The organism is Veillonella parvula, assembly GCF_036456085.1.
Lineage (GTDB): Bacteria > Bacillota > Negativicutes > Veillonellales > Veillonellaceae > Veillonella > Veillonella parvula_E.
This window is the reverse complement of sequence record NZ_CP138632.1, coordinates 980415-1030000: the sequence shown is the minus strand read 5'-3', so window position 1 is coordinate 1030000 and position 49586 is coordinate 980415. Positions and strand designations below refer to the sequence as shown.

At 39.9% G+C, this 49586-nt stretch carries 44 protein-coding genes, 2 rRNA genes and 1 riboswitch (2 of these 47 cut by a window edge); of the genes, 43 read left to right on the top strand and 3 right to left on the bottom strand.

The annotated features are described in order from the left end of the window. The 9 genes from PK1910_RS04885 to PK1910_RS04845 form a co-directional block, all read left to right on the top strand. Positions 1-256: ribosomal RNA gene (locus PK1910_RS04885) — 23S ribosomal RNA — on the top strand (it extends 2679 nt beyond the left edge of the window). Positions 257-476: 220 nt separating this feature from the next. Further along, a 5S ribosomal RNA gene (gene rrf / locus PK1910_RS04880) occupies positions 477-593 on the top strand. A 623-nt stretch (positions 594-1216) separates the two neighbouring features. Next, positions 1217-2077: a polysaccharide deacetylase family protein gene (locus tag PK1910_RS04875; protein WP_058948487.1), complete on the top strand. Its 861-nt coding sequence runs from the start codon at positions 1217-1219 to the stop codon at positions 2075-2077. 8 nt (positions 2078-2085) lie between these two features. Beyond that, complete coding sequence (locus tag PK1910_RS04870) at positions 2086-2580, top strand: MogA/MoaB family molybdenum cofactor biosynthesis protein (protein ID WP_058948488.1); 495 nt, start codon at positions 2086-2088, stop codon at positions 2578-2580. 226 nt (positions 2581-2806) lie between these two features. After that, complete coding sequence (locus PK1910_RS04865; protein WP_058948489.1) at positions 2807-3238, top strand: RrF2 family transcriptional regulator; 432 nt, start codon at positions 2807-2809, stop codon at positions 3236-3238. 85 nt (positions 3239-3323) lie between these two features. After that, positions 3324-4712 (top strand): cytochrome ubiquinol oxidase subunit I, encoded by a 1389-nt coding sequence (locus PK1910_RS04860; RefSeq protein ID WP_058948490.1) that lies wholly within the window; start codon positions 3324-3326, stop codon positions 4710-4712. After that, entirely contained in the window at positions 4703-5722 is a 1020-nt protein-coding gene (gene cydB, locus PK1910_RS04855) for a cytochrome d ubiquinol oxidase subunit II (RefSeq protein ID WP_058948491.1), read from the top strand. The genes PK1910_RS04860 and cydB overlap by 10 nt, the downstream gene beginning before the upstream one ends. Before the next feature lie 197 nt (positions 5723-5919). Then, positions 5920-9507: a thiol reductant ABC exporter subunit CydD gene (gene cydD, locus PK1910_RS04850; RefSeq protein ID WP_058948492.1), complete on the top strand. Its 3588-nt coding sequence runs from the start codon at positions 5920-5922 to the stop codon at positions 9505-9507. A gap of 271 nt (positions 9508-9778) precedes the next feature. Then, on the top strand, positions 9779-10948 hold the full coding sequence (locus PK1910_RS04845) for a hypothetical protein (protein WP_004698486.1): 1170 nt from the start codon (positions 9779-9781) through the stop codon (positions 10946-10948). 128 nt (positions 10949-11076) lie between these two features. Here PK1910_RS04845 and PK1910_RS04840 read toward each other — a convergent pair whose 3' ends face one another. Next, positions 11077-11661: a DUF805 domain-containing protein gene (locus PK1910_RS04840; RefSeq protein WP_058948493.1), complete on the bottom strand. Its 585-nt coding sequence runs from the start codon at positions 11659-11661 to the stop codon at positions 11077-11079. A 21-nt stretch (positions 11662-11682) separates the two neighbouring features. Continuing rightward, a complete protein-coding gene (locus PK1910_RS04835) occupies positions 11683-12516 on the bottom strand; it encodes a pyridoxamine kinase (protein ID WP_024061141.1) in 834 nt (277 codons plus the stop codon). Between the two features lie 135 nt (positions 12517-12651). Between PK1910_RS04835 and PK1910_RS04830 the strand changes: the two genes are divergently transcribed. The 21 genes from PK1910_RS04830 to ftsH all read left to right on the top strand — a co-directional run bounded on the left by PK1910_RS04830 (position 12652) and on the right by ftsH (position 32509). Then, the gene (locus tag PK1910_RS04830) at positions 12652-13584 is read left to right on the top strand and encodes an ABC transporter permease (protein ID WP_024061140.1); all 933 of its coding nucleotides are present in this window, start codon (positions 12652-12654) and stop codon (positions 13582-13584) included. Next, positions 13577-14476 (top strand): ABC transporter permease, encoded by a 900-nt coding sequence (locus PK1910_RS04825; protein WP_024061139.1) that lies wholly within the window; start codon positions 13577-13579, stop codon positions 14474-14476. The genes PK1910_RS04830 and PK1910_RS04825 overlap by 8 nt, the downstream gene beginning before the upstream one ends. Continuing rightward, positions 14476-15456 (top strand): ABC transporter ATP-binding protein, encoded by a 981-nt coding sequence (locus tag PK1910_RS04820; protein ID WP_058948494.1) that lies wholly within the window; start codon positions 14476-14478, stop codon positions 15454-15456. Before PK1910_RS04825 ends, PK1910_RS04820 begins: the two co-directional genes overlap by 1 nt. After that, on the top strand, positions 15456-16403 hold the full coding sequence (locus PK1910_RS04815) for an ABC transporter ATP-binding protein (protein ID WP_024060953.1): 948 nt from the start codon (positions 15456-15458) through the stop codon (positions 16401-16403). Before PK1910_RS04820 ends, PK1910_RS04815 begins: the two co-directional genes overlap by 1 nt. Before the next feature lie 12 nt (positions 16404-16415). After that, complete coding sequence (locus PK1910_RS04810) at positions 16416-17234, top strand: serine hydrolase (protein ID WP_024060954.1); 819 nt, start codon at positions 16416-16418, stop codon at positions 17232-17234. Beyond that, positions 17231-18832, top strand: a complete 1602-nt coding sequence (locus PK1910_RS04805; RefSeq protein ID WP_024060955.1) for a peptide ABC transporter substrate-binding protein — start codon at positions 17231-17233, stop codon at positions 18830-18832. Before PK1910_RS04810 ends, PK1910_RS04805 begins: the two co-directional genes overlap by 4 nt. A 56-nt stretch (positions 18833-18888) precedes the next feature. After that, complete coding sequence (locus PK1910_RS04800) at positions 18889-19827, top strand: S66 peptidase family protein (RefSeq protein WP_058948495.1); 939 nt, start codon at positions 18889-18891, stop codon at positions 19825-19827. A 150-nt stretch (positions 19828-19977) separates the two neighbouring features. Beyond that, the gene (locus PK1910_RS04795; protein ID WP_058948496.1) at positions 19978-21132 is read left to right on the top strand and encodes an amidohydrolase; all 1155 of its coding nucleotides are present in this window, start codon (positions 19978-19980) and stop codon (positions 21130-21132) included. Positions 21133-21229: 97 nt separating this feature from the next. Then, positions 21230-22786: an ABC-F family ATP-binding cassette domain-containing protein gene (locus tag PK1910_RS04790; RefSeq protein WP_058948497.1), complete on the top strand. Its 1557-nt coding sequence runs from the start codon at positions 21230-21232 to the stop codon at positions 22784-22786. 8 nt (positions 22787-22794) lie between these two features. Next, on the top strand, positions 22795-23364 hold the full coding sequence (folE, locus tag PK1910_RS04785) for a GTP cyclohydrolase I (RefSeq protein WP_058948498.1): 570 nt from the start codon (positions 22795-22797) through the stop codon (positions 23362-23364). Continuing rightward, positions 23357-24190 carry a dihydropteroate synthase gene (folP, locus tag PK1910_RS04780; protein WP_058948499.1) on the top strand — a complete coding sequence of 278 codons (834 nt, stop codon included), beginning with the start codon at positions 23357-23359 and terminating at the stop codon, positions 24188-24190. Before folE ends, folP begins: the two co-directional genes overlap by 8 nt. Further along, positions 24190-24552, top strand: coding sequence for a dihydroneopterin aldolase (gene folB / locus PK1910_RS04775; protein ID WP_058948500.1), 363 nt, complete (start codon positions 24190-24192; stop codon positions 24550-24552). Before folP ends, folB begins: the two co-directional genes overlap by 1 nt. Further along, positions 24552-25022 (top strand): 2-amino-4-hydroxy-6-hydroxymethyldihydropteridine diphosphokinase, encoded by a 471-nt coding sequence (gene folK / locus PK1910_RS04770; protein ID WP_058948501.1) that lies wholly within the window; start codon positions 24552-24554, stop codon positions 25020-25022. Before folB ends, folK begins: the two co-directional genes overlap by 1 nt. Before the next feature lie 101 nt (positions 25023-25123). Continuing rightward, positions 25124-25939: a hypothetical protein gene (locus PK1910_RS04765; RefSeq protein ID WP_058948502.1), complete on the top strand. Its 816-nt coding sequence runs from the start codon at positions 25124-25126 to the stop codon at positions 25937-25939. A gap of 94 nt (positions 25940-26033) precedes the next feature. Beyond that, complete coding sequence (locus PK1910_RS04760; protein ID WP_058948503.1) at positions 26034-26981, top strand: L-lactate dehydrogenase; 948 nt, start codon at positions 26034-26036, stop codon at positions 26979-26981. Between the two features lie 177 nt (positions 26982-27158). Further along, positions 27159-27491 (top strand): FtsB family cell division protein, encoded by a 333-nt coding sequence (locus PK1910_RS04755; RefSeq protein ID WP_004698500.1) that lies wholly within the window; start codon positions 27159-27161, stop codon positions 27489-27491. A gap of 69 nt (positions 27492-27560) precedes the next feature. After that, on the top strand, positions 27561-27962 hold the full coding sequence (locus PK1910_RS04750; protein ID WP_004695410.1) for a S1 RNA-binding domain-containing protein: 402 nt from the start codon (positions 27561-27563) through the stop codon (positions 27960-27962). 97 nt (positions 27963-28059) lie between these two features. Then, entirely contained in the window at positions 28060-28956 is an 897-nt protein-coding gene (locus tag PK1910_RS04745; protein WP_004698482.1) for a Ppx/GppA phosphatase family protein, read from the top strand. Then, positions 28925-29923, top strand: a complete 999-nt coding sequence (tilS, locus tag PK1910_RS04740) for a tRNA lysidine(34) synthetase TilS (RefSeq protein ID WP_021147859.1) — start codon at positions 28925-28927, stop codon at positions 29921-29923. Before PK1910_RS04745 ends, tilS begins: the two co-directional genes overlap by 32 nt. Positions 29924-29946: 23 nt before the next feature. Beyond that, positions 29947-30492 carry a hypoxanthine phosphoribosyltransferase gene (gene hpt, locus PK1910_RS04735; protein WP_021147860.1) on the top strand — a complete coding sequence of 182 codons (546 nt, stop codon included), beginning with the start codon at positions 29947-29949 and terminating at the stop codon, positions 30490-30492. A gap of 88 nt (positions 30493-30580) precedes the next feature. Further along, entirely contained in the window at positions 30581-32509 is a 1929-nt protein-coding gene (gene ftsH, locus PK1910_RS04730) for an ATP-dependent zinc metalloprotease FtsH (protein ID WP_021147861.1), read from the top strand. 53 nt (positions 32510-32562) lie between these two features. Here the strand turns inward: ftsH and PK1910_RS04725 are convergent, their stop codons facing one another. Continuing rightward, on the bottom strand, positions 32563-33906 hold the full coding sequence (locus PK1910_RS04725) for a threonine/serine exporter family protein (RefSeq protein WP_004695419.1): 1344 nt from the start codon (positions 33904-33906) through the stop codon (positions 32563-32565). 171 nt (positions 33907-34077) lie between these two features. On the opposite strand from PK1910_RS04725, the gene PK1910_RS04720 reads away from it, so the two are divergent. From PK1910_RS04720 to glpX, 13 genes are all read left to right on the top strand, one after another. Then, a complete protein-coding gene (locus PK1910_RS04720; protein WP_008715815.1) occupies positions 34078-35052 on the top strand; it encodes a biotin--[acetyl-CoA-carboxylase] ligase in 975 nt (324 codons plus the stop codon). Positions 35053-35061: 9 nt separating this feature from the next. Next, the gene (locus tag PK1910_RS04715) at positions 35062-35829 is read left to right on the top strand and encodes a type III pantothenate kinase (RefSeq protein WP_004695423.1); all 768 of its coding nucleotides are present in this window, start codon (positions 35062-35064) and stop codon (positions 35827-35829) included. Positions 35830-35923: 94 nt separating this feature from the next. Further along, positions 35924-36910, top strand: coding sequence for a tRNA dihydrouridine synthase DusB (gene dusB / locus PK1910_RS04710; RefSeq protein ID WP_021147862.1), 987 nt, complete (start codon positions 35924-35926; stop codon positions 36908-36910). A gap of 123 nt (positions 36911-37033) precedes the next feature. After that, positions 37034-37507 carry a transcription elongation factor GreA gene (gene greA, locus PK1910_RS04705; RefSeq protein ID WP_004695428.1) on the top strand — a complete coding sequence of 158 codons (474 nt, stop codon included), beginning with the start codon at positions 37034-37036 and terminating at the stop codon, positions 37505-37507. 29 nt (positions 37508-37536) lie between these two features. Continuing rightward, the gene (lysS, locus tag PK1910_RS04700) at positions 37537-39051 is read left to right on the top strand and encodes a lysine--tRNA ligase (protein ID WP_021147863.1); all 1515 of its coding nucleotides are present in this window, start codon (positions 37537-37539) and stop codon (positions 39049-39051) included. A 556-nt stretch (positions 39052-39607) separates the two neighbouring features. After that, entirely contained in the window at positions 39608-41782 is a 2175-nt protein-coding gene (locus PK1910_RS04695; protein WP_021147864.1) for an ornithine decarboxylase, read from the top strand. A 62-nt stretch (positions 41783-41844) separates the two neighbouring features. Beyond that, on the top strand, positions 41845-43164 hold the full coding sequence (gene potE / locus PK1910_RS04690) for a putrescine-ornithine antiporter (RefSeq protein ID WP_021147865.1): 1320 nt from the start codon (positions 41845-41847) through the stop codon (positions 43162-43164). Between the two features lie 171 nt (positions 43165-43335). Further along, positions 43336-43434, top strand: a riboswitch (purine riboswitch). 77 nt (positions 43435-43511) lie between these two features. Further along, complete coding sequence (locus PK1910_RS04685) at positions 43512-44837, top strand: NCS2 family permease (protein WP_232054980.1); 1326 nt, start codon at positions 43512-43514, stop codon at positions 44835-44837. A gap of 129 nt (positions 44838-44966) precedes the next feature. Further along, the gene (gene guaD / locus PK1910_RS04680; RefSeq protein WP_021147867.1) at positions 44967-46253 is read left to right on the top strand and encodes a guanine deaminase; all 1287 of its coding nucleotides are present in this window, start codon (positions 44967-44969) and stop codon (positions 46251-46253) included. A gap of 152 nt (positions 46254-46405) precedes the next feature. Then, entirely contained in the window at positions 46406-47359 is a 954-nt protein-coding gene (locus PK1910_RS04675; RefSeq protein ID WP_021147868.1) for a cation diffusion facilitator family transporter, read from the top strand. A 125-nt stretch (positions 47360-47484) separates the two neighbouring features. Beyond that, complete coding sequence (serS, locus tag PK1910_RS04670) at positions 47485-48765, top strand: serine--tRNA ligase (protein WP_004695438.1); 1281 nt, start codon at positions 47485-47487, stop codon at positions 48763-48765. Between the two features lie 13 nt (positions 48766-48778). Next, a complete protein-coding gene (gene fsa, locus PK1910_RS04665) occupies positions 48779-49423 on the top strand; it encodes a fructose-6-phosphate aldolase (RefSeq protein ID WP_058948504.1) in 645 nt (214 codons plus the stop codon). 59 nt (positions 49424-49482) lie between these two features. Continuing rightward, on the top strand, positions 49483-49586 hold the start of the coding sequence (glpX, locus tag PK1910_RS04660) for a class II fructose-bisphosphatase (RefSeq protein WP_004695442.1). 859 nt of this gene lie beyond the right edge of the window; 104 of the gene's 963 nt are visible here — the first part of the coding sequence; the start codon lies at positions 49483-49485; its stop codon lies off the right edge, out of view.

Sequence of the window (49586 nt, the reverse complement as noted above, 5' to 3'; positions counted from 1 at the left end):
GGCTGCTCCTAGTACGAGAGGACCGGAGTGGACGAACCGCTGGTGTACCAATTATCCTGCCAAGGGTACAGTTGGGTAGCTACGTTCGGGACGGATAAACGCTGAAAGCATCTAAGCGTGAAACCAGCCTTGAGATGAGGTTTCTCATAGCGTAAGCTAGTAAGATCCCATGTAGACGACATGGTAGATAGGCCAGGTGTGGAAGAGCCGTGAGGTTTGGAGCTGACTGGTACTAATCGATCGAGGGCTTTACTTAAGCAGCGTAACCAACTTGAAGGAGCAACGCGACGCACAAGTTGCGTGGAGTCGCTTACGTCGAAACGTAAGATTTCACGATGTGAAATCCACAGGCTTCGACGCAATCCTCTAGACGTGTACTTTGAGTATGGGACGCAACATATAACAAAACATTAAGCAGAATGTGCAACAAATATATATAACTTCTATGTGGTTTTCAGAGTACAAACTCTGACAGATTCAGTAGCGATGGCTATGAGGATCCACCTGTTCCCATCTCGAACACAGTAGTTAAGCTCATAAACGCCGAAAGTACTTGGCTGGAGACGGCCTGGGAGGATAGGAAGCTGCTGATTAACGAAAAGAAAAAGGTCTACCGAATGGTAGGCCTTTTTCTTTTTGCTCATCTTCGACTAGCTAACCCTGCTAGAACCGTCTCCAGCCAAGGTTGTAGAAGTATTGTCTATGTGTATTTATTAATAAGATGGCGTGGGAAAAGTAGGGCAGTAGAAGATGGAGGAGTGAAACGACGACAGATTCACTGCATCACTTTCTTCCGAACGTAAGATTTACCGAACTGCGAAGCAGTGAAGGAAAATCCACAGTGAGGAAGCAAGTAGGGCAAGGGAAAAGTAATTAGGATTAAACGAAGTATGGGGCCCACACATCACTTTCTTCCGAACGTAAGATTTACCAAACTGCGAAGCAGAGAAGGGAAATCCACAGTGAGGAAGCAAGTAGGGCAAGGAAAAAGTAATTAGGATTAAACGACGTATGGGGCCCACACATCACCTTTTTCCGAACGTAAGCTGTACAGAACTGCGGAGCAGTGAAGGTAAATCTACAATGAGCATTGATAGGAATTTAAGTTTAGTTGTAGAAAAAAAGATCTTTTTTTATACGTCTATTTTCTTGATACTTTTATTAAAAATATGGTATTCTCATTGTGTATGTAAGTCGATGGGAGTGATTATTTTATATGTATAAATATGGCAAGAGCTGCATTAAAAAGTTGTTATATTGTATTGCAATATGTATTGCAATCTTAGCGGTTTCTATTGGAGTTATGTGGGGTCTGTCCTCAGATTACAAGTTATATGGTGTACCAGTACTTAATTACCATCAAATAAATGATGAGAAACACTCCGCTTTAACATTGCATGTGGATCAGTTTAAGGAGCAGATGGAATACCTCCATAATCATGGGTATAATACGATTACATTGAATCAGTTGTATGATTATTTACAAAATGGTTCGGATTTACCAGAGAAGCCTATAGTAATAACATTTGATGATGGTTATGTGGATAATTATGAACATGCACTGCCTACATTAAAAGAATATAATATGAAAGCTACTTTATTCATGATTAGTGACGCTGCCAATACGCCTGGTTTTGTAAATACTGCACAAATGCACCAAATGGAGTCTGCTGGTTTTGACATTCAAGGGCATACAAATCATCATAAGATACTAACTCATATGGATCCTACGGAATTGCCTGATGCCATTCTCGGTGGTAAAACATCTATGGAAGGTATCTTAGGAGAACCTATTAGTTACTTGGCCTATCCTGGTGGTTTTAATGATATGCTCGTTCAATATGTTACTAAACAGTCTGGGTATAAAATGGCTTTCACTGTCCAACCAGGGACAGTAAAGCCAGGAGATAATCTCTATGCCTTAGATCGATTAGCCATATTCCAAGGTGATACACCGTTTTTATCGTTCTGGTTGCGTCTACATTGCGCACCACTTATTAAGTATACTTGGGCATTGCGTGATACATTACGCGATAATGGATGGCCGATATTGGCGTCTGTTGTGCCTTTATTTTAGGAGGAATTATGTCTTACGAAGTTGTAGCAAGACCATTACGTGTTGCAGTCTTAACTGTATCTGATACTCGTACATTAGAAACTGATAAGGGGGGCAATAAGGTCCAAGAGTTCTTGGAACAAGCGAATCATATTGTAGCAGATCGCAAAATTGTAATTGATGATTGTGATGCTATAATAAATGCTATGACTCCATGGTGTAATGATGAGTCTATTGATGTCATTATATCTACTGGGGGAACTGGTATTGCTATGAGAGATGTTACCATCGAAGCGGTGAATAGCCTATATGAAAAGCATATTCCAGGCTTTGGTGAAATCTTTAGATATTTATCCTATACGGAGGATATTGGTACGAAAGCAATGGCATCTCGTGCAGAAGCTGGTGTTAATAATAACACTTTAATGTTCTCCGTTCCTGGTTCTGTAGGGGCTGTTACCTTGGCGATGAGCAAACTCATCATTCCTGAAATGGGTCATTTGGTGCGAGAAATTACAAAATAATACATATATTGAGACTGCTCTTTTGTGGAGCAGTCTTTTTTTGAAAGTGCGATTATAATAAGCATTTTGTGGAGATTAAAGTAGTCATTTGGCACATAAAGCATGTGCATGAGAACTAAGTGAGTTTTTTCGTTATATTTAAAACAATACCATTGCAGTATTGTTTTATTTCATTTATACTAGATTTAGTAATACGTTTGTCCGAGTGCATGAGAAAGGAGACTTTATGAAGTTAAATCAGGCCACGGATTATGCATTTCGCATGGTCTTGCATATGGCGCTACTACCTTCGGGCTCGAAGATAACTGGTGCTGTATTGGCTGAGCAAGAGTTGATTCCAGAACGCTTTTTGCTTAAGATTATGCGTAGTCTCATTGCAGCAGGAATTATGAAATCTTTCCGCGGTGTAGATGGCGGGTTTGCCTTGAATCGAAGCCCTCAAGAGATTTCGTTGCTTGATGTAATTATAGCAGTAGAAGGGGATGCGTATTTACAACGTTGTTTATATGATGTAGGTTCTTGCTCTAAGTCTTGTAAGGGGCATTGCGCTATAAATGAAGCAATGGGCGTGATTCAGCATCAATTGGTCAATCAGTTGGAAGCGGTTAATTTTAAGAACCTTGCCCAACGAGAACAGTTGATTATCGCTGAGGCTTGAGCTTTTTTTATAGTCGCAATGATGCAAGGTTTTTTGTAAAAGCTCGTCAAGTGATGTTAGTATTTTATTCTAAGGAGGAAAACACATGTTTGAAGCTGTAGATTTAGCCCGATTGCAATTCGCGCTAACATCTATCTATCACTGGTTATTTGTGCCGTTCACACTAGGTATGACAGTGATTGTTGCTGCTTTAGAGTGGACCTACGTGTCGACTGGTAAAGAAGTATACAAAAAAATGGCTAAGTTCTGGGGCAAATTGTTCCTAATTAACTTTGCTATGGGTGTGGTGACTGGTATTGTTCAGGAATTCCATTTCGGTATGAACTGGGCAGAATATTCTCGTTTTATGGGTGACATTTTCGGCGCTCCATTGGCTCTTGAAGCATTAATGGCATTTTTCTTGGAATCTACATTCATGGGCGTTTGGATTTTCGGTTGGGATCGCTTACATAAATGTGTTCACGCCCTTGTAGCTACATTTGTAGCATTAGGTACAAATCTATCTGCGTTCTGGATTCTTGTAGCAAACTCTTTTATGCAACATCCTGTAGGTTTTGTATTACGCAATGGCCGTGCAGAGATGGAAAATTTCCTGATCATCGTTCAAAATGGCTATGTACCTGGACAATTTTTCCATATTGTATTGAATGGTTTATTAACAGCTGGCGTAATTATTATGGCAGTCAGTGCATGGCACTTATTACGCAATAATGCGACAGAGTTCTACCGTCGCTCTGCTAAATGGGGCATGGTTATCGCTCTAGTATTCGGTACTTTAGGCGCATTAGCTGGTCATCACCAAGGTCAGTACATCACAAAAGTACAACCTATGAAAATGGCTGCTATGGAAGCGTTGTGGGAAACACAAGATCCAGCGCCATTCTCTTTGGTAGCTAACATTGATACTAAGGCACAAAAGAATACAAGTGCTCTTGAAATTCCTGGTGGTTTATCCTTCTTGACTCAAAACTCCTTTACGTCTGGTAAGGTAGAAGGTATCAAAGACCTTCAAGCAAAAGCGGAGGCTCAATATGGTCCTGGCAACTATATTCCAGATGTTCCAGCAATCTTCTGGACATTCCGTGTCATGGTAGCATCTGGTTCTCTTATGTTGCTTGTTGCCTTTGTAGGGCTTATCCTAAATGCAAAAGACAAACTTGTTGAAAATCGTACATTCTTAAAAATTATGTTCTGGATGTTGCCATTGCCATTTATCGCTCACTCCACTGGTTGGTTTGTAGCGGAAGCAGGTCGTCAACCATGGCTTGTATATGGCTTGCAATTGACTGCAGATGGTGCGTCTAAATCCGTAACGGCTCCAGAAATTATGACTACAATCATCGGCTTTACACTTGTGTATATCGTGGCTGCTATCGCGGCTATTTATCTTGCTGTAGAACACATTAAAAAAGGTCCGGATGGCAACCCATCTCATGATGTAGTTGAAAAAGAGGAGGCGAGATTATGGAATTAATTTTTAATAACCTTGAAGTGGTATGGTTTATCTTGATTACTGTACTATTCGCTGGCTTCTTCTTATTAGAAGGTTTTGACTATGGTACTGGTATTTTGTTACCATTCATTGGTAAAACTGACGTTGAACGTCGACAAATGATCAATGCCTTAGGTCCTGTGTGGGATGGTAATGAGGTCTGGATGATTACTGCCGGAGGTGCATTATTTGCATCCTTCCCTCACGTGTATGCTACATTATTTAGTGGATTCTACTTAGCTCTATTCTTGATGCTTGCAGCTCTTATTATTCGTGGTGTATCCTTTGAATTCCGTTCTAAAAGCCCTAATTTGTTATGGCGTAAAACATTCGACTACTGCATCTTCTTTGGTTCCTTGATTCCTGCACTATTATGGGGTGTTACAGTAGGTAACTTGATTCAAGGTACTCCAATTGATGCAAGTATGACATATGTTGGTACATTTTTTGATTTATTAAGCCCTTACACAGTACTTTGTGGTATTGCGTTCATTTTGGTATTTACATACCATGGTGGCTTATTTACTTCTATTAAAACAGCTGGCGCTATTTCTGAACGCGCTCGTGCTGCTTCTTTGGTAGTAGGTGTTCCTACAGCTATCGGTGCATTAGCATTGGTAGGTGCAACTTACGTATATACAGATTTGTTTAATTCTGTATTAGCTGTAGTTTGCTTTGCATTAACTATCGTGTTCTTCCTCATTTCTTGGGGCGCAGCACGCACTCGGAATACAAAATGGGGGTTCCTATTCAGCTGTTTATCTGTTATTTCTGTAACAGCTGCATACTTTGCAGGTTTGTTCCCTCGCATTATGGTTTCTTCTTTGAATCCTGAGTGGAGCTTGACTATTACTAATGCAGCTAACTCTACTTACACGTTGACTTTGATGACTTGTGTAGCATTCGTATTTGTGCCAATCATTTTGGTTTATCAATCTTGGGTATATTGGACATTCCGTCATCGTGTAACAGAAAAAGATTTACATTATTAATAGAATAGCCTTATAACTCTTGTGAGTAAAAATTAAATTTTAATGTGAGGCGTGCCGTAGCGGCACGCCTCTTTTTTGTGGTAAGATGATTATAATATTGATAAATTTAGATTCACTTGGACTTTTTTAGGCCTATTTAAAGGGATTTAAATTTGTTTGATTTTATATATTTAAGTTGATTTACCATAGAGGATAGTATGATACAGCGTACCGCATTTAAAGCGCTGCTAGAACATAAAGGACGGCTTGGATTACTCGGTTTAACCTGTTTAATAGAAAGTCTGTCAATTGTTGGGCAAGCTTGGTTCTTTGGAACCTTAATAAATAACCTTATATTTTTGGAACATACACTAGCTGATGAAATGAACACCATCATTTATTTGTTTGTAGCTATTGTTATGAGATTGGTGGCACATTACGTTCAAGAGGCAGTGGCAAATCACTTGGGAAGTGCAGTAAAAGCATCCTTTAGAGAACGCTCTTTGGTCCATATGTTTAAGCTTGGTGTACAACATAAGGAACGTCATGGTGATGTCATCCATATGCTTACCGATGGTTTAGAGCAAGTTGATGCATATGTGGCTCGTTACATTCCGCAGATTTTATACGCTATTATGATTCCACTTATTATGGGAATCGCCATTATAGATACATTATCAATAATTGGTATTATTTTAATTGTTACGGTGCCTTTAATTCCATTTTTTATGATCTTAATTGGGAAGCAAGCTGATCGATTAAATAAGGAACAATGGGAGCGTATGAGCTTCCTATCAGGGCATTTTTTAGACGTATTGCAAGGGATTACTACGCTAAAACTCTTTGGTCGTGCAAAAGATCAAATTAAGGTTATTGGTCGATTATCTCAAGAGTTTAAAGACTCTACTTTACGAGTATTGAGGGTGGCCTTTTTATCCGCTTTAGTGCTTGAGTTAGTGAGTACGATTAGTACTGCTTTGATTGCGGTATATTTAGGCTTAACTTTATTAGATGGTGAAATTACATTCTTCCCAGCCTTCTTTATTTTATTGTTAGCTCCGGAGTTCTATACCCCATTTAGACAATTAGGGGCTGCTTTCCATACGGGGATGGCAGGTAAAACATCTATTCTGAAATACGAAGAATTTATGAATCGTCCGCAGTCCTTACCATTAGGTGGTGATTCTAAACTCGAGAAATCTATACAAGAGATTGCAATTAAAGATTTAACTTTTACCTATGAAAATAGTGAGAATGGGGTACACCATATCACACTAGAGGCTGAGCGTAATGTACCTATTATGCTCGTTGGTGAAAGTGGAGCTGGCAAATCTACTATTGCCCATATTATTGGTGGATTTTTACAGGCTCCGAAAGGAACAGTTACTATCGATGGCATTGATATATGTGATTTAGATATCGACTGGTGGCGTCAGCAAATTACCTATGTGTCTCAACATCCACATATTATGAAAGGGACCTTACGAGAGGTCTTATCCTTTGGTATGGATGTAAGTGATGCAGAGATTCTCGATGCGTGCAAAGAGGTTCAGTTATTAGATGTTATTAATCGACAACAAGATGGTCTTGATGCAGTTATCGGTGAAGGTGGCTTAGGCCTTAGTGGTGGTGAGCGGCAGCGTATTGCTTTAGCTCGTGCATTCCTGCGGAAGGGTCAGGTATTGATTCTTGATGAAGTGACAGCACATCTAGACGTAAAAACAGAAGCTATTATAAGTACGGCTATTCAGCGTTTGATGGAAAATAAGATTGTCATCATTATTGGGCATCGATTACAAACTATGTATTGGGCATCTAAACTATATGTCTTGAAAAATGGATTAATTATTCAAGAAGGTTCTTATCACGACCTACTTCAAGAAGAGGGGTATTTTAAAGAACTTGTTACATCTGGGTTAGGTCAATTTTCAGCAACTCTTGAAGAACCATTGTATATTGGGAAGCAATTTGATTCAGAGAATACATTGGGCATAGATACACCTATCAATGGCACAGAGTATTTTGATAAATCTGTTAAATATACTGAGAACCTTAAAGATAATGCAAAAGGTTTTAATATGGGCATACAAGGTTGGAAGTTGTTGTTTTCTGTATTGAGTCCCGCTAAGTGGTCATTAGTATTGGCCTTGCTATTTACGTTCTTAACAGTGTTCATGAATGTGGGGCTTTTAACAGTATCCTCTTGGCTATTGGCATCTGCCGCATTGCAACCAGGGCTCACTTATTTAAGTCTTGCAATCGTAGGGGTTCGGTTCTTCGGTGTTAGTCGTGCTGTATGTCGTTATTTTGAGCGCTATACATCTCATCGCATGGCCTTTCAAGGTCTTTATGGCCTGCGCTTGTGGTTTTATGCTCATTTGGAACCATTGGCACCTGCTATACTCAAAAGGTTTGGGGCGGGTGATATGTTGGGACGCATCATGGGGGATATAGAGGTATTACAATTCTTCTACTTGCGCACTTTGATTCCACCTGTAGCAGCTGTTGCTTTGACTGTATTGATTGCATATGGAGCCTCTACGATCGACAATAGCTTGATTACGCCAATTCTTTTGTCGGCCTTCATATTAGGTGTAATACTACCTTTGGTCGTTTATGCACATAATAAACAATCTTTACGTGCAATTGGGCCCCAACAAGGTGATTATAAAGCGCTTTTAAGTGATACTATGGATAGCCTGGAAGATGTGATTAGTTATGGCAATGAAGAAATGGTATATAAGCGTATTCAGCATATGATGCGTAATGTAGATGCTCAAAAAGGTACTATTGAGCGTGGCATGAATATGGGTAATACACTATTCATAGGCGGTGTTCAGTTAACTGTAGTTATTATAGCTATTATGGCCTCTAATGCGTTAACAGGTGCTTGGGCCAGTGTTATGGTAGCAGTGGCTGCCATTGGTACGCAGGCTTGGTTTGAAGCGTTACAACCTATGATCGCGGCAGTTCATCATGGTGCAGAAAGTAAAGTTGCTACAAGTCGTCTCATGGCTCTTAGTAATGAACCTATATCTATTGTAGATCCTATATCATCAAAATCATTTAATCCTAATGATGATATTATTTTTACAGATGTATCCTTTGGTTATGATGAATATCGCCATATTTATGAGAATCTTAGACTACATATTCAACAAGGACAATCTATTGCTATCGTTGGTGCTAGTGGATCTGGCAAGACGACATTGTTTAATATGCTTGAGCGACTATATGATTATGGTGGTTCCATTCGTATAGGTGCAGTGGAGTTGAAAGATATTTCAATTGATACTTGGCGTAATGCATTGGGAACTATAACTCAAGATACGTATATTTTTAATGCATCCTTTAAAGACAATATACGTCTTGCTAGACCTGAGGCGTCTAAAGAAGACTTAGAGCAAGCCATTAATCGCGCCTCATTGCGTTCCGTAGTCGAAAAATTGCCAGAGGGGATGAATACGATTGTAGGTAGTGGAGGACAAGGTTTGAGTGGTGGCGAGCGTCAAAGAATTGCATTAGCTAGATTGTTCTTACGCAATCCTAAAATCGTTTTATTAGATGAACCTTTAGAGGGCTTGGATCAAGTAACAAGAAAAGCTTTACATCGTGACTTGATGCATTATGTAGACGGTAAGACATGTCTATATATTACGCATCAATTGGAAGGTTTAGAACAAATGGACCGGATTTTATTTATGGATAAAGGTCAAATTGTTGAAGCTGGTACGTATGAAGAATTGATAGCTCTTCGAGGGCGTTTCTATGAATATTGTTATTTATCCATGGCAAGTATTCAATAAAACTAAATATCATTTAAAGTATCTATTATTTATGCTTAATTATAGATTTGGACAATGTTTAATATTACGTTGCAATTTAAGATCTATTATGAATATTAAATTATAATATGACTAATGTTTAACTACATTAATAAGGCCCCTTTTTCTATGCAAAAAGGGGCTTTAGTTATATTAATATTTAATAGTATATGTAGTATACTTTTATCGATAAATCATGCAACATATGGTATAATTTTTATGTTAAAAGCTATTTTTTACCCTTGGAGGGATTATGACTAAAATCTTCACCAAATTACGAGCTTTGGTGGATGAAGCATTATCTGATCGAGATGCGGTGGTGGATAAGGCGCCCGTACTAGAAAAAGCACCTTTAGAACAAGATTTATTTGACCATCGCTTACTATATATTGAAGAAGATATGGTTAATCGCATGTTGCGTGCCGCTCTTCGCAATCATTGGTTCTTTTATGCTATAACATTTGAATTTGAACCAAACAATCAAATATTCCTATCCATTATTACCAAATGGGGGAATGTGATTAATGTGGAATTCACCTTAGAGGATCTATGGTTTGATGATTATTCATCATCCTTTGCAATTCGACTTGATACAAATAATATAGATACAGGTGGGTTTATTTTGAACTCCATTTTACACTTGTTGGGGAACTGGTGTCTCAGTCTCTTTGGTATATTCTTTAACCCTATTGCATTGGGAGAAAAAGGATCTACTGTACGCTTTGAGAAGAAAGGGATTATTCAGTTTGACTTATTGCCTAATACGCAAGTGAAAAAATTCATACCTATGCCTGAGCGCCATATTGGTAGCAATGGACCTGTTTTGTTGGGAAACCCGCGTACCAGTCAATCTGTGTTGCAGTTAGATTACTATGCGTTCCATGATCCTGTAGATACTTTTACAGTACCGGATGTACCAACTCGCACTAGCTGGCTTCGATCGATTGATATTGCGGCTGTTCTTTTGTTGCCGATTGGTGTATGGATTACATTTGTTATCTTGCATCATTACTTGCCGACGGAAACACTGGAATTCTCATTTTCTACGTACTTTTTGATTTCCTTAGGGATTTTTATCATTTCCTTCTTAGTTATGAATATTCCGCGATATCTGTATATGTATTTTGATTCTCGCAAACAGTGGCAAAGTGCGTTTGTACATAACAATATCAAAATCCAAATGCGTAAACTACATCGTCGTATCTTCATGCAACAAGCTACATTGACATCTGATTGTGATGAGGATACAGCAAATGAAAGCCAAGAGCGAATTAAACACCTCTTGTTGCAAATTCGAGATAAACGATTCCTTGCAAATCGTCTTAAAATTGCAGATGATGATAGAGCGCGTAAACAAAAGGTTAAGTTTATTATTGCCTATATCGGGTGTACATTGATTGAGTTGATGTTACTAATGAATTAATGTTGTAAGAAATATAAAATATAAAAACGTATCTCTATGTGATATGTCCCACCTTTACTGGATATCCAATAAAATGGGTACATATCAATGAGAGATACGTTTTTTTGATTACAAGTTATTAATTTTGGTTATCGTTTTTTACGACGTTTTCGAGCTGGCTTGCGGTTTTCTTGTTTTTTGCTTGATACAGGAGTTTGTACGGATTCATATGTTGGCTGATTTACAGGCATAAATGGAGGATTACCGTATTGGTTAGGCTCAGGTTGTCCTGGTAATACCCAGAATAGGAAGCCGATGAGCCATATAAAAAGCTCTAGCATGTAATTGAATGGAGAGACAGCCGAGTAAGTATTAATGAAGATCATAATTATCGACCAAAGAATTCCTGCCCATGCATTGAAGCCGATGTCGTGAATACGACGACCAAATAAGACACAAGATAATGGGAAGAGGGTTGCTAATAAGAGCCAGACAATGACTCTAGTCAACCAATATGCAGGTAGGGATACGACAAAGTCCAAGAACATGTTATCTATGTAGTGGACAATATGAAATAAAATCATTAAAGCGATGAAGCAAATGATAAATTGTAGTCGATTTAACCGTCCCGTCAGGTTAAAAATCGATAGGCCCATGCGACGTCCTTGGAATGCAATGAGCAAACCAATGGTACATATGAGCAATGTTCGTAATACGACATAAAGTAAATCCATAAGTTCCCCTTTATTTTTAGCTTATAGTTGAGTTAATTCTGGCAAGATGAGCTCAAATGCAACACCATGTTTCATTGATTTTACTGTATCTAACGTAGCTTGAATTGCGTTGGTAGTAAAATTCATTGCCAGTTCTGCCGCATCATAAGGTGAATATCCTCTCATTACTGCACCTGATAATACAGCAGTAAAAATATCTCCTGTGCCTGTAGCTTTTACAGGTACTAGAGGAATAGAGTATGTTTTTAAAAGGTCTGTAGGACCATTATAGACGGCAATGACCGCATGCGTTTCCGATGGAACACTGGTCATGATAACCATTTCAGGCCCCATGTGATGTAACTGTTTGCACCGTTTGCGCAATTCATCCTCATTAATAGGGTCTGTCGAGAATGGAATATCTAATAAGAAGCAAGCCTCAGTATAGTTTGGTTTTACGATGTGAGCCTTAGATACGAGTTGGCGCATAGCTACAACCATATCAGGAGTATAAATGGAATAGAGGCGACCATCGTCGGCCATTGCGGGATCGACGATAACCATCTGGTCATTAGAGGCAAATCGATTGATAGCTTCTTCGACGAGGTGAATTTGTTCTGGCGATGCCAAAAAACCACTTACGATAGCGTGAAAGTCAATTTCGTTTTTATCCCAACAGTTCATAAAGTCTCTCATATGAGCAGATAAATCTACGAATTCATAGTGTGGATACTCTAAGTGATTGCTTAGTACCGCTGTTGCTAAAGGAACCGCCTGGCAGCGCATAGCACTGATGATAGGAATCATAACGGTAAGGGCACAACGTCCGATGGAGCTCATGTCTTGAATTGTTAAAACTCTAGGTACTGTTGTCATAGATACCTCCAAATAAATATATATTTTATTGTACGTTATGTAAGGCTTTCTGTAAATGTAATGATGTTAATCATGAAATTAGCTTCATAATGTAGTATAATAAAACGAATAGACTTTTTATGGAGGAAAGTGACAATGACGAGGTATGTATTTCGACGTCTAGGTGGCGCAATCATAATCTTATGGGTCATCATTACCGTAACATTTGCACTAATGCATGCAATACCGGGAGGGCCTTTTACAACAGAAAAAAAATTACCGCCTCAGGTGAAAGCGAGCATTGAGGCTAAATATCATCTTGATGATCCCGTGTGGAAACAGTATGGAGATTATTTAGGTGGTGTCATTACAGGTGACTTAGGCCCATCATTTAAGTATGAAGGCCGTAGTGTAAACGATATTATTAGCGATGCATTTCCAATTTCCGCGCAGCTCGGTTTATTATCTTTAATGGTAGCTGTAGTTGGTGGTATTACAGCTGGTGCTATCAGCGCCATGAGACCTAATAGTATTGTGGATTATGCGGTGACTGTATTATCTACAATCGGTATATCTGTGCCTACATTTATTATTGGTGCTGTCCTTGTATACATTGTAGGCTTTGAACTGGGCTGGTTCCCTGTGGCTTTATGGCGTGGCCCATCTTATATGGTGTTGCCCGTGTTGACATTGGCAGCGCAACCGATGGCCTTTATTGCTCGTTTAACGCGCAGTGGTTTACTTGATGTGTATCAACAAGAATACATTCGCACAGCTCGTGCAAAAGGTCTAGGTTCTTGGACCATTTTGACTCGTCATGCACTAGGTAATGCGATTTTGCCAGTTATTACATACTTAGGCCCATTGGCAGCTAGCTTGTTAACAGGTAGCTTTATCGTTGAAACGATTTTTGCGATTCCTGGGTTAGGTCAGTATTTTGTAACATCAATTTATAACCGTGATTATACAGTTATTCTTGGTATTACAATTTTTTATAGTGCTCTTGTGGTATTTCTTAATATTTTGGTGGATATGATTTATCCATTAATCGATCCACGAGTTACAACAGAGGAGGGGACAGATGAATAAGGAAGACTTTTTACCTATTGAACGGGCCCCTCAAGAAGAGATTACTAGTTTTATAAAGCGTCCTAGTAAATGGGAGCGATTTAAGGTAAATCGTTTGGCCGTAGTCGGGGCGAGCATCATCTTGGTGATGATTGTACTCGCTATCTTAGGGCCACTTATTTCACCTTATACATATGCGGATCAATCTTTAATCGATGCGAACCAAAGTCCAAGCTTTAGTCATTGGTTTGGTACGGACACATTGGGCCGTGATATTTATACGCGTGTTATGTATGGTGCGCGTATTTCCTTAACCATTGGTTTTGTGGCAGCTTTCATCAACCTTGTAATCGGCGTTGCCTATGGCGGTATTGCAGGTTATATGGGTGGTAAAGTAGACCGCATCATGATGGGCATTGTAGATGTTTTGTACGGCATTCCACTTTTACTATACGTTATCTTGTTGATGGTTGTACTTGGACCTGGTCTTACATCTATTTTCGTAGCATTAGGTATTGCGTATTGGCTTAATATGGCCCGTATCGTACGTAGCCAAATTTTGAAAGTTAAAAACGAAGAATACATCATCGCTGCAGAAGCCATGGGTATTCCGAAGCATCGCATTTTATTGCGTCATATTTTGCCAAACTGTGTAGGGCCTATCATTATTACTTTAACATTGGCCATTCCAGAGGCAATTTTTACAGAAGCATTCCTTAGTTTTATCGGCTTAGGTGTAAATGCACCTATGGCAAGCTGGGGTGTATTAGCTTCTGAAGGTATTAGTAGCATGCGCTCTTATCCGTTCCAATTGATTTTCCCAGCTGTTGCTATTAGTATTACCATGCTTGGTTTCGCATTTTTTGGCGACGGTTTACGTAATGTATTAGACCCTAAGGAAGGAGATAGATAATGAATAATGCTATTGTTGATGTACGTAATGTATCTATTACCATCAATACCTTCCAAGGTCCGTTGCGAGTTATTCGCAATCAAGATATTTCTTTATACCCTGGTGAGATTTTAGGTATAGTCGGGGAATCTGGGTGTGGTAAATCCGTTTTAGTTAACTCTTTAATGGGCTTATTGCCATATGGTAAAACTAAAATTAAAGCGGATACATTCATGATTGATGGTCATGATTGTTTAGGATTTACTGAAGATGATTGGAATGAACTTCGTGGTACGACGGTTGCCATGGTGTTCCAAGATCCTATGACCTCCTTGAATCCTATCATGACCATTGGAGAGCAAATGTATGAGGTTATCCATCGTACAAATGCGTATGGTGAAGATTACGATGAAAGGGCCATTGCCATCGATTTGTTGAAGAAGATGGGCCTATCTACACCGGAACGACGTTTGTCTCAATATCCTCATGAGTTGAGTGGCGGTATGCGTCAACGCGTATGTATCGCTATGGCGGTAGCCGGTCGTCCTAAGATTTTGATTTGTGATGAGCCCACAACAGCTCTTGATATTACTACAGAGGCACAAATTTTGCGCCTTATGCAAACATTAGCCGTAGAGGCTGGCATTGGTATCATCTTTATCTCTCATAACCTACGTGTTATTGCTCAAATTTGTGATCGGGTTATGGTTATGTACGCAGGTAAATGTGTTGAGTCTGCTACAGTAGATGGTATTTTTAGCGAGCCTCGTCACCCATATACTTTGGGGCTGTTGCTTGCATTGCCTCAAGGTAAATGGCACGGTGAATTGAAGGCCGTTGAAGGTCAACCACCTGATCTATTTGATTTACCTCGTGGATGCGCATTTAATCCTCGTTGTAAATGGGCTATGCGAATCTGCGGTAGTCGGGTTCCGATGGTTACAAATGTTGGTGAAAGTCACCAGTTTACATGTTGGTTAGCTAAGTTGGAGGGACTTTAATGAGTTACGTATGGGAGACTGACAATCTCGTTAAAGAGTTCACCCTGTCAGGCGGCTTATTTAAGCCAAAACAAACGGTACACGCCGTACAAGGCGTGAGTCTATATCAATCACCAGGGGAAACCTTAGGTATCGTAGGGGAATCTGGATGTGGTAAATCTACATTTGGTTACACTTTGATGGGTTTATATCAAGCTACATCTGGTTCTATTTATATGAATGGTCGACATATCAACCCTTATGTGGATAGAGAGTCTGTTCACCCGGTGATGCAAATGGTATTTCAAAATCCTTATGCATCCCTTAATCCGCGGCTTACGGTTAATGCAATTTTAGAGGAGCCTTTAGAATTGAATCCAAAGTATACACCCCGAGATCGCGTGATTCGTGTAAAAGAGGTGCTTGACCAAGTTGGCTTAAATATGTCATTTGGTGAGCGTTATGCTCATGAACTATCTGGTGGGCAACGTCAACGTATCGGCATTGCACGGGCTCTTATTATGGAGCCTCAATGTATCATTTGTGATGAGCCGATTTCTGCGTTAGATGTATCTATCCAAGTGCAAATTATGACATTACTAGAACGGTTACAAGAACAACATGGTATTTCGTACCTCTTTATTTCTCATGATTTAAATATGGTGCGCTACATTAGTCATCGCATGGTTGTTATGTATTTAGGTGCCGTCATGGAAGAAGGTCCTGCATTGGATTTATATGAATTCCCTCAGCATCCGTATACCCGTGCATTGACGGCCTTAAATGGTCCAGTTATGCCACATGCACCAATTGGGGCACCTCTTAAAGGGGATCCACCAAATCCACTAGACCCACCAAAAGGGTGTCTGTTTAGTGGTCGATGCCCAGAAGCGGAAGGTCGTTGTTTTACAGAACGTCCGCCACTTCGAGATTGGGCAGATCGCCGCATCGCATGCTGGCACATATAATGGGAGAATAGTATGGAAAAACTAATTGTTGGCAAGTCCTTGGAACATCAACTAGATACAGTCATTAAAGAATTGGCACCAGCAGGGAATATATCTTATGCGGTGCTACAATTTGATGATGAAGAGGAACCAACACTCATCGCAGCTAGAGGTGAAAATACTGTACATTCTAGTGCGAGTTTAATTAAGGTACTTATCATGGAATATGTCTTTCATTTAGCGCGTACGGAGCAATTGGACATTAATGATACAGTTCCTTTATCTAGAACTCCACGCGTTGAAGGTGGCGGTGCTCTACAAGAGTTAGTTGGTAAACATAGTTTTACATATCTTGAGTTATGCCGTCTCATGATGGTTCTTAGTGATAATATCGCAACAAATCTACTCATCACAGTGCTCGGCATGGAAAATATTAATGCTCGTGCAGAAAAGCTTGGTGTGGATGAGATGGAGCTTAATCGCATGATGATGGACCTTAACGCTCTAGCTGAAGGTCGTGATAATCACATTACAGCTATGTCGTTAGCTCGTTTGTATAAACACATTTTTGAATGTCGTGATAGAGATGCTTATGGCCGAGAAATGTGGAATATTTTAGGTCGCCAACAATTCCGTGATATCTTACCATTTTACTGGGGAGAAGGCATACACTTTCACCATAAAACAGGATCCCTTGATCGCGTAGAGCATGATGGGGGTGTAATAGAAACATTTAGAGGTCATTTCTGCTTTATCCTTTTAATGAGCGATATCGATAATGACCGAGGCAAAGAGTTAGGCGCTCGAGTTGGGCGCATCATGAAAGAATTTGTAGAGGAAGCATTGCCATGATGGATAAACGAAACTTGTTAAAACTCATGGTCCTCGCTCTAGGGGTGAGCGTACTCTTATTCGTATTTGGGTACCCTCGTGGTGTTCAACCAATCGATGAACACACAATCCGCTATGTTATTGAGCAGGAACCATCCACATTGGATCCCGCAAAGTCTACTACCTCTCCGGAGGCTACGGTTCAACTTCAATTATTCGATGGTCTAGTTCGTTTGAATGATGAAAGTGAACCTGAAGCAGCACTTGCTAAAAATTGGGACATCTCCGATGATGGTCGTGAGTATACCTTCCATTTACGACCTAATTTAAAATGGTCCAATGGAGAGCCTTTGACGGCTTATGACTTTGAATACGCTTGGAAGCGCGTATTAGACCCTGAAGTTCATGCGGACAATGCATACATGCTATATGTATTGAAAAATGGCGAAGCCTTTAATACTGGCAAAGCCACGGCTGAAGAGGTTGGTGTTAAGGCTACTGATGAGGATACATTGGTAGTTACCTTAGAAAATCCAACAGCTTATTTCTTGAAACTATTAGCGTCTCATAGCTATTATCCAGTGAGCAAAAAAGCAGTAGAGGCTCATGAAAATTGGGCAGCCAATGCGGAAACTATAGTATCCAATGGTCCATACCGTTTACTTTCTTGGAAGCATAATGGGGAAATGGATTTCATTAAGAATCCAAACTATTGGGATGCAGAATCTGTGAAGACAGAGAAAATGAATTGGCCTATTAGTGAGTCTCAAAGTACACGCCTTACCTTAGTTGAAGGTGGCGAAGCTGATATGACGGTTGAGCCTCCTGTAGCGGATCAAAAACGTCTAGAAGAAGCCGGCCTATTACATATTGGACCTATGCTTGGTAACTACTATTACGTATTCAATGTGAAAGCAGAACCTTTCACAGATCCAGATGTGCGTAAAGCATTTTCTATGGTTATCAACCGTGCTAATATTGTTAATAATATTGTTAGAGGCGGTAAAGAACCAGCTTATGCGTTCGTACCATATGGTATGCTTGAAAGCAATGGTCGTGAAGACTTCCGTGAAGCTGGTAGCTATCTCGTATACGAAGATGTAGAGCAAGCCAAGGAAATCCTGAAAAAGGCTGGCTATGGCAAGAATCGTCCATTGCCGCAAATTACGATTTTGTATAATACAAGTGAATTACATAAAGCTATTGCAGAAGCGATTCAAGATGCATGGATAAATGCATTTGGTGCAGATGTACGCTTACAAAATCAAGAGACAAAGGTATTCTTAGCAGACCGTGAAGCTGGCAAGTACCAAGTAGCTCGCGCTTCTTGGGTTGCCGATTATAGTGATCCACAAAACTTCTTAGAGGTATTCTCTGCTGAAGATAACGATGGTCAGTATCATAGTGATGAGTATAATGAGTTGATTGCACGTATTCGTACAACTCCAAATGGGGCGGCTCGTGATGCGTTGATGCATGAAGCAGAAAAGATGATTTTTGATGAATCTCTTGTTATGCCGTTGTACTTTACAACACAACCATATGTGACAAATGGAACAATTCAAAATTATTTCTGGACCACATTGGGACTTGTTGACTTTAAAAAAGCATACAAATAAGATACACTTAAGACGTACACCTGATGTACGTCTTTTGTTGTATTTTGTGAGGGTATATGAACTGGATTGAACCAAAACGTTTGGCACCGGGAATGACCATAGGTATTATGGCACCTGCTAGTGCAAGCGATGAAGATTTACATAGAATAGAAGAAATTTGTAAGGCTAAAGGCTATAAGGTGCTTGTGGGTGAAAGTGCAAGCCGAAAGGGGCTATATGGAGGCACACCTGAGGAGCAAGCCGCAGAGTTTCAATACATGATGACTACAGCTCCTTGTGATGCGGTGCTCGCTTTACGGGGTGGTTATGGCACGATGCGCTATTTAGAACGACTGGATTATAAAGCGATTCGCAAGTATCGTAAGGCTTTTATTGGATACAGTGATTGTACAGCGCTCCATATGGCTATTAATCGATACAGTCGCCTTATTACGTATCATGGGCCTATGGGGGTAGATTTTAAAGCAGAGCGTAAGGCAGATATTGATGCATTATTTAATGTTTTAGAAGGTAAATTAAAAGTCATAGAACCTTTGCCAGAACCTCCTAGAGGTGCGATTGGTACCGAGCTAGGAGAAGGGATTTTGCGTGGTGGTAATATGACGATATTATCCGTTCTGTCAGGAACACCTTATTTTTTAGAGGATGAATCTTGGGAGGATACCTTACTATTTATTGAAGATGTAGGGGAGGCTCCTTATAAGCTGGATCGTATGTTACAACAATTTCGCCTCAGTGGTTTGTTGAGCTGCATTAAAGGCTTAGTGATTGGCACCTTTACAGATTGTGAAGGAGATGAAGATGAACGTGATTATGACTTAGGTTATGAAACATTGCGATACATGGAGGAAAATAGAAAACCAGAATTACCAGATCCTTTTGTATGCTATGTGCCAACGGGACATGGTTCACCACATCAAACCTTACCGCTAGGAGCGACGATTAGCTTTAGATATATTTCTAATACCATCATCGTTCATCCTTATACGAAATAGATAAGAGCTTTTAGGTGAACGATTTTAGTTAACAGACAAACAGATAAATAGATATTAGATAAAAATAGTAGTTACCGAGATATTAGGTAATAAAATATTAGGAAATAAGATATTAGATAACAAAGATATTAGATAATAATAAGGGGAGTTATGACACTACAAGAACGAGAGGCTCGTGCCTGTGCCATCATAGATAGTATGGCACAGGAATTACGTGCTGTTTCCTTATATTTACACGATAATCCAGAATTGGGCTTGAATGAGCATAAAGCAGTAAAGGCAATTCACCAATTCTTAGAAAAACAGAATTTTATATCTCAAGTAGGGCTCACCGATATACGTGAGTTACAAACCGCGTTAAGAGCCGACTATAGAGGTAATGCTAAATATAAAATCGCATTCTTAGGAGAATATGATGCCTTACCTGAGCTCGGTCATGGTTGTGGTCATAATCTTATTGCCATGATGAGCTTAGGTGCTGCTGTTGCTTTCAGTCAAAGTGCGCCACAGGATTGGGGAACGACTTTCTTTGGTTGCCCTGCAGAGGAAACTATCGGTGGTAAGGTATATATGGCAGAGGCTGGTTTATTTAAGGGCTATGAGGCGGCGCTTATTATTCATCCTGGCGGTGAAAATGAGGTGGGGGGCACATCCTTAGCGACACACCCACTAGAGGTTACCTTCCATGGGCGCTCCTGTCATATTGCATCCTTAACAGATTCAGGAATTAATGCCTTAGATTGTGCGGTAGAATTATATCAAAAAATAAAAGAGTTAAAGAAAACCTTTCCTAAAGGGGCTATTGTGGGGGCCATTTTTACCGAAGCAGGTACAGCGCCAAATGTGGTTACACCAAAGGCTACGATTCGCATGACTGTTCGTGGTAGTACAGTGGATGATTTAGAAGGTATTATTTTGCCGGCTATCAAAGCGGCTGCTCAAGAGATTGCAGCATCCTATGGTGCTCAAGTTGAAATGCATCATTATGAGCCACTTTTTAAGGATATGCGTCAAGATAAAAGATTATTAGATCTCTTTAAGGCTGTGATGACTGAGTTTGGTGAGGTACCTCGTATATTGCCTGATGATGAGGCTGATGGTAGTACTGATGTAGGTAATGTGTCCTATGAAGTGCCTACGGCGCAGCCTACGTTGCAAATTGGTTTGGGATTAGAAGCGCATACGCCAGAATTCACTTGTGCAGCAGGTTCTGACTATGGATTGGCACAAGCTATTAAAGGAGCTAAAATTATGGCTGTTGTAGCCTTGCGATATGCCTTGCTAAGTGATATACCTAAGTTTTGACATATAGAGGTCAAAAAGGTAAAATAGATATAATATTTAAGTAAGTATGAAACAAGCCGTCTTCTACAAGACGGCTTTTATTCCGGTGGAGATAGATATGAGTGTTTTAACCGTTTCAAATGTAACCCATGGTTTTGGAGCGCGACAAATTTTAGATGATGCATCATTCCGCTTGCTAAAAGGTGAACATGTAGGTCTCATTGGTGCTAATGGTGAAGGTAAATCTACGTTTCTTAATATCATTACAGGTAAATTGCCGCCTGATGAAGGCAAAATTGAGTGGTCCAATCAGGTAACTGTTGGTTATTTGGATCAACATGCTGTTCTTGAAAAGGGCATGACCATCCGCGATGTGTTACAGCGCGCTTTTGACGACTTATTCGTGATGGAGCAAAACATTAATGATGCGTACAATCGCATGGGCGATGTATCCGAAGATGAAATGAATAAGCTCCTCGAGCAAGTTGGGGAGTGGCAAGAGATTCTAGAGCAACGTGGGTTCTATGAAATTGATGCGGTTATTGAGCGTACGGCTGCAGGCTTGGGCCTTGTGGACATCGGTTTGGACCGAGATGTAACAGAGCTTAGTGGTGGTCAACGTACAAAGGTTTTGCTCACAAAGCTTTTACTAGAGAAACCGACTATTCTATTGTTGGATGAACCTACAAACTATCTTGATGTGGAGCATATTCAATGGTTGCAAAACTATTTGCAAAATTACGAAAATGCATTCATCTTGATTTCTCATGATATGGAGTTTTTAAATTCCGTAGTCAATGTTATTTACCATATCGAACAAGCGGTGCTTACGCGTTATACTGGTGATTATCATCAGTTCCAAGCTGCTTACGAGGTGAAAAAAGCGCAAGCTGCTAAGGCGTATGAACGTCAACAGCAAGAGATTGAGCGTATGGAAGACTTTATCCAACGCAACAAAGCTCGCGTTGCAACGCGCGGTATGGCGAACTCTCGAGCTAAACGCTTAGAGAAGATGGAAATCTTGGAAAAACCAAAAGAGTATATTAAACCTAGCTTTGGTTTTAAAGAAGGCCGTACACCAAGTCGCTTTATCGTAGAGGCTTTCGGATTGCAATTAGGTTATGATGAACCATTAACTAGACCAGTAGACTTTCAAATTGAAAGAAATAAAAAGATTGCTATTCGCGGTGTCAATGGTCTAGGTAAAACTACGTTGTTAAAAACTATTTTAGGTTTATTGAAGCCTGTTAGTGGTGAGTTGGTAAAAGGTGAGTTCTTACAAGTAGGTTATTTTGCCCAAGAGGATACGCCATCCAATTCTGAAACAGCGTTAGACTATATTTGGAATGAATATCCTGCTATGACCAATGCAGAGGTGCGTGCAGCATTAGCTCGTTGTGGCCTTACTAATGAACATATTACGTCTCAAATGCGCGTATTATCTGGTGGTGAGAATGCAAAGGTTCGCCTATGTAAGCTCATGCAGAATAAGTACAATGTGTTGGTGCTAGACGAACCGACCAACCATTTGGACATATATGCGAAGGAAGAACTGAGCCGAGCATTGCATGATTTTAAAGGTACGATTGTACTGGTTAGTCATGAGCCCGAATTTTATCAAGGTTGGGTTACGGATATTTGGAATATTGAGGATTGGACGACAAAGATCGTTTAGGAGGACCGATGAATCAACGTGCAAAGGACGGGATAAAGCAATTCTTAGAGGCTTTATCTGTTGATACAGAGGCACCAGAATTAGAGAAGACACCAAGTCGTGTAACAGAATTATATAGTGAATTATTCAGCGGTGTAGGATTAGACACGAAAGCTGCATGGGGAGAGACTTTTAGTACAGACTATAAAGGTCTCGTAGCAGTTACAGGGATTCCGTTTTACTCCATGTGTGAGCATCATTTATTGCCTTTTTTTGGTACCGTAGATATCGTGTACCAACCTAAGGATGGATGTGTGGCAGGACTTAGTAAGTTTCAAGATATCGTGAATATCCTCAGCCGTAGACCGCAATTACAAGAGCGGTTAGCATCTGAATTAGCTGATGCGATTATGAATGATTTATTTGCTTATGGCGTATTTGTACGCATTACATCGACTCAGTTGTGTATGCTCATCAAAGGTACCATGCAGCAAGATTCAAAGGTTATTACATTAGAAAGCCGAGGCGTATTAGCCGAAAAGGGCACATTAAGAGATGAAGCGTTGGCAATGTTAGGCGGAGGACAGGTAAATGTTTAAACGTAGAAATTATACATGGAATGATGGCAAAAGTTTATCTTTGTGCGATCGAACCCTTATTATGGGGATACTGAATGGTACACCTGACTCCTTCTCTGATGGAGGTCAATTCAACACACCAGAAACAGCAGCAGCGCATGTAAAGCAAATGATTGAAGATGGTGCAGATATTATCGATTTAGGCGTTGAATCTACACGCCCTGGTTCTACACCTTTGACCGCAGACGAGGAAATAGAACGCTTATCTCTATTAATAGAGCCTGTCTTACAGGCCTCTACAGTGCCTGTATCTATTGACACATATCATGCTAAAACTGCAGAATATGCTTTCTCTAAAGGGGTACATATTTTAAATGATGTATGGGGATTACATTATGATCCTGACATGGCCGCGGTGGTGGCTAAATATAAGGTACCTGTTATCATCATGCATAATAGTAATGATACAAATTATGGTGATATCATTGAAGATATGAAAGCGTTCTTCTTCTGTGCTATCGATAAAGCGTTGAAAGAGGGGGTAACGCCACAACAAATCTGGCTTGACCCAGGTATTGGCTTTGGTAAAACTGAAGAACAAAATATTGAAGTTATGCAACGCTTGGGTGAGTTAACGGCTTATGAATATCCTGTTTTACTTGCTCCAAGCCGCAAGCGTTTCATCGGATCTATGTTAGGCGGATTGCCTCCAGAAGATCGCGATGAAGGTACGGTAGCAGCTTGTATTACAGGTGTATTCCAAGGCGTTGATATGGTGCGTGTTCACAATGTGAAAATGCACAAACGCGCCTTAGCAGTAGCAGACGGCTTGTTACGAGGTGAATAATGGATAGAATCGTTTTAAAAAATATGGCATTCTACGGATACCACGGAAATTTGGCATCTGAGCAAGAACAAGGACAACGATTTTTTGTAGATGTAGAAATAATAACTGATCTTACAAAGGCCGGTCAAAGTGATCAATTAGAGGACTCAATCAATTATGTAGAGGTATATGAAATTGTAGAAGCGATTATGACTGGTGAAAACTACAATCTTTTAGAACGATTAGGGACGCTTATCGCCGATTCCTTGTACCAACATTATCAAGGTATTGTAGGTCTCTCTGTAACGGTGCGTAAACCATCTGTACCGATTTCAGGTATTTTGGATTATGTTGAGGTTATCACTACAAGAGGACAAATTTGATGTATACCTATTACATCAGTGTAGGCTCGAATATAGGGGACAAGAGAGACCACATCAATTCTGCTTTTCAATCCTTACAACAACATGGGGCAATTTCTAAGCTAGTCACTTCTTCTCTTATTGAAACTGAGCCGTGGGGATATACGGAACAAGATACCTTTGTTAATGGCGTATGGTCTTGTGAAAGCACTCTAGAACCACATCAAATGCTCAGCCTTATTCAGCAATTAGAGCAGGCGGCTGGACGAAAACGATTGATTCATTGGGGCCCTCGCACATTAGATTTGGATATTATTTTAGTGTACGATACAGAGGGGAAAATGATTTCTCTGTGTGATGAAAGTCTTGTGATACCGCATCCTCATTTTTGGAATCGTAATTTTGTACTAGAACCGCTATCTCAGCTGTTACCAACTTTCACATATAAAGGGGTTAAGGTTGCCGACCGATTATCTCAATTGGATGTATAAGCTAGAATCGTATATAAGCTAATGTTAGATACATTGTAAACACGATACATATTGTACGCATGCTTTTACGTTTTATGATTGGGGAGTCATGGAGAGCGTAGATGAATATAAAACGTATTGGATTATTTGCACTGGCACTTATTATAATGGGCATATCTTACTGGCTTGCTGTAGGGGCAAATTATGATAGTAAAACAGTACGTATTGATCCAGAAGCGCATACACTGGTTAATTCTAGTGATGCCATTATTTCAAAACGAATATTAGCGATGAAGACCAGTGGCTCACAAGTGTACTTCTTAGGTTATGAAGGACTAGGGATTTATAATTTATCTGATAATACACTTCGCTTGATGCCCATTACCTTTAGAGGGCAACATATAGAACCTCCTAAATCGGATGATTACCAACGAGGTTTACGGAATATAACAAAGGTAAAAGCATTGTCTGACTTCAGTAATGATGAGCAAGATGAATTTAAAAGTTTGTTGGACTCTACCGATGGAGGGGCCCATTATTATGGTGACTTTTACCATTCTGGTTATGAGTCGTCTCTCATTGATTTGAAGGACCAGTATTTTATTACGAATACAGTACGTGCATTAAAACGTGTTAATCATACATTATATGTGTATGATGGATCAGGTTTTATTATTATAGATTTAGATAATCGTCGTATCCAAGGGTTCTTTAATAACCGCATTAGTGGTGAAGGCTCTAAGGGGGTGCCTGATAGTTTACGTGGACATTATGGTTCTGATTTTATTATGATATATGCATTATCCAAATTAGATCCTAAAGATTTGGATATCTTATGGTCCATGCGTAAACAATATTTAGAAAAATCTCCTCAAGCGATGGAAGAAAAAGATTTGTTCCCACTCAATTTGAATGAGATGAATTTAAATGAGTTATGATTCTAGTAAGGTAAATTATATACGGATATACGTGATTTAAATAATTGGCATTTGAGGATATGTTATCGTTTTATGCTAAGGTATGGAGGCTCTTATGAAGTTACGCAAGGTAGGTATTATTGGTACTGGACATGTAGGCTCTCATGTGGCATTTTCTTTGGCCTTACAAGGTGAGGTTGATGAATTATATATGATGGATATTGACGAGAAAAAAGCTCAAGCGCAAGCTATGGATATTAATGATGCCGTTAGCTATATTCCACATCAAGTAACTGCTACATCAGGTCCTATTGAAGAATGTGGAGATTGTGATATTCTCGTTTTTAGTGCGGGACCTTTGCCAAATTTGTATCAAGATCGTCTCGAGAGTCTTGGTGAAACCGTAGCTGTACTTAAAGATGTTATTCCACGTATCAAGCAATCTTGCTTCAAAGGCTTTATCATTTCGATTTCTAATCCCGCTGATGTGGTAGCTACCTATTTATGTAAACATCTTGAGTGGAATCCTAAACGCATCATTTCAACGGGAACAGCTCTAGACTCAGCTCGATTGCAAAAAGAATTAGCGCATATCTTTACTATTAGTAATCGCTCTATTACGGCCTACTGCTTAGGTGAACATGGAGGTAGTGCTATGGTGCCATGGTCCCATATTTGTGTACAAGGGAAACCACTTTTAGAGTTACATCGAGAGCTACCCCATAGATTTCCTGAACTTGACCATGTAAAAACACTAGATGATGTTAAAATTGGTGGCTATCATGTACTAGCAGGTAAGGGGTCTACGGAATTTGGGATTGCTAGTGCTACCACAGAATTAATCCGCGTTGTATTTCATGACGAAAAGAAGGTATTGCCTTGCTCCTGTTATTTAGATGGACAATATGGAGAAGAAGGAATATTTGCATCTACTCCTGCTGTTATTGGTAAAGATGGTATCGAAAATGTTTTTGAACTGCAACTAACCAATGAAGAGCTAGCCTTATTTAAAACTTCTTGTGCTGTCATTCGTGAACATGTTGTAAAGGCTGAGTCTATGTAAGTGGATGTTTACTTTTGTATATAGAAAGTTTACATTGCATATGGAGTTTTAAATTTATACGGATTTATGTTACCGTTCTTAATGAGAAATATCTGTAATTTTCTTTAGTCCCAAGCTCTGTTATGTGGTATAATCTAAAAATGACAGTATACAGATGATGAATATTTGGGGGACATTATGACTCAGGACACTATGGATGTACAACGCCCAAAAAGGCCGCGCAAACGGGTTCGTCCTAATCGCAAAGCACAGGATCAGCGTATTATCCTCATGTGGATCAAGCGAATTGGCATAGGGATTATGGTGCTGTTACTGTTAGGGCAGGCTTATCGCTTGGTGGCTGTATATCAAGAAAAACAACATATAGAGCAACAATTGCAAGAGTTACAGCAGCGAAATGAAGAGTTAGAACAGGAAAAGGCCAGGTTACAAGATCCAAAGACCATAGAAGGGGTTGCTCGTGAGGAGCTAGGATTGGTAAAACCTGGTGAAGTACCATATGTAAAATAGAGTATATTCTATTATTTTTTCTTTGCATCAGTTTGTAGTTTAAGGTTTCCGCATTAATTAGGAGGTTGCATGGCAATCGAAGTTGGTAACATTATTGATGGTACCGTATCAGGTATTACAAAATTCGGCGTATTTGTTGATTTAGGAGAAAAGCAAACAGGGTTAGTTCATATTTCTGAAGTAGCTCATGGATATATCGAAGATATTAATACCCTTTTAAAAGTTGAGGATCCAGTAAAGGTTAAGGTTTTATCTATTGATGGTAATAAAATAGGACTTTCCATTCGTCAAACACAACCTAAAGAGGGGATGGACGAAGAAAAACGTCCTCATCGTGTTCAATCGAAACAAAGCATAGAGTCTTTCGAAGCGAAGATGAAATCATTCTTGCGCGATAGCAATGAACGATTACACGATTTAAAACGCAATACCGAAGGAAAACGCGGAGGCCGAGGTGGTCGTCGAGATTAATAGTGAGAGATGGCATCTAGCCATCTCTTTACTTATGTATAGAGTATTAACGCTATAATAGTATTAGAAAAATGCTATTTATATGTAAGGAGCAATTATGAAGTTAGCAATTATAGATATTGGCTCTAATTCGGTGCGTTTATTATTGGCTACCTATGAGAATAACGAGTGGCGTTATGAGCCTAAGCAGTTGTGGACTACCCGTTTAGGTCAACGAAATACAGATGGTACCTTGCGAGATGAATCCATGGAAGCATCCTATCAAGCCTTTACGGATATACAAAAAATAGCAAATGAATACGGTGCTGACTATTGCTTTGGTTTTGCGACGAGTGCTGTTCGTGAAGCAGCCAATGGACTTGCATTTATGGAACGTATTAATGAATACTGTCCTATGGAGTGGCGAATTTTATCTGGTGCTGAGGAGGCTATTTATGGTTTTAATGGTGCGTTAGGAGATCAATTAAAGGATGGACGTCATTATACGACCATCGATATTGGTGGAGGTAGTACAGAACTTGCATTAGGTAACAAGGACGGAGTGTACTGGAGTCGTTCTTATCCTGTGGGAGCGGTACGCCTTCAATCTATATCTGACGAAGGGCCTCAACGAGTGTGGGAGGAAACTCGTTTTCTTTGGGACCCGATGAGGATTGAAGGTGAATTTGGTGAATTTATCGGTATTGGAGGAACCCTAACAACCTTGGCTGCTATTGATTTAGGTTTAGACCATTATGATGGCACAAAGGTACAAGGTCATAAATTGAGCCGTGAAACAGTGGAAGGCATTATTATGAAATTGCGGTATATGAGTCGTGATGAGAGACTACAAGTAAAAGGTTTACCCGCTGGGCGTGCCGACATTATTGTTGCTGGGGCAGAGATTTTAACGTCCTTTATGGATTCCTATGAGGTCCCTCATGTATTTGTGAGCGACCAAGATGGTATGGAGGCGATGGCCCGTGAATGTGAAAGCACTCATTCGAACCGTTAATCACACTTTAAAATTACATGATATATTTCCTGAGAATTGTCGTATCTTGGTAGCTTGTTCTGGTGGTCCTGATTCGATGGCTTTATTGCATTTATTGCAAGATATTGCTACACATCGCCATACAGTATATGAGCTTGGAGTTGCTATCGTAGATCATTGTATTCGTCTTGAAAGTAAGGATGAGGTCCTATGGTTACGAAATCAAGCGGACGTGCTAGGACTGCCATTTTATACGGCTGTCTTTGACGTGCCTAAATTGAGTCAAGCTCAAAAGCTATCAGAGGAAACTATAGGCCGCCAAGTTCGGTATCAATGGCTAACCGGTATAGCACAGTCTGAGGGGTATGACTATATTGCAGTAGCTCATCATAAAGATGACCAAGCAGAATCAATTTTAGCACATCTTATTAGAGGGACTGGACTTAATGGTTTGACAGGCATGGCCGTTGTTAGTAATGATTATACTGTTCCAGTAGTAAGACCTCTGTTAGATGTCACAAAAGAAGAATTACTTCTATATTTAAAAGAGAAAGATATTTCTTACTGTATAGATAGTACAAATGAGGATGTACGATATCAAAGAAATAGAATTCGTCATCGCATTATACCTGAGTTAAAAGCCATTAATCCTATCGTTAGCGATGCCATAGTAAGGCTAGGGGCTTCTGTACGCGAAGACATTTCTCTTATTTCTAATTTAACGGATATGGCGTTTGATGAGTTAGTAACTATCTCTGATGAGGGCGCGTTTATATCTCGTAGGGGGTTACGTAAGAAGCCGTTGGCTATACAACGTCGATTGTGGCAAAGACTGGTGAGCATCTTTGATCCTGAAATCAAGCTTACCACTGCTCATCAAGAGCAATTACTTGACATTGTTAACACTGGGGAAGGGAAAACTTTCAATATTAAAAGTATAAAAGTAAGTGCTCAATGTGATACAATAAAAATATATTGCAAACATTAATATGAATCGTGGAGGTCATATAGATGCATCAAGATGCAAAAGATATTTTATATACAGAGGAACAATTAAAGACACGTGTGGTCGAATTAGGTCGTCAAATCAGTGCTGACTATAAAGGGGAATCCGTAGTTCTCGTAGGGGTATTGAAAGGTGCTATTGTATTCTTTACAGATTTAGCTCGCTCTATCGATGAGAATGTGGATGTAAGCTTCGATTTTATTTCTTGCTCTAGCTATGGCAGCGGTACAACAAGTACAGGGGTAGTTCGAATTTTAAAAGATTTGGATCGATCTGTAGAAGGAAAGCATGTACTCGTTGTAGAAGATATTGTAGATACGGGCACAACATTACATTACTTGCTAGAAAATTTACATGCTCGTGGAGCTAAAAGTGTACGCCTAGCAGCGTTATTAAATAAACCTGAACGCCGTAAAATGGATGTAGAAGTAGACTATGTAGGCTTTGTCATTCCCGATTACTTTGTTATCGGCTATGGTTTAGACTATGCAGAAAAATATCGGCACTTACCTTATATAGGTATTTTAAAGGAAGAAATGTATCAAGATTAAAAATATGATATAATATATGAGTGCATCTCTCAACGAGATGTACTCAATTCGTTTATGCCACTAAACTATTATTGAAAGGGGTAATATTTTGGGTCGATTTACTAAAAATATCGTCCTTTATTTACTTATCATTGCCGCTTTCGTTATCGCCATTGACGCTTTCTCTGGTCAAAGTGCGAATAAATCTGAACTCAGTTATACAGGATTTATTCAACAAGTACAACAGAAAAAGGTTGAGTCCGTAACGATTACCAATGATCATGGTATTAAAGGTAAACTAAAAAATGGAACAGAATTCAATTCTTATGCGCCAACTGATGAAACGTTAATCAAAACTTTACAAGATAATGGTGTAGAAATTACTGCAGCTCCTCCTGAGCAACCTGCTTGGTGGATGAGCTTGTTAGGTTCTGCTATTCCAATTATTATTTTGGTAGTATTGTTCTTCTTCATCATGCAACAAACGCAAGGTGGCGGTGGCCGAGTGATGAACTTTGGTAAAAGCCGTGCTAAATTGATGGGTGAAGGCAATGTAAAGGTTAGCTTCAAAGATGTAGCTGGCGCTGAAGAAGCAAAACAAGAATTAGAAGAAGTAGTAGAGTTCTTGAAGGATCCAGGCAAATTTACAACTATCGGTGCTAAAATTCCGAAAGGTGTATTATTGGCAGGACCTCCAGGCACAGGTAAAACATTACTTGCTAAAGCTGTTGCTGGCGAAGCAGGGGTACCATTCTTTACGATTTCTGGTTCTGACTTTGTAGAGATGTTCGTTGGTGTTGGTGCTTCTCGTGTGCGTGACCTTTTCACACAAGCGAAAAAGAACGCCCCATGTATCATCTTTATCGACGAAATCGATGCGGTTGGTCGCCAACGTGGTGCCGGCCTTGGTGGTGGTCACGATGAACGTGAACAAACATTGAACCAATTGCTCGTTGAAATGGATGGTTTTGGTGCCAACGAAGGTATTATTACTATCGCTGCAACAAACCGCCCAGATATTCTAGATCCTGCACTTTTACGTCCAGGTCGTTTTGACCGTCAAGTTATTGTAGGTCGTCCAGACCTACGCGGTCGTGAAGCAATCTTGAAAGTTCATGCTCGTAATAAGCCTTTAGCTGATGACGTAGATTTGAAAACGATTGCTAAGAAAACTCCAGGCTTTACTGGTGCTGACTTGAATAACTTGTTAAACGAAGCAGCTCTTTTGGCGGCTCGTCTTAACAAAAAAGTAATTACTATGGCTGAAGTTGAAGAAGCCAGTGAAAAAGTTAGCATGGGACCTGAACGCCGCAGTCATATTGTGAGCGATAAGGATCGTAAGTTGACAGCATACCATGAATCTGGTCATGCTATCGTGGCACATCTATTGCCTCATGCAGATCCTGTTCATAAAGTAACGATTATTCCTCGTGGTGCAGCTGGTGGCTACACTATGATGCTTCCTACTGAGGAACAAAACTACAAAACAAAATCTCAATTATTAGCAGATATTCGAGTTGCTCTTGGTGGTCGAATTGCAGAAGCCTTGATTTTAGATGAAATCAGTACAGGCGCTTCTGGGGACCTTCAAAGTGTAACTAATACTGCTCGCGCTATGGTAACGCGTTGGGGGATGAGCGATGAGCTTGGTCCTATCGTGTTTGGTGAACAACAAGAACAAATCTTCTTAGGAAAAAACCTAGGCCATGAGCGCAACTATAGTGAAGAAATCGCTGCGAAAATCGACTCTGAAATTCATCGTATCGTAGAAGAAGCTTATAAAGATGTAACAAAACTTCTTAGCGATAATGAAAAATTCTTACATGACATGGCAAATGCTTTGTTAGAAGAGGAAACAATCGATGCGAAAGCGGTAGATAATCTTTACAAATATGGTACAACAAAAGAACCTGAAGCTGAGGAGCCTAAAGTAGCTTCTGAAGTAGAAGGTAGCGTAGTACCAGAGAGTGTTGATGCTAAAGAAATAACTAGTACTGTAGCAGATCCTAGTGAAGCATCATCTAATGAAATTAAATAATGGATTTTGTCCAAATGAAAAAGAGCTAGCCTTTTTAGAAGGCTAGCTCTTTTTTACTGTCCATCGTTTATATGACGTGTGGCAAGAAGTTCTGTCATGCGTTGTTCTTTTAGTTTTTGCAAATATTTTTGTGCTAAAACATTTGGTATAGCTACACCGATTGCTATAGCTATAGTTGTAAATGTGCCAGTTACACCATTTTGTATCATAAGGATTAGACTAGCATCATTTAATGCATTGATGTGTAACATGTCGAAGAGAAATCGGTAGTACAGTATACCGGGCATTAATGCGATGGCAGACGGCACGATAATGATAGTGCTAGATGTTTTTAACCAAGTAGAAACTTTTACAAAAATAATACTCATAATGGCAGCACCAATAAAGGTAGCACCTGGTGTAGAAAATCCTAATTCTACGGATAGTATATTGCGAATACATACACATAGTACGCCACCAATACCAATGGATACTAATAGTCTGACAGGAGCATTAAAAAGTACCGCAAAAGCAGCTGCAGCTGTAAAAGAACCGATAACTTGCTCAATGGAAATAACATGAGGTTTAATATCAACAAAATTAAATGCTGGTGCAGGGCTAAAGTAGAGTGCCATGGCCATACCTAAAGTCATGCTACCCACGATGAGTAATGTTCTAATAGCGCGTGTCATACCCGATAAAATATGATTATTAATGATATCGATGACACAATTGATCAATGGTACCCCAGGAATCATGAACAAGGTACAGCAAACGAGTACATATAGTAAGGATTCATTATTTACATGACTATAAAAAGCGTAAGCCGATATCATGGCACCAAATCCGCCTAATGCGATTCCTACATATTCATTAAGCCCTAATCTGCCTGATAGGGTGCGCGTAAAATAACCAATACTAGAACATATGATGGTAACGATGAATGCGATAATATCGCCACTGTAAAGGTATGCAAGACCTGCCGAACCTAGTGCACAAGCTAGTCCTTTTATCCAGTTTGGATACGTTGGTATAGTTGTATCCAGTTTGGCAATTAGTCGTTCATAGGTCGTTAGTGAGTAATGTCGCTCAAAGGCGCGCCATGTGAGCTTTGATACGGCATTGATCATAGCCATATTCGGAATATGAACCGGTGTTTTTCTGAAGACTGTTATGGATCGTTCTTTGTGTAATAGATTGACCATAATAGTGGTATATGAAATATGGATATTTAAGTAATCATGAGGAATTCCCATAAATGTTGCGGCTTTTAGCATTTCCTCAATGATTCGATTTGTATTTGCCCCACATTCCATTAGTAACTTCCCTATATTGAGTAGTACATCCAGTTTTCGATGAATATGGATAAAAGGGTTCTCTAAAACTTGATTTTTCTCTTCTAATGTAAACTGTTTCATATATCTCTCCGAAGGATAATAGATAGCATTATTGTTATCTATTTTTTTATGTATACCTTTATACTATATACATTATAACATTAATTATTTTAAATAATCCTTGCATTTTACAAGGTACACTTGTACAATCGAATTGTAAACCTAGGTTGACAAAGAAAGGGGCTCTAAACTATGCGTGATGAAGTGCTAGAATTCTTGAGACAAAACCAAGGTAGTTTCGTATCGGGACAAGATATGTCCGAAGCCTGCCATGTTTCGCGCACAGCTATTTGGAAACATATCAAGGCGTTACGTCAAAAAGGCTACAAAATTGAATCTTATACCAAGAGAGGGTATCGATTATTGGAAGAACCTGATTTGTTGAGCCCCTTGGCAATGAAACAAATCTTAAAAACAGATGTATTTGGTAAACGATATGTTTATATGGATACCACGGAGTCTACGAACTTAGAAGCTCGTCGTTTAGCTCAACAAGGTGCAGAAGAAGGTACGGTTGTGGTTACTGAGGAACAGGCTGCTGGTCGTGGGCGTTTATCTCGCGGTTGGTATTCTCCATTTGGCAAAGGCTTGTGGTTTAGCTTGATTTTACGTCCTGATTTTCCACCTGTAGAGGCTCCAAAGTGTACTTTGATGGCTGCAGTGGCTTTAACAAAGGCCTTTCATAAGATGGGGCTCACTGATGCGGGGATAAAGTGGCCTAATGATATTCTTGTGAATGGTCGTAAGCTAGTAGGTATTTTGACAGAAATGTCTGGTTCTATGGAAGAAATTTCTCATATTGTAATGGGCATTGGGGTCAACGTAAAAACAAAACAAGAAGAACTACCAGAAGAGTTAAAATTAATTGCTACATCCCTTGCGATGGAAGATATTGATATTGAGCGCACAGAAGCATTTAGACTTATATTAGAAGAATTAGAACATCAATATTATGAAGTGCTCGATAGTGGCTTTGACGAAACCCTTAATGAATGGCGGCAATTATCTGTTACTCTCGGTGAAGAAATTGAAGTGCGTGCTCCTGGCAATACCTATGAAGGGGTGGCTACAGATATTGATGAAGATGGTAATTTATTAGTAAGAATCTCAGATGGGACAATTAAACGTATTGTGGCAGGGGACGTATCAATTCGTCCGCGTAAATAGGAGGCATTAATGTTATTAGTAATTGATGTGGGAAACACCAATATTGTTCTCGGTGTATACGACAAGACAGAACTTGTGGGTCACTGGCGTATTTCCACAGATCGGGTCCGTACCACCGATGAATATGGCATGCTGATGATGAACTTATTCTTTCACGACCGTAAGGTTGATGTAAAAGATATTAATGCTATCATTATTTCCTCGGTTGTACCACCATTAATGCCTACATTAGAGCGCGTGTGTTTGCGCTACTTTAATGTAAATCCTCTTATTGTAGGTCCAGGTACTAAAACTGGCATCGCTATTAAGTATGATAATCCTCGTGAAGTAGGGGCTGACCGTATTGTAAATGCTGTAGCAGCACATGAGCTTTATAAGGGCGATTTAATTATCATCGATTTTGGTACGGCTACAACTTATTGTGCGGTACAAGGTAATGGCGATTATATGGGCGGGGTTATTACTCCAGGGGTAACAATTTCTGCAGAGGCTTTATTCCAACGGGCGGCCAAACTACCTCGTATCGATGTGAGAGACCCGGGGCAAGTCATTTGTCGAAATACGGTGTCCTCTATGCAATCTGGTATGTTCTACGGTTATGTAGGTCAAGTAGAAGGCCTCGTGTCTCGTATGAAAGCGGAAATGGGGAATCATGTAACTGTAGTGGCTACAGGTGGTTTGGCACAGCTTATTAGCAGTGCTACAGACTGCATTGACCATGTAGAACCTATGCTTACATTAGAAGGCTTACGCCTTATTTACGAAAGAAATAAATAATGCTACTATAATATAGTTACGTATAGGTAACGAAGTAGTGTACATTCGGGTACAGCTTATGCTGTACCTTTTTTATTAAGGGAAATAGAATTATATGAATAATAAACAGTGGCAAATTGGGGCTGTCAAAATTGATGGTCAAGCCATATTAGCGCCTATGGCAGGGGTTAGCGATATTGCGTATCGACTACTGGCCAAAGAACAAGGTGCAGCCTTGGTATGTACCGAAATGGTCAGTGCTATGGGTATTAAATATAAGAATGAACGTACTCATGAATTATTGCGCATTGAAGAGGCAGAACGTCCTGTATCCATGCAAATTTTTGGCTCTAATCCAGAAGCAATCGCTTTGGGGGCTAAGGTTGTGGCCGATGCGGGTGCCGATATTGTAGATATAAACATGGGCTGTCCTGTAAAAAAGGTAGTTACCTCTGGCGATGGTTCGGCACTTATGAAAAATCCTGATCTAGCGGCGCGTGTTGCAGAAGCCGCTGTTGAGGCTGTTGATGTACCTGTTACTGTAAAAATGCGTATCGGTTGGGATAGTGACTCTATTAATGTTGTGGATTTTGCAAAACGCATTGAGTCTACAGGTGTGGCTGCTATAGCCGTACATGGGCGTACAAAGGAGCAAATGTATAGTGGACATGCGGACTGGTTTTATATTAAGGCTGTGAAAGAAGCGGTATCTGTACCCGTACTTGGCAATGGTGATATTGTGAATCCTGAAGATGCTAAGCAAATGCTTGATGAAACCGGTTGTGATGCTGTAATGGTAGGCCGTGGTGCACAGGGGAATCCTTGGATCTTTGGTCGTATTCATCATTATTTAGCCACTGGTGAAGTATTGCCGGCTCCGACCGATATAGAGCGTCTAGATATGTTATTAAAGCATTTTGACTTGTTATGCCAATACAAAGGTGAAAGTATGGCCGTTAAGGAGATACGCACTCATGCGGGCTGGTATATGAAGGGACTTCCGGAATCTGCATATTGGCGCAATCGAGTGAATACAATTCATACTGTAACGAGCTTTCACAATGAGCTAGAATCATATCGCAAAATACTGTCCGAAGGGTAGTCAGATTGACAAATAAATAGTATTTTTATATAATGATTGAGATAATTTAGAAACAAGAGATAAGGTGTCATCTTATTATGACACTTTTTCTTATTATTTATATGTAGAAAGAGTGGGGTACCCATGGCAGACGTAAAAGAAACATTACTCACCGCCGAAGGTTTAAAGAAGTTAGAAGAAGAATTAGCGTACTATAAATCTGTACGCCGTATTGAAGTATCTGAACGTATTAAAACTGCTATTGAATATGGCGATATCAGTGAAAACTCTGAATATGATGATGCAAAAAATGAACAAGCTTTTATTGAAGGTCATATTGTAGAGTTAGAGAATAAGATTAACACTGCGAAGATCATCGATGAATCTGTAAAAGGTGACGTTGTATCTGTAGGTAGTAAAGTTACTGTACTTGACACTATGTACAACGATGAATTGGAATATGTTATCGTTGGTTCCTCTGAAGCGGATCCATTTAACAATCGTATCTCTAATGAATCTCCTGTAGGTAAAGCTATTTTGGGAAAACGTAAGGGCGATGAAGTAGAGGTTTCCACACCAGATGGTCCTGTAACATTCAAAGTGTTAGCAATCCAATAATTTACAATTACCGACAAAGAGGCGATAACATGAGTGAAGAAATTAAAAATATACAAGAAGAGCTGAATGAGCAAATGCAAATTCGCCGCGATAAATTAGCCGAATATGAAGCTGATGGTATTTACCCATTTGGCCAACGTTTTGTCGTAAAAGATTACGCAAAAGATATTAAAGAAGACTTCTTCTTGAAATATGATGGCCAGCCTGTAGTTATTGCAGGTCGTTTGATGACAATCCGTTCCCATGGTAAAACGGCATTTGCGAATATTCGTGATAAATCTGGTGATATTCAAGTATACTTCCGTAAAGATGTTTTGGGCGAAGAGGCTTATAAATACGTTAAAATGCTTGATATAGGTGATATCATCGGCGTAGAAGGTCACGTATTTAAAACTCATACAGGTGAAGTTACCATTAAAGTTAACAAATTAACATTGTTATCTAAGTCTTTACGTCCATTACCAGAAAAATGGCATGGATTAAAGGATACAGAACTTCGTTACCGTCAACGTTATGTTGATTTGATTGTAAATCCTGAAGTACGTGATACATTTGTAAAACGCTCTCAAATCGTTGCTAAAATTCGTGAATACATGATGCGTGATGGCTTCATGGAAGTGGAAACACCGATGATGCATGCTATCCCTGGTGGTGCTGCTGCACGTCCATTCATCACTCACCATAATGCGCTTGATATCGATATTTATATGCGTATTGCACCAGAATTGTACCTCAAACGTTTAATCGTTGGTGGTATGGACCGCGTGTTCGAAATGAACCGTTGCTTCCGTAACGAAGGTATCGATAATCGTCATAATCCAGAGTTTACTACTATCGAATCGTACCAAGCCTATGGCGATGTAGAGGATGCCATTCGCTTAACAGAAAATCTTGTGTCCTACTGTGCTCAAGAAGTACTTGGTACACAAGAAATTACATACCAAGGTACAGAAATTAATTTGACTCCTCCTTGGAATCGTATCACAATGGCTGAAGGTGTAAAAAAATACACTGGTGAAGATTTTGATGCAGTCACAACTATAGAAGAAGCTCGTGCTATTGCTGATCGCTTAAATGTAGAATACACAGAAAATGATGGTATTGGTAAAATCTTAAATCTTTGCTTCGAAGATTATGTAGAAGAAAACTTGATTCAGCCAACTATCGTATATGGTCATCCTAAAGAGATTTCTCCACTTGCTAAAGCAAGTCGTGAAAATCCATTGGCTACAGAACGTTTTGAAGCTTTCATCTATGGTCGTGAATTGGCAAATGGCTTCTCCGAGTTAAATGATCCAATCGACCAAAAACAACGTTTCTTGGATCAATTAAAAGAACGTGAAGCGGGCGATGATGAAGCTCACCGCATGGATGAAGACTTCGTTACAGCTCTTGAATACGGTTTACCTCCAACAGCTGGTCTTGGTGTTGGTATCGACCGTCTTGTTATGTTCTTAACAGACTCTGCATCTATTCGAGATGTATTATTGTTCCCATTGATGAAACCAGAAGCTCCTAAGCATTTTGAAGCTGAAGAAGATTAATTCTAAAGCTCACTACCGTGTATGGTGGTGAGCTTTTTGCTGTTTAGCATACAAAAAAAATCGATATAAAGCCCGTATCAAACACTTTGATACGGGCTTTTATCAACTCTTATAATGTTGATTAATAAATATATGAAGTGTGATTAGATATACAATATAAAAATGGTGTACGGATTATCTATGATTACATTATGATATACATAAAAAATTTTGATTTACTTTGTGATGAAATAAAAGAACATGGATATATAGTATTTATCGTTGATTTTCCAATATTATAGAGATATATGTGATTAAATTTACACATACCTGTAATAGTATAGATTATACATTTAAATCATGCACAATGTATAATTATGATATATGTGTATAATTAAACACTTTTAAATGAAAAATTCAGATGTTAAGATAGAAATATAGATACGTGAATTACCTTTAAAACAAGGAGGTGTATTTAGTAAAGGTGAATTCATTAATAAATTTTATAAATCAACCCTATGTGTAAGTTATATTCTTTAAATTATCGTTGTTAACATAATTTAGGAGGAAACACATCATGAAACATTTAAAAATTGCTTTCTCTCATAAGGCGCAATTCTACTTCGGTTCTATGGAAGGGCGTACAAATGTGGAGCTTAGTCAAACTGATTTTACCGATGTGGGGGCCATCGTCATTAGCGAGTCCGATACAGATGTACTTGAAAATGAGTTGGTACAATCCTTTGGTATACCGGTTTTCTTGGTTGTGTTTGATAAGTCTGTAGATATTTCTCCTTTTATCGGTAAGGTGGAACGTGTTATCGACGGATCAACTACAAATTTTGATTTATATAAACGACAGATTGAAGCGGCTGCTGCAAAATATGAAGCATCTATGTTACCGCCATTCTTCCAGGCCTTGGCAAATTACGTAGAGGACGGTAATTCTCAATTTGACTGCCCGGGGCATCAAGGGGGGCAATTCTTCTGCAAGCATCCTGCAGGACGTGCTTTCTATGATTTCTTCGGAGAAAATGTATTCCGCGCCGATCTTTGTAATGCGGACGTTAAGTTAGGTGATCTTCTGATTCATGAAGGTTCCGCAGTTGAGGCTCAGCAACATGCTGCACAGGTGTATAATGCGGACAAAACATATTTTGTATTGAACGGAACATCATCTTCTAATAAGGTCGTGTTAAATGCATTACTTACTCCTGGGGACATTGTTTTATACGATCGCAATAATCATAAATCGATTTGTCACGGGTCGCTCGTCATGTCCGGCGCAACACCTGTATATCTTGAAACGGCACGTAATCCGTTCGGGTCCATCGGCGGTATCTTAGAACATTGCTTTGATGAAAAATATATTCGCAAGCTGATTGCTGAAAAAGATCCTAAGAAAGCAAAGGCAAAGCGGCCTATCCGGTTGGCGGTTATTCAATTGGGAACGTATGACGGGACCATTTATAATGCGCGTCAGGTAGTCGATAAAATCGGACATCTCTGTGATTATATCTTCTTTGATTCCGCTTGGGTCGGCTATGAACAGTTTATCCCTATGATGAAAGACTGCAGTCCGTTGCTTTTGGAACTTGGTCCTGATGATCCTGGTATCCTGGTATCTCAATCCGTTCATAAGCAGCAGGCGGGCTTCTCACAGACATCTCAGATTCATAAGAAGGATAAGCATATTAAGGGGCAAGACCGCTATGTAAATCATAAACGTTTGAATAATGCGTTTATGATGCATGCCTCTACATCACCGTTCTATCCGTTGTTTGCAGCCCTTGACGTAAATGCAAAAATGCATGAAGGCGAAGCGGGTAAAAAATTATGGATTGAATGTGTGGAAACGGTTATCGAAGCTCGTAAAGCCGTATTGAAACACTGTAAATATCTACGTCCGTTAGTACCACCGGTTGTACATGGTAAAAAGTGGGAAGACGGCGACACAAAGAAAATGGCACAGGATGTGGATTACTTCGCATTTGAACCGGATGCGAAATGGCATTCCTTTAAAGGCTATGGCAAAGGTCAATATTTCATAGATCCTTGTAAATTTCAATTGATTACACCGGGTATTAATGTGGAAACGGGTGAATACGAAGATTTCGGTATTCATGCCAATATTCTTGCAAACTACTTGCGTGAAAACGGAATCATTCCTGAAAAATGTGACTTGAATACCATTCTGTTCTTGATGACACCGGCGGAAACAAAGACGAAGATGGATGATTTAGTGGCGCAACTTGTCCGATTTGAACAATTGATTGAAGCTGATGCACCTATGCAAGATGTATTGCCGTCCATTTATTACAGCCACTTGGATAAATACAAGGGATATCACATTCGTCAGCTATGTCAGGAAATGCATGACTTCTATAAAGACCGGAATGTAAGTATCTTGCAACAACGATTGTTCTTATATGATTACTTCCCGGAATATGTTATGAATCCTCAGGAAGCTAATTTTGAATTCCAGCGCGGCAAAGGTGAACTTGTACCGTTGAGCGAAGCGGAAGGGCGCATCGCTCTTGAAGGTGCGCTTCCTTATCCTCCAGGGGTATTGTGCGTACAACCGGGCGAATGTTGGTCAAAAACTGCTTGTGATTACTTCTTGGCGTTGGAAGAAGGCATCAACAAATTACCTGGATTTGCTCCGGAAATTCAAGGCGTATACATTACGGAACAGCCGGATGGAACGAAGAAAGCATTCGGTTATGTGTTGAAAAAAGAATTTGAAAAATAATTCCTCTGTGTACCGTCGGAGGTTTTCCGGCGGTACAATACACAAGATAAAAGGAGGTAACTATGAGTACAGGCAAAAATAAGATGTCCGTATTGCAGCTTACAATTTTGACCGCTGTAAATATGATGGGCTCAGGTATTATCATGCTGCCTACAAAATTGGCGCAGGTAGGATCATTGTCAATCGTATCATGGCTGATTACAGCTGTAGGTTCCATGTGTTTGGCCTATGCTTTTGCAAAGTGCGGTATGTACAGTCGTAAAGGCGGCGGTATGGGCGGTTATGCCGAATATTCCTTTGGCAAGGCGGGGAACTTCATGGCGAATTATACGTATGGCGTGTCTCTTTTAATCGCCAATATTGCTATCGCTATTTCAGCCGTAGGCTATGCGGCGACCTTTGCAGATGTTACGTTGACTCCGTTGTTGACCGGTATTTATACGATTGTCACATTGTGGTTGGCGACGACGTTGAATTTCGGTGGTGCCAGCATCACGGGACGTGTATCCAGCTTTACGGTATGGGGTGTTATTGCACCGGTTATCGTAATCAGTACAGTCGGTTGGGCTTATTTCTCAACAGATATGTATGTGGCGAACTGGAATGTTAATAATATGCCGTTCGGCGAAGCGGCAACTAATTCCATCGCTATGACTTTATGGGCATTTCTTGGCCTTGAGTCCGCCTGTGCAAATGCGGATGCCGTAGATAATCCTGAAAAGAATGTACCGAAAGCAGTTCTCGGTGGTACATTAGGGGTTGCAGTTATTTATATCGTATCCACCAATATGATCTTTGGTATTGTTCCTGCAAATGAACTCGTTAACAGTAATGCACCGTTTGGTTTGGCCTTTGCATCCATGTTTAACGGTGTAGCCGGTAAAATCGTTATGGGTCTTATGGTTATGTCGTGTTTCGGATCTTTACTCGGATGGCAGTTTACCATTGCCAATGTATTTAAAGGTGCTGCGGACGAAGGATATTTCCCTAAATTATTCAGCAAGATTACATCTAAAGATGCACCTGTAGTTGGTATGGTAACGATTACAATCATTCAATCCTTCCTCAGCTTGATGACAATCAGTCCATCTTTGAGTGAACAGTTTGAAACGCTCGTTAATTTAGCGGTTGTAACGAATATCATTCCATACCTCTTGTCGATGGGGGCTATCATCGTGTTGATGAAAGCTACGGGCCGCAGTGGCGGCGAATTGAAGGGGACAACCTTTATCGCTTTCATTGGCTCCATTTATAGCTTATATGCGCTATATGCATCCGGTCTTGAAGCAATGACATATGGTGCCATTGTAACCTTTGCGGGCTGGACCTTGTACGGCTTTGTATCGGACCGATTTGATTTGGAACGAAATCTCGGGAAATAGTCTTTATACGATGCGCCTCCTGAGGGAGGCGCATTGTTAGGATGTTTATTTATTATTTATTATTTATTATTTATTATTTATTATTTATTATTGACAGTATATAAAAATAATTTTATACTTAAACTAAGACATATTTGTTCGGTACATATTTTATACAATTGATATATATAATTTCATAGTAAGACTATACCTTGTATACCCTTGACATGATGGGTCAAGGCTTTCTAGCGGGAACCGATATTCACGACTACAAGAGCTATTTTGTGATGCTCTTGTAGTCGTTTTTATTTATTTTCTTCTCTTTAAGTTAGGAGGTAAGTAAGATGAATTCGATGTCGAATGAGAGTGTGAGACACGGACAGGACCGGTGCTGGCTTGATAAATTTTTCAAGCTGTCTCAGCATGGTACGAATGTGCGTACCGAGATTTTTGCGGGCATAACTATGTTCATCGCTTCCGTATATATTTTAGCGGTTATACCGAATTTGCTGGTTGCATCCGGTATGCCTCATGAAAGTACGGTTGCGGCAGTTATTTTGACGACCGCATTTACGACAATTTTAATCGGTTTAGTAGCGAACGTTCCGGTTATCGTCGCTCCGGGACTAGGACTTAGCGCATTCTTCGCCTATACCATATGCGGATCGATGGGACTGACCTGGCAGACCGCACTAGGTGCCGTATTTATTTCCGGTGCTGTCTTTATTGTTTTGACAATAACGCGTATTTTGAATCTTATCATCGACGGTATTCCCAAGGTACTTAAAACATCTATTGGTGTCGGTATAGGTCTCTTTATTGCTTTTATCGGATTTAAAAATGCTCATATTATCGTAGCGGATAAGGCCACATTCGTAACACTTGGCAATATGCAGGATCCTGCGGTATTGTTGACATTGGCCGGTTTGCTCATCACCAGTGTGCTCTTAGCCAAGCAGGTGAGGGGCGGTTTGTTGTTGGGTATGATTATCACGACTGTTGCGGCCATGATTTTCGGTTATACAAAGGTCCCTGAAACTAGTGCGGATATTTTCAACTTGGTGCCGCCATTTCCTGTGGATACATTTGCTCAATTGGATGTGATGAGTGCTATTAAATATGGATTTTTGTCTATTATTTTCTCTATTACAATTGTAGATATGTTTGATAACATCGGTACGCTTATCGGTGTCACGCGAAAAGCGAATCTCGTTGATGCGGACGGTAAATTTAAACGGTTAAATCATGCATTACTATGTACATCTATAGGTGCCGCGGCCGGTGCAATCATCGGTACGTCTACGGTAACTTCCTATATTGAAAGTGCGGCCGCTGTTGCCGATGGTGGACGTACGGGTCTTACGGCATGCGTAACGGGTATATTATATTTAATCGCTCTGTTTTTTGCGCCATTATTCTTATTGGTACCTGCTCAAGCAACAGCTCCGGTACTCGTTATCGTAGGTGTATTTATGATGAGTGAAGTGACGCATATCGACTTCGGTGATTTTACGGAAGCGTTGCCTGCATTTTTAACGATTCTTCTTATGCCGCTTACCTTCAGTATTGCGCAAGGTTTATCCTTCGGTTTTATCTCTTATACATTGGTGAAACTTATTACAGGACGTCGTAAGGAAATCCATCCTGTTATGTATGTAATGACCATTGCTTTCATCATACATTTTGCTATATAAGCTGTGAGAGTCGGGATTGTTATATGTGTTTTTATTGTTGAGAGAGTAGCATCGAGCAATTATAGTTCATTGTAGTTGACGTACGTATATTACGGTTAAGCGGTATTGTTGAAAAGAGGAGATTATTCGATGAATTCCGTTTATATAGTAAAAGGTAATATTATTTATACATCACGACCAGCGGAGTTTGCAGTGATTCCAAACGGCTATATGATTGTGCGTGACGGTCGTATCGCATATTGTGGTGAAAGTATTCCCTCCGAATTTGAGTCGTATCCGGTTGAGGACTACGGGGATAATTTAATTATTCCCGGATTTGTCGATACCCATGCTCATGCGCCTCAATTTTGCAATCGAGGCCTTGGCATGGATAAAGAATTGCTGCCTTGGCTTGAAACGTATACATTTCCGGAGGAGGCGAAGTTTTCGGATTTAGACTACGCAAAGACGGTATATAGCGCTTTTGTTAACGAATTATGGCGTTACGGTACAACGCGCAGTATTTTATTTGGCACTATTCATAAAGAAAGCACATTGCTATTGATGAGGTTGCTTTCAGAAGCCGGCCTATCCGCTTTTGTAGGCAAGGTTAATATGGATCGGAACAGTCCCGATTATCTGATTGAGGATACGGACCAGTCCTTACATGATACGAGAGTATGGCTTGAAGAGGCTCGACAGTTTGGACCGCTCGTACGACCTATTGTAACCCCTCGCTTTGTGCCATCCTGTACGAGCCGCCTGATGAGTGGTCTCGGAGATTTAGCGGTGGAGTATAATGTGCCAATTCAATCGCATTTATCTGAAAATCATGGTGAGATTGAATGGGTTCATTCACTTCATCCGGATTCCTCCAGTTATACGGATGTATACTGTGAACATCGTCTGATGGGTACAGTGCCGACGGTCATGGCTCATTGTATTCATCTGAGCGATGAAGAAATGGAGCGGATGCATGAAACGAAGACGATGGTGGCACACTGTCCGTATTCTAACGTGAATTTGTCCAGCGGCATTGCACCTATACGAAAATTATTGAATCATGGTATTTCCATTGCACTGGGATCAGACATTTCAGGAGGCCATGACATCAGTATGGCTAAGGTTTTGACCGAAGCCGTGGGTTTGTCAAAGATGAAGTGGGCCGAGGTGGATGCCAGCTATGCATCGCTTACATTACCGGAAGCTTTCTATATGGCGACTAAGGGAGGCGGACAATTCTTTGGTGACGTAGGTAGCTTTGAAACCGGCTATGAATTTGATGCTCTTGTTATCGATGATCATGAATTGTTTGATCCGAATGAACGGAGTATAGAGGAACGTCTGGAACGGTGGCTATATATAGGTGATGATCGCCATATTGTTGGGAGATATGTAGCCGGTAAATTGTTAGATGAGCCTCCGATGGCTATGTAGCTATCATATAATAGAATAAAAGTTCATATGTTAGTGATTATTGAAGGTCCACCGTGCATAAGGTATACGGTGGACTTTTTGTAATACATTTTATACACTTCGATGATTAGTGTATAATAAAGATGTATATAAGTCAGAAAGGAGTGTGCTCAATGGATATATTAGGGGCAAGGCGCTCCATTGAACAGAAACTGCTGATGCAATCCGTAGGGCTTATGGCTTTGGTGGCTGTGAGCGGTACGATAATGGGGATTGTAACGGGATCTAGTGCAGTGTTGTTAGATGGGGTATTCTCCTTCGTTGATGTTGTTATTAAGATTATGATGCTTATGACAGCTAAGTTAGTTGCTAGAGAAACGAGTAAGCGATTCCAATTCGGTTTTTGGCAATTTGAACCTCTGGTGCTCGCCGTGGAGGGCTTTTTTATTCTTCTCATAGTAATTTATGCCTTATCTAGTGGGATTACAGATCTTTTGTCTGGTGGACGTCACGTAGACTTCGGGCCAGCTATTTTCTATGCTATATTCTTTACTGTTGCGGATACTGCTTACTATCTTTATGTACGTCGTATTAATAAAAGTTTGCAGTCTAACTTGATTAAATTTGATAATGTAAGCTGGTATGTCGATGCTTTGTTAGAAGCGGCTATCTTGATTAGTTTCGTTGTAGCTACTATGCTAGAAAGTACTGAATATGCTAGATGGGCTACTTATATTGACCCTATTGTATTAATTATTTTAGCGGTACAGATGATACCCTCTGCATTTCGTATCATTGTGCCATCCATGAAACAAATATTAGGATGGGCACCAACTTCATTGCATAATGAAGTGCAAGAAATTATGGATCGATTTATGGAAAAGTATAATTTTAAAGATTATGTGACGAGCGTGCAAGTATATGGCAATACTCGAATCATTGAAATTGATATTTTAGTTCCTAAAAGTTTTCCATATCAAACCATTGCTGAAATTGATGCTATTCGCAATGAAATTGACCAAGAAATCGGCGGTAACCCAACGGAAAAATGGGTGACCATTTCTTTTACAGGCACGCGTAAATGGATGGCAAAAGATTATTTGCTAGATGAAGAAGAGGATGAATAATATAAAATATTGGTGAGAAGTCTAGTATATAGCACATAATTTAATGATAAATACACCAATATATGGTATACTTAAACGTATTGAATATATTGTGCGTAACATAGTTGGAAAATGAGGTTTATAGTATGTTAGATTTAAAATTTGTCCGTGAAAATATTGATTTAGTGCAACAAAATTTAGATAATCGTCATACAAAAGGCGATCTGAAAACCTTTGTATCCGCTTATGATGAACGTCGTCAATTGATCGGTCGAGTAGAAGAATTAAAAGCGCTTCGCAATTCTGTAACAGAAGAAATTAGCAAATTAAAACGCAACAAAGAAAATGCTGATGAAAAAATCGCAGAAATGAAAAAAGTAGGCGATGAGATTGCTGAGTTTGATAACCGTATTCGCGAAGTGGAAACAAAATTGCGCGATGCGGCATTGATGTTGCCAAATATGTGTGATGCATCTGTTCCTGTAGGGGCCGATGAAGATGAAAATGTGGAGCAACGCAAATGGGGCGAACCACGTCAATTTAATTTTGATGTACAGGCTCATTGGGATTTAGGTGAAAGCCTCGATATCCTTGATTTCAATCGTGCAGGCAAAATGAGTGGAGCTCGCTTTACTGTGTATAAGGGGTTAGGGGCTCGTTTGGAACGCGCTCTTATCAACTTCATGGTGGATCTTCATGTAGATAAACATGGCTATACTGAAATGATGACTCCATATATGGTAACACGTGAAACTTTGACGGGCACTGGGCAATTGCCTAAATTTGCTGAAGATATGTACCATGTAGAGGGAACGGAATATTTCTTGATTCCAACTGCTGAGGTTACATTGACTAATTATCACGGTGGTGAAATTTTGAGCGAAGAGGAATTGCCTAAATACTATACTGCATTCACCGCATGTTTCCGTGCTGAAGCGGGTTCCGCGGGGCGTGATACTCGTGGCCTTATTCGACAACATCAATTTAACAAAGTTGAAATGGTTAAATTAGCTAAACCAGAAGATTCTTTCAAAGAATTAGAAACATTAACAGATAATGCAGAAGAAGTATTGCGCTTATTAGAATTACCGTTCCGTGTTATCACTCTGTGCACAGGTGATATGGGCTTTGGTTCTGCTAAAACCTATGATGTAGAGGTGTGGATGCCTGCACAAGGCAAGTATAGAGAAATTTCCTCTTGCTCTAATATGACTGATTTCCAAGCTCGTCGTGCTAATATTAAATTCCGTCGTGGACCTAAGGGTAAACCGGAATTTGTTCATACATTAAATGGATCTGGCCTTGCAGTAGGGCGTACAGTAGCTGCTATCTTGGAAAACTATCAACAAGCCGATGGGTCCGTTGTAATTCCAAAAGTTCTCGTGCCATACATGGGTGGCGTTGAAGTGATTTCACCGGCTAAATAAGAGGGGGCATTTTATGAGATTCTTTATTGATACAGCAGAATTTGATGAGATTAAAGAGGCCTATGATTTTGGTTTTATTGATGGCGTAACTACAAACCCATCGCTTATCGTGAAAGCTAAACGCGATTTGAAACAAGTTATTTCTGAAATTGTAAACCTTGTTGATGGACCTGTTAGCGCAGAGGTTATTTCCTCTGATGCTGAAGGCATGGTGGCGGAAGCACATGACCTTGTGAAATTAGGCTCTAATGTGGTTATTAAAGTTCCTATGACTCCAGAAGGTCTTAAAGCCGTTGCTATTTTGAGCAAAGAAGGCATTAAAACGAATGTGACTTTGATTTTTTCTGCAAACCAAGCCTTATTAGCTGCTCGTGCAGGTGCAAGTTATGTGAGTCCATTTGTGGGTCGTATTGATGATATCAGCATGGATGGTCTTACATTGATTCAAGATATTACAGATATTTTCGCTATTCATGAAATTGAAACTGAAATTATTGCTGCAAGTGTGAGAACTCCGCTGCATATTATTCAATGTGCTAAAGCAGGTGCTCATATTGCAACTGTTCCATTTAAAGTACTCATGCAAGCTATGAAACATCCGTTGACTGATGCAGGACTTGCAAAATTTATGGAAGATTGGAAACAAGCTAATCAATAAGTTAGAGACTCTAGGTAAGAGTCATATCAATACATAGAGGACTTATAAGGAGGCCCATTATGGATCGTACATTATCTTTGGAATTTGCTCGTGTCGTTGAAGCCGCAGCTTTGCGTAGCGGTCGTTTGCTTGGCCGTGGGCAAAAGGATGCAGCCGATGGTCT

What these genes read in the sequence shown, in the direction of transcription:
- PK1910_RS04720 (WP_008715815.1), top strand. Translation starts at nt 34,078, where the DNA reads ATGCGTGATGAAGTGCTAGAATTCTTGAGACAAAACCAAGGTAGTTTC.
- folP (WP_058948499.1), top strand. Translation starts at nt 23,357, where the DNA reads ATGTTTAAACGTAGAAATTATACATGGAATGATGGCAAAAGTTTATCT.
- PK1910_RS04875 (WP_058948487.1), top strand. Translation starts at nt 1,217, where the DNA reads ATGTATAAATATGGCAAGAGCTGCATTAAAAAGTTGTTATATTGTATT.
- serS (WP_004695438.1), top strand. Translation starts at nt 47,485, where the DNA reads ATGTTAGATTTAAAATTTGTCCGTGAAAATATTGATTTAGTGCAACAA.
- PK1910_RS04810 (WP_024060954.1), top strand. Translation starts at nt 16,416, where the DNA reads ATGGAAAAACTAATTGTTGGCAAGTCCTTGGAACATCAACTAGATACA.
- dusB (WP_021147862.1), top strand. Translation starts at nt 35,924, where the DNA reads ATGAATAATAAACAGTGGCAAATTGGGGCTGTCAAAATTGATGGTCAA.
- PK1910_RS04765 (WP_058948502.1), top strand. Translation starts at nt 25,124, where the DNA reads ATGAATATAAAACGTATTGGATTATTTGCACTGGCACTTATTATAATG.
- fsa (WP_058948504.1), top strand. Translation starts at nt 48,779, where the DNA reads ATGAGATTCTTTATTGATACAGCAGAATTTGATGAGATTAAAGAGGCC.
- folK (WP_058948501.1), top strand. Translation starts at nt 24,552, where the DNA reads ATGTATACCTATTACATCAGTGTAGGCTCGAATATAGGGGACAAGAGA.
- PK1910_RS04840 (WP_058948493.1), bottom strand. Translation starts at nt 11,661, where the DNA reads ATGGATTTACTTTATGTCGTATTACGAACATTGCTCATATGTACCATT.
- hpt (WP_021147860.1), top strand. Translation starts at nt 29,947, where the DNA reads ATGCATCAAGATGCAAAAGATATTTTATATACAGAGGAACAATTAAAG.
- PK1910_RS04845 (WP_004698486.1), top strand. Translation starts at nt 9,779, where the DNA reads ATGACTAAAATCTTCACCAAATTACGAGCTTTGGTGGATGAAGCATTA.
- lysS (WP_021147863.1), top strand. Translation starts at nt 37,537, where the DNA reads ATGAGTGAAGAAATTAAAAATATACAAGAAGAGCTGAATGAGCAAATG.
- potE (WP_021147865.1), top strand. Translation starts at nt 41,845, where the DNA reads ATGAGTACAGGCAAAAATAAGATGTCCGTATTGCAGCTTACAATTTTG.
- PK1910_RS04760 (WP_058948503.1), top strand. Translation starts at nt 26,034, where the DNA reads ATGAAGTTACGCAAGGTAGGTATTATTGGTACTGGACATGTAGGCTCT.
- PK1910_RS04800 (WP_058948495.1), top strand. Translation starts at nt 18,889, where the DNA reads ATGAACTGGATTGAACCAAAACGTTTGGCACCGGGAATGACCATAGGT.
- cydD (WP_058948492.1), top strand. Translation starts at nt 5,920, where the DNA reads ATGATACAGCGTACCGCATTTAAAGCGCTGCTAGAACATAAAGGACGG.
- folE (WP_058948498.1), top strand. Translation starts at nt 22,795, where the DNA reads ATGAATCAACGTGCAAAGGACGGGATAAAGCAATTCTTAGAGGCTTTA.
- PK1910_RS04795 (WP_058948496.1), top strand. Translation starts at nt 19,978, where the DNA reads ATGACACTACAAGAACGAGAGGCTCGTGCCTGTGCCATCATAGATAGT.
- PK1910_RS04695 (WP_021147864.1), top strand. Translation starts at nt 39,608, where the DNA reads ATGAAACATTTAAAAATTGCTTTCTCTCATAAGGCGCAATTCTACTTC.
- PK1910_RS04820 (WP_058948494.1), top strand. Translation starts at nt 14,476, where the DNA reads ATGAATAATGCTATTGTTGATGTACGTAATGTATCTATTACCATCAAT.
- PK1910_RS04825 (WP_024061139.1), top strand. Translation starts at nt 13,577, where the DNA reads ATGAATAAGGAAGACTTTTTACCTATTGAACGGGCCCCTCAAGAAGAG.
- PK1910_RS04725 (WP_004695419.1), bottom strand. Translation starts at nt 33,906, where the DNA reads ATGAAACAGTTTACATTAGAAGAGAAAAATCAAGTTTTAGAGAACCCT.
- PK1910_RS04750 (WP_004695410.1), top strand. Translation starts at nt 27,561, where the DNA reads ATGGCAATCGAAGTTGGTAACATTATTGATGGTACCGTATCAGGTATT.
- guaD (WP_021147867.1), top strand. Translation starts at nt 44,967, where the DNA reads ATGAATTCCGTTTATATAGTAAAAGGTAATATTATTTATACATCACGA.
- PK1910_RS04835 (WP_024061141.1), bottom strand. Translation starts at nt 12,516, where the DNA reads ATGACAACAGTACCTAGAGTTTTAACAATTCAAGACATGAGCTCCATC.
- folB (WP_058948500.1), top strand. Translation starts at nt 24,190, where the DNA reads ATGGATAGAATCGTTTTAAAAAATATGGCATTCTACGGATACCACGGA.
- PK1910_RS04870 (WP_058948488.1), top strand. Translation starts at nt 2,086, where the DNA reads ATGTCTTACGAAGTTGTAGCAAGACCATTACGTGTTGCAGTCTTAACT.
- PK1910_RS04675 (WP_021147868.1), top strand. Translation starts at nt 46,406, where the DNA reads ATGGATATATTAGGGGCAAGGCGCTCCATTGAACAGAAACTGCTGATG.
- PK1910_RS04865 (WP_058948489.1), top strand. Translation starts at nt 2,807, where the DNA reads ATGAAGTTAAATCAGGCCACGGATTATGCATTTCGCATGGTCTTGCAT.
- PK1910_RS04860 (WP_058948490.1), top strand. Translation starts at nt 3,324, where the DNA reads ATGTTTGAAGCTGTAGATTTAGCCCGATTGCAATTCGCGCTAACATCT.
- PK1910_RS04790 (WP_058948497.1), top strand. Translation starts at nt 21,230, where the DNA reads ATGAGTGTTTTAACCGTTTCAAATGTAACCCATGGTTTTGGAGCGCGA.
- greA (WP_004695428.1), top strand. Translation starts at nt 37,034, where the DNA reads ATGGCAGACGTAAAAGAAACATTACTCACCGCCGAAGGTTTAAAGAAG.
- PK1910_RS04745 (WP_004698482.1), top strand. Translation starts at nt 28,060, where the DNA reads ATGAAGTTAGCAATTATAGATATTGGCTCTAATTCGGTGCGTTTATTA.
- PK1910_RS04815 (WP_024060953.1), top strand. Translation starts at nt 15,456, where the DNA reads ATGAGTTACGTATGGGAGACTGACAATCTCGTTAAAGAGTTCACCCTG.
- PK1910_RS04715 (WP_004695423.1), top strand. Translation starts at nt 35,062, where the DNA reads ATGTTATTAGTAATTGATGTGGGAAACACCAATATTGTTCTCGGTGTA.
- PK1910_RS04805 (WP_024060955.1), top strand. Translation starts at nt 17,231, where the DNA reads ATGATGGATAAACGAAACTTGTTAAAACTCATGGTCCTCGCTCTAGGG.
- PK1910_RS04755 (WP_004698500.1), top strand. Translation starts at nt 27,159, where the DNA reads ATGACTCAGGACACTATGGATGTACAACGCCCAAAAAGGCCGCGCAAA.
- PK1910_RS04830 (WP_024061140.1), top strand. Translation starts at nt 12,652, where the DNA reads ATGACGAGGTATGTATTTCGACGTCTAGGTGGCGCAATCATAATCTTA.
- cydB (WP_058948491.1), top strand. Translation starts at nt 4,703, where the DNA reads ATGGAATTAATTTTTAATAACCTTGAAGTGGTATGGTTTATCTTGATT.